Source organism: Pseudomonas entomophila (assembly GCF_029478665.1).
Taxonomy (GTDB): domain Bacteria; phylum Pseudomonadota; class Gammaproteobacteria; order Pseudomonadales; family Pseudomonadaceae; genus Aquipseudomonas; species Aquipseudomonas entomophila_F.
On sequence record NZ_JARPQB010000044.1, the window covers coordinates 1 to 46,353 of the forward strand.

Consider the following 46,353-nt stretch of genomic DNA (forward strand, 5'->3'; position numbering starts at 1 on the left):
TGCTCAAGACCAACCAGAACGGCGGCTTCGACTGCCCCGGCTGCGCCTGGGGCGACTCGCCCGAGAGCGGCATGGTCAAGTTCTGCGAGAACGGCGCCAAGGCGGTCAACTGGGAAGCCACCAAGCGCCGCGTCGATGCGGCGTTCTTCGCCCGCTACAGCGTCAGCGCACTGCTCGAGCAGAGCGACTACTGGCTCGAGTACCAGGGCCGCCTGACCGAACCGATGGTCTACGACCCGACCAGCGACCGCTACCAGCCGATCGACTGGGACGCCGCCTTCGCCCTGATCGCCCGCCACCTGAACAACCTGGCCAGCCCCGACCAGGCCGAGTTCTACACCTCCGGCCGGGCCAGCAACGAAGCGGCCTACCTGTACCAGCTGTTCGTGCGCGCCTACGGCACCAACAACTTCCCCGACTGCTCGAACATGTGCCACGAGGCCAGCGGCGTGGCCCTGGGGCAGAGCGTGGGGGTGGGCAAGGGCACGGTCACCTACGACGACTTCGAGCACGCCGACGCGATCTTCGTCTGGGGCCAGAACCCCGGCACCAACCACCCGCGCATGCTCGACCCGCTGCGTGACGCGGTGAAGCGCGGCGCCCAGGTGGTCTGCGTCAACCCGCTCAAGGAGCGCGGCCTGGAGCGCTTCCAGCACCCGCAGAACCCGCTGGAGATGCTGACCAACACCGATCGCCCGACCAACACCGCATTCTTCCGCCCAGCCCTGGGCGGCGACATGGCGCTGCTGCGCGGCATGGCCAAGTTCCTGCTGCAATGGGAACGCGAAGCCCAGGCCAAGGGTGAGCAAGCGATCTTCGACCACGCCTTCATCGCTGAGCACGGCCATGGCGTGGAGGCGTACCTGGCAGTGGTCGATGCCACCCCGTGGGAGCAGATCCAGGCGCAATCGGGCCTGACCCTGGCCGACATCGAGCTGTCGGCGCGCATGTACTGCAAGGGCAAGCGGGTGATCATGTGCTGGGCCATGGGCATCACCCAGCATCGCCACTCGGTACCGACCATCCAGGAAATCGTCAACCTGATGCTGTTGCGCGGCAACCTCGGTGTGCCGGGCGCCGGCCTGTGCCCGGTGCGCGGCCACAGCAACGTGCAGGGCGACCGCACCATGGGCATCAACGAGCGCCCGCCGGTGTTCCTGCTCGATGCCCTCGAAAAGCGCTTCGGCTTCCCGGTGCCACGCCACAACGGGCATAACACCGTCGAGGCGATCCACGCCATGCTCGAAGGCCGGGCCAAAGTGTTCATCGGGCTGGGCGGCAACTTCGCCCAGGCCACCCCGGACACCGAGCGCACCGCGCAAGCGCTGCGCAACTGCGAGCTGACCGTGCATATCAGCACCAAGCTCAACCGCAGCCACCTGGTCCACGGCAAGCAGGCACTGATCCTGCCGTGCCTGGGCCGCACCGACATCGACCTGCAGGGGGAAGGCCCGCAGGCGGTGACGGTGGAAGACTCGTTCAGCATGGTCCACGCCTCCAACGGCCAGCTCAAGCCGCTGTCCAGGCAGATGCGCTCGGAGCCCGCGGTGGTCGCCGGCATCGCCGCCGCCACCCTGGGCAAGCAGCCGGTGGATTGGCACTGGCTGGTGGCCGACTACGACCGCATCCGCGACCTGATCGCCGATACCATCCCGGGTTTTGCCAATTTCAACGAGCGCCTGAACCTGCCGGGTGGTTTCTACCTGGGCAACAGTGCCGGCAGTCGCCAGTGGAAGACCGCCAGCGGCCGCGCCAACTTCAAGGCCAACCTGCTGCCCGACAGCCTGCTCGACGAACGTGTGCGCGCCAGCGGCCAGGTGCCGGACCTGATCATGCAGTCGATGCGTTCGCACGATCAGTACAACACCACCATCTACGGCATGGACGACCGCTACCGCGGCGTGCGCGGCCAGCGCGACGTGCTGTTCGTCAACGAGGCGGACATCATCCGCCTGGGCTTCCAGCCGGGGCAGAAGGTCGACATCGTGTCGCTATGGGGGGATGAGCATGTGCGTCGGGTGCAGGGCTTCACCCTGCTGGCGTTCGACATTCCCGCCGGTCAGGCGGCGGCGTACTATCCGGAGGTGAACCCGCTGGTACCGCTGGAGAGCATCGGCGAAGGCAGCCATACGCCGACGTCGAAGTTCATCGCCATCAAGTTGGAACGCGCACGGGACAACGGGCGAATCATCTGAGCCGTATGCCGCCCACCTGTAGGAGCGGCCTTGTGCCGCGAAAGGGCCGCAAAGCGGCCCCGGCGAACGTTGCGTGAACACTTAAACCCAGGGGCTGCTGCGCAGCCCTTTCGCGGCACAAGGCCGCTCCTACAGGGAAAGGCGTAACTTTCGAGCCCTGATCGACACCCACAAAAAAGCCCTGTTCCGCAACGGATCAGGGCTTCGTCATAAGTAGCTCAGACCACCGAAATTCGAGAAAGTTTCATACATAATTCAATAACTTAGAGAATTGTGTACAACTCGTGCTACTCGTCGGATTTCAATTGCCAGGCGCCTCGCCGAGCCTCAAATTCCGCCTCGTCATCCCTCTGAGGCTCTCTTGATGAAGAAGTACTCCTCGATTCTGTTGTTGTCTTTCAGCTTGCTCAGCGGCGTTGCCATGGCAGGCGGCACCACCGAGGCCGGCATTGGCGGCGCATTGGGTGGGGTACTGGGCTCCGTGGTGGGCAACTCCATCGGTGGTAGCACCGGCGGCGCCATTGGTGCCGGCCTGGGCGGCGCGGCCGGCGGTGCCCTGGGTGCCGACAAGCGCCAGCGTGGCGAAGCGGCCATCGGCGGCGCGCTGGGCGCGGCGGGCGGCAACGTGGTGGGTCGCTCCATGGGCGGCACCACCGGCAGCTACATCGGCGCGGCAGCCGGTGGTGGCGCCGGTGGCGCACTGGGCAACTACATGGGCAACAAGGCCGACGAAGACGAGCGCCACGACTCGCGCCGCTACCGTCGCGACTACGACGACCGTCGCTACTATGACCGCGGCCACCACTACGGCCACCGCAAGCACAAGCGTCACTGGCGCGACTGATCGCCAGGCTTAAGCTTGACACTTAAGGCCCTGCCCTCACCGGCAGGGCTTTTTCGTTTGCGTGGACACCCGAGGATTAAGGGCGCCCCCGATATGGAGGCTAGTAGCCACTAGTTATCATCCCGTCCACCAACTCCAGACAGGACGCAGGGAATGCGCGCGATCATCACGGCCATCAGTTCATCCAAGGCCAAGGGAGCCTGAAGGATGCCGCGCCCGCCGCTGCTCAGCGAAGACAACTTTGCGCGCATTCGCCAGCGGGTCGAGCAAGCTACCGGCGTGTACCTGGCCAACGACCGCCGCGCCGTGGTCGCGGCGCGCCTGCACAAGCGCCTGAAAGCCCATCGCCTGAGCACCTTCGATCAATACCTCACGCTGCTCGACCAGCAGCAGGACGCGCTGGAGCACGACCAGTTGCTGCGTCTGCTGGTCGCTCGCGACAGTTACTTCTTCCGTGAGCATCGCCATTTCGAGTGGCTGGCCCGATGGCTGCCCGGCCTTGGCCACCCCGCACGCCTCTGGAGCGCCGCCTGCGCCACCGGCGAGGAAGCCTGGAGCCTGGCCATGGTTGCCGCCGAGCACGCCCGACTGCCCAGCTGGCAAGTGCTGGCCAGCGACTTCGACACGCAACGCCTGGAACATGCCAGTGCCGGCATCTACGACATTGCCCAGGCCCGCTACTTTCCCGAAGGCTGGTTGACCCGCCACTGCCTGTGCGGCATCGGCGAGATGGCCGGCCGCCTGCGCGTCGCGCCCGCCTTGCGCGAGCAGGTGCGCTTCGAAGCGATCAACCTGATCCGGCCGCTGCCCGAACATCTGGAGCGCTTCGACGTCATTCTTCTGCGCAACCTGCTGTCGAGCCTGGCGCCACGCCACAGAGGTGGCATGCTCCGGCAAGTACTGGCGCACCTGCGTCCCGGCGGCCTGTTGATGATCGGCCACAGCGAAAGCATCCACGAACTGGACCTGCCCCTGCGCCCATTACTGCCATCGGTATTCGAGCGCCTATGCTGAGAGGCACTGCCGCGCCCATCGGCAGACAAGGACTGATCGCGCAATCGCGCGGCAGTGCGCTTTCGGATCGAGCAGGCCTGCCGCCCCCCTTCCCTTGCGAAACAGGCCCTTATCCATGCCTTGCCGAATCCTGCTTGCCGACGACTCGCCCCTCTTCCGCGCCGGCCTGCGCGCCCTGCTGGAGCAGAAGAAAGACTTCGCCGTGGTAGGCGACACGGGCGATGCCATGGCCGCCGTGAGCCTGGCGGAAAAGCTCAAGCCAGACATCGTGGTACTCGACATGAGCGGCGAGCTGGACAGCCAGCAGGCCCTGCAGGAGCTGTTCATCCGCGCCCCGGCCAGCCGTGTACTGATGTTCTCGGCGCGCTCGCAGCTGGAACATGTGCTCAATTGCCTGCAGCTCGGCGCCCACGGTTTCCTGCTCAAGAACGCCTCGGTGGCGGAGCTGGAGCAGGCCTTGCTGACGCTGCGCGGTGGCGGTCAATTTCTCTCGTCGGCGGTGCTGCCGATGGTCATCGGCCAGGCCCTCCGGCACAGCCGCAAGCGCACCTCGGCACCGCCCCAGGCGCCCCTTACCAAGCGCCAGCTGGAGATCCTGCGCCTGATTGCCCGCGGCGAGACCACTCGCTCCATCGCCGACGGCCTGGGCCTGAGCATCAAGACCGTCGAGGCGCACCGCTCGCAGATCATGCACCGCCTGCAGATCCACGACGTGCCCGGGCTGGTACTGTTCGCCGTGCGCGAGGGGATCATCCGCGTCAACGATTGAGCGACAGCCCCGCCAGAATCAGTTGCAAGGTCTCCGGCAACGCCGCCGGGCGCCCGGAAGCACGCTCGACGAACACCTGCACCAGCGAGCCGGCCGCACACGCCTCGGCTTCGCCCGGGCGGAACAGTGCCAGGCGGAATTCCACCGTGCTGCCGGCCAGGCGGGTCACACCCAGGCCCACTTCGAGTACGTCCGGAAAACCCGGCAGCGCGAAGAAGTCCGCGCTCGAACTCACCACGAAGCCGGCCAGTTCGCCGTCGCGCAGGTCCAGCTCGGCCTGCTCGACGAGGAAGGCCTGGATGGCGGTTTCGAAGAACGCGTGCACGGTGGAGCCGGCGAGGTGGCCGTTGTGGTCGTTGTCCTGGGGACGGGTGAGGATGGGATGGAAATGGGAGAAGGCGGAACGCTGAGGGGATTCGGTCATGGAGATACCCTGGACTGTCTTTGGCGTGTGGGTGAAGCATCCCACACAGTGCCAGGAACGCCTACATCCTCGTAGGAGCCGGCCTTGCCGGCGAACACCGGCATGGCCGGTGCCATGCACCGCGGCGCTTGGTTCGCCAGCAAGGCTGGCTCCTACAGGTTCGCGGTGAGCCTGCAGAACGAAAAAGCCGCCCCGAGGGGCGGCTTCTTCATGCCAATCGCAGGCTTACAGCTGCGGACCAGCGGCCTTGATGGCGTCGGACACGTCGAACTTCTTGAAGTTCTCGATGAACAGGCCAGCCAGGCCCTTGGCGGCTTCGTCGTAGGCAGCCTTGTCAGCCCAGGTGTTGCGCGGGTTGAGCAGCTCGGTCTCGACGCCTGGAACAGACTTCGGTACGTCCAGGTTGATGATGTCCAGGTGCTCGGTTTCGGCACCGATCAGCGCGCCGCTTTGAATGGCAGCGATCACGCCACGGGTGGTCGGGATGCTGAAACGCTTGCCAACGCCGTAGCCACCACCGGTCCAGCCGGTGTTGACCAGGTAGACCTTGGAGTCGAAGCCCTTGATGCGCTTGATCAGCAGCTCGGCGTACTCGCCGGCCGGACGCGGGAAGAACGGTGCGCCGAAGCAGGTGGAGAAGGTCGACTTGATGCCGCCGCCCGAACCCATTTCGGTGGAACCGACCAGCGCGGTGTAGCCGGACAGGAAGTGGTAGGCCGCCTGCTCGTTGTTCAGGATCGACACTGGCGGCAGCACGCCGGTCAGGTCGCAGGTCAGGAAGATCACCGCGTTCGGCTCGCCGCCCAGGTTCTTCTCGGAACGCTTGGCCACGTGCTCCAGCGGGTAGGCGGCGCGGCTGTTCTGGGTCAGGCTGACATCGGCGTAGTCGGCGTGCTGGTTGCCGTCGAGGACGACGTTCTCCAGTACCGCGCCGTGCTTGATGGCTTTCCAGATGACCGGCTCGTTTTTCTCGGAGAGGTCGATGCACTTGGCGTAGCAACCGCCTTCGATGTTGAAGACGACGCCTTCGCCCCAACCGTGCTCGTCGTCACCGATCAGGTAACGGCTTTCGTCGGCCGACAGGGTGGTCTTGCCGGTGCCGGACAGGCCGAAGAACAGGGTCACATCGCCTTGCTCGCCGATGTTGGCGGCGCAGTGCATCGGCAGCACGTCGGCGGCCGGCAGCAGGAAGTTCTGCACCGAGAACATGGCTTTCTTCATTTCGCCGGCATAGCGCATGCCAGCGATCAGCACCTTCTTCTGGGCGAAGTTGAGGATGACGCAGCCGTCGGAGTTGGTGCCGTCACGCTCAGGCACGCACTCGAAGTTGGCGACGTTGAGCACTTGCCACTCATCACGGCCAGCCGGGTTGTACTGGGCCGGGTTGATGAACAGGCAACGGCCGAACAGGTTCTGCCAGGCGGTCTGGGTGGTCATCTTGACCGGCAGGTAGTGTTCTTCGGCCGCACCTACGTGAACGTAGGAGACGAAGTGATCCTGGGCGTTGTTGAACGCTTCGACGCGGTCCCACAGGGCATCGAACTTGTCGGCCGGGAACTTGCGGTTGATCGGGCCCCAGGCGATGGCGGCAGAGGTGCTCGGTTCGTCAACGATGAAACGGTCAGCCGGCGAACGGCCAGTACGGTGGCCTGTCTCGACGACCAGTGCGCCGGTATCGGCCAGCACACCTTCACCGCGTTGCAGCGCTTCTTTTACCAGCTCATCGACGCTCAGGTCGGTGTACACGGTGTTGTTGGCTTGCGTCATGAGATACCCCATCCGGCCCGAGGCCGAGTGCTCCAAACGTTTTGTAGTGGCCTATTTCAAACTACTACAGCGAAAAAAGTGGCCGGATTATGCCAGAAACGCCCAAAAAAAGTAGGCCCCTCCTGTCAGAACTGCGCTTTTGCGCGGTTCGACAGGAGAATGTCCTGTAGTGAAGCGTTTCAGTGCTGAGTTTCTGACGGTACGTCAGTACCACCACCCGCGAACAATTGCGCAACATCGCTCGCATCGAAGAGATAGCGCTCGTTGCAGAACTGGCAATCGATCTCGACTTGGCCGCCGCATTCCTCGACCAACGCCTTGGCATCCTGCTCGCCGAGGCTGACCAGGGCGTTGCTGGAGCGCTCGCGCGAGCAGCTGCAACGGAAGCGTAGCGGCTGGATGTCGAACAGACGAACCGCGTCCTCGTGGTACAGGCGGTGCAGCACGGTTTCGTTGTCCAGCCCGAGCAGTTCCTCGGCCTTGACGGTGTTGGCGAGGGCCTTGACGTGGGCCCAGCTTTCCTCGCGCTCCTCGATATCCTTGTGGATTTCGGCCGGCAGCTGCTGCACCAGAAGACCGCGGGCACGCGCGCCATCGGCGGTCAGGGAAATGCTGGTGTTCACCTGCTGGGACATGACGAAGTAGTTGGTGAAGCACTCCGACAGGTCCTGACCGTCCAGCTCGACGGTGCCCTGGTAACGCTGGCCGTTGACCGGAATGATGGTCAGCACCAGGTGGCCGCCTGGCATCAGGTCGGCAAGGCGCGCGTCATCCTTGATCTGGTCGGCTTCATAGCGCGCCAGGCCACGGATGTCATGCTCGCTGGTGTATTCGATAGCCAACAGCGGCACTGGGCCGCTGGACTGTGCCTGGAGGATCAGCAACCCATCAAACTTGAGGGTGCCGACCAGCAGCGCAGCGGCGGCCATCAGCTCGCCCAGCAGGTGTTGGACCGGGCGCGGGTAAGCGTGCTTGGCCAGCACTTCGGCGTAGCTACGTTCAAGCGCGACCATCTCGCCGCGCACGTCGCGGTCGTCGAACAGGAAGCGTTGGGTGAAATCGGTATCTGGCAAGTCGCTCATGGTTGTCTGGCTTTCTGAAAATGATTACAAAATAATTACAGGAGACTGAAAGGTCTGTCGTAGAGCGCTCGCAAAGCGCTCATTTGCCGTTGGAGATCGAGGTATTTTATGGATAATCGACCACTGTTCCAAGCAAGGTGGTCCTGGGGCCCTTTGGTAGCCTGCACGCTCCTGCCCATCGCCCTACTGTGTTTCTGGTTGTGGCCCGTTGGCCAGATCCTTTGCCTGACTTTCGACGAGTGGCTGTTCCACAGCCTCAACGCCCCGCTGGCCGACAACGTGGTCTGGCGCTCCATCTGGGCGCTCGGCAGCCTGCGCCCGTTCGACATCCTGGTCGGGTTGATCATGCTGTCGCTGCTGGTTCGCGGCGATTGGGTGTTCAAGGCCATCCATGTTCGCCAGGCGTTTTTCGCCTTCCTGGTGACCCTGCTCCTCTTAGTGGTGATTCGCGCGCTGTTTTCCAAGTGGGTCAGCGCAATGGGCTGGCAACACAATAGCCCATCGATGGTGTTCGACAACGCCGTGCACCTGAGCGACTACTACCCGAACCTGGAAAAGAAGTGGGAGCTCAAGGACCGTTCGAGCCAGAGTTTCCCGGGTGACCACGCCTCGGTACTGCTGATCTGGGCGCTGTTCATGAGCCTGTTCAGCCGACGCCTGGTGCAGCACCTGGTGATCTGGGCACTGGCCTGCCTGTTCATGTTGCCGCGCCTGGTGGCGGGCGCGCACTGGGGGCAGGACGACTACATCGGCGGGTTGCTGATGGCCGTGCTGGCCTTGGGCTGGAGCTGCCACACGCCGCTGGCGGCCAAGGCCAGCGCGGCATTGGTGCGCTGCACGGCGCCATTGTTTGATCTGCTCGGCAAGCTACCCGTGGTCAGGCGGATGAGCGTCATCCGCGCGGCCTGATCACGCCCCCTGTAGGAGCCAGCCTTGCTGGCGAACGGCGCCAATACGCACGTTCGCCAGCAAGGCTGGCTCCTACGCACTCAGGCCAGGTCGCTGGTCATTCGAAACTGCCATGCAGCTGGTGAATCTGCCGCCGCTGCTTCTTGGTCGGCCGCCCGTCGGTGGTCACCCCCATCGCCCCCGCCTTGCGCATTTCGGCCGCCTGCTCGCGCCGCTTCACGCTCTCGGGCGTTTCCTCATACAGTGCCTGCGCCTCCGGCGCCCCACGCCGCACCACCGACAATGCCTTCACCACCACGGTGCGCTCGTCGAAGCCGGTGCGCAGCACGAACGCGTCGCCCACCCGTGGTTCCTTGCCCGGCTTGCAACGTTCGCCCCGGCAGTGCACCTTGCCGCTCTCGATGGCCGCCTTGGCCAGGGCGCGGGTCTTGTAGAAGCGCGCCGCCCACAACCACTTGTCCAGGCGCACCTTGTCGTCGTCTTCAGGCTTTTGTGCCATGGTTTTTCCTCGAATTCTGTCTTTCACGGAACTGTACTACCGTGACTGACGGATGCAAAAAATCCGTGCCGTCATTACAGTTCACCACCTCATCCGCAGGGCACGCTTCGTGAAGACATTTGACCACCTGACTGTGATCGGCCTGCGCGAGTGGGTCGCCCTGCCCGACCTCGGTGTCGCTGGCCTGCGCGCCAAGATCGACACCGGCGCCAGCACCTCCAGCCTGCACGCCACCGACGTCGAGCCCTTCGAACGCGACGGCCAGTCGTGGGTGCGTTTCACCGCGCACCTCGGTTCGGTGGTGCAACTGCGCCATCGCCGCTGCGAGGCGCCGCTGGTGACCATGAAGACCATCAAGAGCTCCAACGGCCACGCCCAGGCCCGCTACGTGATCCGCACCAGCCTGGCGCTGGGCGACCGGGTCTGGGAAGTGGAGTTCACCCTGGCCTGCCGCAAGAACATGCGTTACCGGCTGCTGCTGGGCTCCAAGGCGCTCATCCACGGCCAACTGGTGGTCAACCCCGGCCTCAAGTACGTCCAGGACAAACCGGCCTTCCCGGCCACCCTTTCCCCTGTCACAGGTGCTGCATGAAGATCGCTGTGCTGTCGCGCAATCCGCGTCTGTATTCCACCCGCCGCCTGGTCGAGGCCGGTACCCAGCGGGGCCATGAAGTGGTGGTGATCGACACGCTCCGGGCCTATATGAACATCGCCAGCCACAAGCCGCAGATCCACTACCGCGGCAAACCGCTGGAAGGTTTCGACGCGGTGATCCCGCGCATCGGCGCTTCGGTCACCTTCTACGGCTGCGCGGTACTGCGCCAGTTCGAGATGATGGGGGTGTACCCGCTCAACGAATCGGTGGCCATCGCCCGTTCCCGGGACAAGCTGCGCTCCCTGCAGCTGCTCTCGCGCCGTGGGATCGGCCTGCCCATCACCGGTTTCGCCCACTCGCCAGACGACATCCCCGACCTGATCCAGATGGTCAACGGGGCGCCCCTGGTGATCAAGGTGCTCGAAGGCACGCAAGGCATCGGCGTGGTGTTGTGCGAGACCACCAAGGCCGCGGAGTCGGTGATCGAGGCGTTCATGGGCCTGAAGCAGAACATCATGGTCCAGGAATACATCAAGGAGGCCGGCGGCGCCGACATCCGCTGTTTCGTGGTGGGCGACAAGGTCATCGCCTCGATGAAACGCCAGGCCAAGCCGGGCGAGTTCCGCTCCAACCTGCACCGCGGTGGCGTGGCCAGCCTGATCAAGATCACCCCCGAGGAGCGCATGACCGCCATTCGCGCGGCCAAGGTGATGGGCTTGAGCGTGGCGGGCGTGGATATCCTGCGCTCGAACCATGGGCCGCTGGTGATGGAGGTGAACTCATCGCCGGGGCTGGAGGGCATCGAGGTGACCACCGGAAAGGATGTGGCCGGGATGATCATCGAGCATCTGGAGAAGAACAGCGGGCCGAATCAGACGCGGACCAAGGGTAAAGGATAGGCGGAGTACGCTACCCCTGTAGGAGCCGGCCTTGCCGGCGAAGGGGCCGGCAGTGGCAGCGCAAGACAACCGCCCTGTGCTGCCGGTGCGGGCCCTTTCGCCAGCAAGGCTGGCTCCTGCAAGAGCTCGGGCTTGTCTTTAAACGGCGTTACGCGGCAGCAACAGCCCCAGCGGCAATCTCACCCGTGCCTCGATCCCGCCACCGGAGCGATTGCGCAGTTCCACATTGCCGCCGTGCTGCGCGGCAATCCGTTTGACGATCGCCAACCCCAGCCCGGTGCCCTTGCCACCCCGCGCGCGGTCACCGCGGATGAACGGGTTGAAGATGGTCTCCAGCTCCGACTCATCGATCCCCGCGCCACGGTCCAGCACGCTGAGCACCACATAAGGTGCGCTCTGGTCACCCGATACATAGGCCGCCACCTCGACACCCTTGCCGGCATGGTGCAGGGCATTGCCGATCAGGTTGCCGAGCATGCGTTTGAGCGACACCCGCCGCAGCGGGAAGGGTGGAATGGGCTCCAGGCACAGGCGCACCTGCTCCTTGTGCTGGTTGTAGGGTGCCACCACTTCGTAGATCAGGTCATTCAGGTCGACCTCTTCCACCGGCTCGTCGCGCCCGTCACGGATGAACGCCAGGAACTGGTCGAGAATCGCGTCCATGTCCTCGATATCGCGGACCATGTCGTCGCTGAGGTCGCTTTCATTGCCCATCAGCGACAGCGACAAGCGCAGCCTCGTAAGCGGTGTGCGCAGGTCATGGGAGACCCCGGCGAGCATCAGCTCACGTTCGCGCCCGGCCTGCTCGACGTCCTCGGCCATCTGGTTGAAGGCGCGGTACACCTCGGTCATCTCGCTGGGGGTATCGCTGATGGGCAGGCGCACGCTGCGCCCCTGGCCCAACTGGCGGGCGGCGAACACCAGGCGCTTGAGCGGCTGGTTGAGCTGGCGCACGAAGATCCACGCCGAGGCCGTGGACAACAGGCCGATGGCCAGGAACCAGCCGAGCACGTTCCAGATCTTCTGCCCACGCAGCGGGTGTGGATACAGCGGCACCTTGAGCCAGCCCGGGCCCAGGCTCGGGGCATTCACCCAGAGCGCGGGCGGCGCGTGGATGCGCAGGCGCACTTCAGTGTCCTCGCCCAGTTCCGCCTGCATCTGGCGCTGGTAGATCTCGCTGTAGGGCCAGTGCTGCTCGCCCTCCGGCACACCGGAACCGGTGACCCGGATCAGGCCTGCGGCCTCGGCGATCTTGTCGCGGTTCTCTTCATCCGCCGCCCAATAGGCGCGCAACGTCAGTGCCACGCCGTGGCTGTACTGGCGGTCGACCAGCACGTCCTCGTTCATCAGCAGGTACACCAGCGTCAGCGCCTTGGAAAACAGCACGACGATCAGCACCAGCCACAAGGTGCGGGCGAAGAAGCTTTGCGGGAACCAGAGAGGGGTTTTCATCGATCAACTACTGTGCTGAAAAGGCCGGGCGCCACAGACGAAAACAGGGCGACTCGCATGAGTCGCCCTGCTGCACCCGGACGAGCCGGCAGGCTCATTTGCCGGCGTTTCCGTCCGGCACGAAGACGTAGCCCACACCCCATACGGTCTGGATGTAGCGGGGCTTGGACGGGTCAGGCTCGATCATCCGGCGCAGGCGCGAGATCTGCACGTCGATGGAGCGCTCCAGGGCGTCCCACTCGCGACCACGGGCCAGGTTCATCAGCTTGTCGCGGGTCAGCGGCTCGCGGGCATGCATCACCAGGGCCTTGAGCACGGCGAACTCACCGGTGGTGAGCATGTGCGTCTCTGCGCCGCGCTTGAGTTCGCGGGTGGCCAGCGACAGCTCGTAGTCGCCGAAGGTGACGGTCTCTTCCTCGCTGCCAGGCGCACCCGGCACGCTCGGGGCCTGGCGGCGCAGCACGGCCTTGACCCGGGCCACCAGTTCGTCGGGGTTGAACGGCTTGGCCAGATAATCGTCGGCGCCCAGCTCCAGGCCCTTGATACGGCTGAGCTCATCGCCCTTGGCGGTGAGCATGATGATCGGGATCTGGTTGTTCGACGCGCGCAGGCGCTTGCAGGCGGACAGGCCGTCCTCGCCCGGCAGCATCAGGTCGAGTACCACCAGGTTGAACACTTCACGGGCCAGCAGGCGGTCCATCTGTTCGACGTTCGGTACGGTGCGGACACGGAAGCCCTTGCTGGTGAAGAAACGGTCCAGCAGGCTGCTCAGGCCCGGGTCGTCGTCGACGATGAGAATCTTGTCGCCTTCTACGGCGTTTGCGGTGCTGGTCATGAATGTCTCCTCTGATATCGCCGCGCATTATGGCGTAGCCATTGCAGCGCGTGCCGTGTGCATTGTTAGCAGATTTTTCCCGGCATGCCACTGTCGCCACGTCGTCGGCTGGCGCCGCGCCATCACCGCAAGCCTGGCGCGATGGGTATAATGCGCGGCTTTCACCCAGCGCCGCCGGGCCTGAACGCCCACCCGCGGCCTTGCATTCACTATTTGTCAGGTGGTTTTCATGGACAGCATCAACAGCCGTATCGCCGAGGAACTGGGCGTACGCCCGCAACAGGTCGAAGCGGCCGTGGGCCTGTTGGACGAAGGCTCGACCGTGCCCTTCATCGCCCGTTACCGCAAGGAAGTGACCGGCAGCCTGGACGACACCCAACTGCGCCACCTGGAAGAGCGCCTGCGCTACCTGCGCGAACTCGACGAGCGCCGCGCCAGCATCCTGGCCAGCATCGAGGAGCAAGGCAAGCTGACCCCGGAGCTGGCCCGCGAGATCAAGCTGGCCGACACCAAGACCCGTCTCGAAGACCTGTACCTGCCGTACAAGCAGAAGCGCCGCACCAAGGGCCAGATCGCCCTGGAAGCAGGCCTGGGCGATCTGGCCGACGGTCTGTTCAACGACCCGCAGCTGAACCCGGAAAACGAAGCCGCGCGCTTCGTCGACGCCGAGAAAGGCGTGGCCGACGTCAAGGCCGCCCTGGAAGGCGCCAAGTACATCCTCATGGAACGCTTCGCCGAAGACGCCGCCCTGCTCGACAAGCTGCGCAATTTCCTCAAGCAGGAAGCGGTGCTGACCGCCCGCGTGGTGGCCGGCAAGGAAGAGGAAGGCGCCAAGTTCCGCGACTACTTCGCCCATGACGAGCTGCTGCGCACCGCGCCGTCGCACCGTGCCCTGGCGATCTTCCGCGGGCGCAACGAAGGCGTGCTGAGCGCCTCGCTCAAGGTCGGCGAGGAGCTGCCGGGCACCCTGCACCCGTGCGAGCTGATGATCGGCCAGCAGGTCGGCATCGAGAACCGCAACCGCCCGGCTGACAAGTGGCTGGGCGAGGTGGTGCGCTGGACTTGGAAGGTCAAGCTGTACACCCACCTGGAAACCGACCTGTTCGGCGAACTGCGCGACAACGCCGAAGGCGAAGCGATCAACGTGTTCGCCCATAACCTGCACGACCTGCTGCTGGCCGCCCCAGCCGGCCCCCGCGCAACGCTGGGCTTCGACCCGGGCCTGCGTACCGGTTGCAAGATTGCCGTGGTCGATGCCACCGGCAAGCTGCTGGACCACACCACGGTCTACCCGCACGCGCCGAAGAACGACTGGGACCGCACGATCTCGATCATGGCCGCGCTGTGCGCCAAGCACTCGGTCGAGTTGATCGCCATCGGCAACGGCACCGCCAGCCGCGAGAGCGACAAACTGGTGGCCGAGCTGGTCAAGAAATACCCAGCCCTGAAAATCACCAAGATCATGGTCTCCGAGGCCGGCGCCTCGGTGTATTCGGCGTCGGAGCTGGCTGCCCGCGAATTCCCCGACCTGGACGTGTCGATTCGTGGCGCGGTATCCATCGCTCGCCGCCTGCAGGATCCACTGGCCGAGCTGGTGAAGATCGACCCGAAATCCATTGGTGTCGGCCAGTACCAGCACGATGTGTCGCAGGTGAAGCTGGCTCGCGGCCTGGACGCCGTGGTCGAGGACTGCGTGAACGCCGTGGGTGTGGACGTTAACACCGCTTCCGTGGCGCTGCTGACGCGCATCTCCGGCCTCAACGCCACCCTGGCGCAGAACATCGTCGCCCACCGCGACGCCAACGGCCCGTTTGCCACCCGCGCCGCCCTCAAGAAGGTCAGCCGCCTCGGCGAAAAGACCTTCGAACAGGCTGCCGGCTTCCTGCGCGTGATGAACGGTGACAACCCGCTGGACGCCTCGGCGGTGCACCCGGAAGCCTACCCGCTGGTGCAGCGCATCGCCGCCGGCACCGACCGCGACATCCGTTCGCTGATCGGCGACAGCGGTTTCCTCAAGCGCCTGGACCCGAAGAAGTTCACCGACGAAAGCTTCGGCCTGCCGACCGTCACCGACATTCTCCAGGAGCTGGACAAGCCTGGCCGCGACCCACGCCCCGAGTTCAAGACCGCCACCTTCCAGGACGGCGTCGAGGACCTCAAGGACCTGGAGCCGGGCATGATCCTCGAAGGCGTGGTGACCAACGTCACCAACTTCGGCGCCTTCGTCGACATCGGCGTGCACCAGGATGGCCTGGTACACATCTCGGCGCTGTCGGAGAAGTTCGTCAAGGACCCGCGTGAAGCGGTCAAGGCCGGCGACGTGGTCAAGGTGAAGGTCATGGAAGTGGACATCCCGCGCAAGCGCGTCGGCCTGTCCATGCGCATGAGCGACACCCCGGGCGAGAAGGTCGAGGGCAACCGTGGCGGTAACCGGGGTGGCAATGGCGGCAACCGTCAGCAACAAGCGCCACGCCCACGCGAAACCACCGCTGCGGCACCGGCCAACAACGCCATGGCGGCACTGTTCGCCAACGCCAAGCAGTTGAAGAAGAAGTAATGGACGTCGCGCCGGAGTACGTCGAAAGCGCCTTCAGCCAGCTCCTGGGCTGCCGCCTGCAACGCCTGGAAACGGGCGTGGCCGAGGTGGCCCTGGCGCTTGAGCCGCACCTGCGCAACCGTGGGCAAAAGTTGCACGGCGGGGCGATCTTCAGCCTGGTGGACATTGCCATGGGCCTGGCCTGCTCGGCCAGCCATGGCTTCGACCAGCAGAGCGTGACCATCGAGTGCAAGATCAACTACATGCGCGCCGTCAGCGAGGGCGAGGTGCTGTGCACCGCCCGGGTGCTGCATGCTGGACGGCGCACGCTGGTGGTCGACGCCGACGTGCTCCAGGGCGACAAACTGGTGGCCAAGGCGCAGGGAACCTTCGCGGTTCTCTAGCTGGTACAGCCCCATCTGCGGTATTTTCGGCAACATATGCCCCCTTTCGCCGGCAAGGCCGGCTCCTACACCGTCCAGGTAGGAGCCGGCCTTGCCGGCGAAAGGGGGCAGAACCGACGCTGAGCCTAGCCGGAACCGCGTAAACCAGGCGACAACGCCAGTTCCTTTCCCCACTACCCTTGTAGACCGTCACCTCTACCCCCATATTGGGGCGACTGACGCGTGAAGGAATCCATCTTGAGCGACCTCCTCAACCGCCGCCTGAGCCTGCTCGGCGCGAATCTCGACCTGCTCAAGCAGTGCCTGCACGGCATTGAGCGCGAATGCCTGCGCGTGACCGACGACGGTCGCCTGGCCCGGACCCCGCACCCCAAAGCCCTGGGTTCGGCGCTGACCAACGAGCAGATCACCACCGACTATTCCGAGTCGCTGCTGGAATTCATCACCCCGGCCCTGGCCGACCCGGCCAAAGTGCTCGACAGCCTCGAGGAGATCCACCGGTTCGTCTACACCAAGCTCGGTGGCGAATACCTGTGGAGCCCGTCGATGCCCTGCGCGCTGCCGGCCGAAGAGGACATCCCGATCGCCGAGTACGGCAGCTCGAACATCGGCAAGCTCAAGCACGTCTACCGCAAAGGCCTCGCCCTGCGCTACGGCCGCACCATGCAGTGCATCGCCGGCATCCACTACAACTTCTCCCTGCCCGAGGCGCTGTGGCCGCTGCTGCGCGACGCCGAAGGCGGTGCGCAGAGCGACCGCGACTACCAGTCCTCGGCGTACATCGCGCTGATCCGCAACTTCCGCCGCTACAGCTGGCTGCTGATGTACCTGTTCGGCGCCTCGCCGACCCTGGACAAGGGCTTCCTGCGCGGCCGCCCGCACCAGCTCGAAGAGCTGGATGAGCAGACGCTCTACCTGCCTTACGCCACCAGCCTGCGCATGAGCGACCTGGGCTACCAGAGCAACGCCCAGGCCGGCCTGACGCCCTGCTACAACAACCTGGCCAGCTACACCGACAGCCTGCGCAAGGCAGTGGGCACGCCCTACCCGCCCTATGTCGAAGTCGGCACGCACAAGGATGGCGAGTGGGTGCAGTTGAACACCAACATCCTGCAAATCGAGAACGAGTACTACTCGAACATCCGCCCCAAGCGCGTGACCTACACCGGCGAGCGGCCGATCCAGGCCCTGATGTCCCGTGGCGTGCAATACGTGGAAGTGCGCTGCCTGGACATCAACCCGCTCCTGCCGGTGGGCATCGACCTGCCCGAGGCCCGCTTCCTCGACGCCTTCCTGCTGTTCTGCGCGCTGGAAGACAGCCCGCAGCTGGACAACGGCGAGTGCGGCCAGTGCACCGACAACTTCCTCACCGTGGTCAAGGAAGGCCGTCGCCCTGAGCTGGAACTGCGCCGTGACGGCCAGCCAGTCGCCCTGAAGGCCTGGGCCACCGAGCTGATCGAACGTATCGGCCAGCTGGCCGGCCTGCTCGACCGTGCCCACGGCGGCAATGCCCACGCCAAGGCCCTGGAAACGCAGCAGGCCAAGGTCGACGACCCTGAACTGACGCCTTCGGCCCAGGTACTGGCGCGCATGACCGAGCATGCCGAAACCTTCGTCCAGTTCTCCCTGCGCCAGAGCCGCCAGCACGCCGATACCTTCCGCAAGCAGCGGCTGCCCGCCGAACGCCAGCAAGCCTTCGAGACCCTCGCCAGCAAATCCCTGGCCGAGCAGTCGCGCCTGGAACAGCAGGAAGTCGGCGACTTCGACCTGTTCGTCGGTGCCTACCAGGCCAGCATCCTGGCAATCAGCAACTGATGAACCGTACCGCCACCCCGCGCAAGCCACGCGCCAGCAGCCAGGCCAGGATCGAAGCGATCCTGGCCGCGGCCCGCGAGCTGCTGGCCGGCCAGGGCGTGGCGGCGCTGTCGATCTACAGCGTCGCGGAGCGGGCGCAAATCCCGCCGTCGTCGGTGTATCACTTCTTCGCCAGCGTGCCGGCGTTGCTCGAGGCCCTGACCGCCGATGTACACCGAGCTTTCCGCGAGGCCTTGAGCGCACCGATCGACAGCGCCGCGTTCAGCACCTGGCACGGCCTGTCGCGGCTGATCGAGCAGCGCATGCTCGACATCTACAACGAGGACACCGCGGCGCGCCAGCTGATCCTGGCCCAGCATGGGCTGAGCGAAGTGGTGCAAGCCGACCGCCAGCACGACCTGGAGCTGGGCGAGCTGATGCACCGGCTGTTCGACCGGCATTTCCAGCTGCCGGCGATGCCGAAGGAGGTGGATGTGTTTGCCTTGGCGATGGAGCTGAGCGACCGGGTGTATGCCCGCTCGATGCAGTTGCACGAGCAGATCACCCCGCGCATGGCGGAGGAAGGGATGCGAGTGTTCGAGGCTTACCTGGGGCTGTACCTGCCGCCTTATCTGGCCAAGCGCCAACCCTGAGCCAGCAGAAAATCCTGTAGGAGCGGCTTTGGCCGCGATGCAGGCGACGCGATCTGGCACCCGCTTTGCGGGTGATCGCGGCTGAAGCCGCTCCTACAGGGACCGTGCCAGGCATCAGAGCTTGGCGATGGACACCTCGGTCGATTTCACGAAGGCGATCACTTCGCTGCCCACCTGCAACTCCAGCTCCTTCACGGAACGGGTGGTGATCACCGAGGTGACGATGCCGGAGGCGGTCTGCACGTCGATTTCCGACAGTACCGGGCCTTCGAGGATTTCCTTCACGGTGCCTTTGAACTGGTTGCGTACGTTGATGGCTTTGATGGTCATGGCGTGCTTCCTTTTGCGGGTTTCAGGGGTTCAGTGGGCCCAACGCAGGTGCGTGGGCAAAGGTGCTACAGGTTCCGGCTCGGGCGGGGTGCCCGGGACGGAAAGGACACGGTTGAGCACTTCGCTTTCCAGCGCCGCCAGGCGGTGCGAACCTCGCACCCGCGGCCGTGGCAGGTCGACGACCAGGTCCAGGCCGACGGCGCCGTCTTCGATCAGGATCACCCGATCAGCCACGGCGACGGCTTCGCTGACGTCGTGGGTGACCAACAGCACGGTGAAGCCATGCTGGCGCCACAGGCGCTCGATCAGTTGCTGCATCTCGATACGGGTCAGGGCGTCCAGCGCACCGAGCGGTTCGTCCAGCAGCAGCAGGCGCGGCTGGTGAATCAGCGCACGGGCCAGGGCCACCCGCTGTTTCTGGCCACCGGACAAGGCCGCCGGCCATTCATGGGCGCGCTCGGCCAGGCCGACCGCTTCCAACGCCTCCAGGGCGCGGGGCCGCCAGTTGCCGGACAACCCCAGGCCAACGTTGTCGATCACCTTCTTCCAGGGCAACAGGCGCGCATCCTGGAACATCAACCGAGTGTCCTCGCGGGCCTCGGCCAGCGGCGCGGCGCCGGCCAGCAGCTCGCCGCCGCTGGGCTGGTCGAGCCCGGCCAGCAGGCGCAGCAAGGTGCTCTTGCCACAGCCACTGCGCCCGACGATGGCGACGAACTGGCCGGCCGGAATGTGCAGGTCGACACCGCGCAGGACTTCACGCTGGCCGAAGGTGCGGCGCAGGTCGTTGGCCGCCAGGGGGATGCCACGCAGCAGGCGTGGCGGCTGTTCCTTGAGCACGGTCATCACACAGCCTCCCTCTTCGCCTCCTGGTACGCCGGGTGCCAGCGCAGCCACACACGCTCCAGGCCACGGGCGGCCAGGTCGGCGCACTTGCCAAGCACCGCGTACAGGACGATGGCCAACACCACCACGTCGGTCTGCAGGAACTCCCGGGCGCTCATCGCCAGGTAGCCGATGCCGGAGTTGGCCGAAATGGTCTCGGCGACGATCAGCGTCAGCCACATGAACCCGAGGGCGAAGCGCACTCCCACCAGGATCGACGGCAGTGCGCCCGGCAGGATCACCTGGCGGAACAGGGCGAAGCCCGACAACCCGTAGCTGCGCGCCATCTCCACCAGCGCCGGGTCGACATTGCGGATGCCGTGGTAAGTGTTCAGGTAGATGGGGAACAGCGTCCCCAGCGCCACCAGGAAGATCTTCGCCGACTCGTCGATTCCGAACCACAGGATCACCAGCGGGATCAGCGCCAGGTGCGGCACGTTGCGGATCATCTGCACCGAGCTGTCGAGCAGGCGCTCGCCCCAGTTCGAAAGGCCGGTGATGAAGCCCAGCAACAGCCCCAGGCTGCCCCCGATGAGAAAACCAAGGCCGGCACGCCAGCCACTGATGGCCAGGTGGGTCCAGATTTCGCCGCTGCGCACCAGTTCGACGCCTGCGCTCACCACCGCGCTCGGGGCCGGCAGGATGCGGGTCGACAGCCAGCCGGCGCTGACCGCCAGTTGCCACACCGCCACCAGCAGGATCGGCAAGGCCCAGGGCGCCAGGCGCTGCGGCCAGGTAGTAGAAGACGCACGACTCATGGCCTCGGTCCTCAGCTCTGCGACACGGACTTGGGCAGGATGTCGTTGGCGACCATTTCACCGAACGGGCTGACATAGCCACCGCTTTTCGGTTGTTCCGGGCGCTGCACGTCCAGGTGCGGGAACAGCAGCTCGGCGACACGGTACGACTCTTCCAGGTGGGGGTAGCCGGAGAAGATGAAGGTGTCGATCCCCAGGTCCGCATACTCCTTGACCCGCGCCGCGACGGTCGGGCCATCGCCCACCAGCGCGGTGCCGGCGCCACCACGCACCAGGCCGACGCCGGCCCACAGGTTCGGCGCCACCTCCAGCTTGTCGCGCTTGCCGCCGTGCAGGGCGGCCATGCGTTGCTGGCCGACCGAGTCGAAGCGCGCCAGCGAGGCCTGGGCACGGGCGATGGTGTCGTCGTCCAGGTGCGAGATGAGTTTGTCGGCGGCGGCCCAGGCTTCTTCGTTGGTTTCCCGCACGATCACGTGCAGGCGGATGCCGAAGCGCACTTCACGGCCAAGGGCTGCGGCTTTCTCGCGCACCTGGGCGATCTTCTCGGCCACGGCGGCCGGCGGCTCGCCCCAGGTCAGGTACAGCTCGACCTGCTCGGCGGCCAGGTCCTGGGCGGCGTCGGACGAGCCGCCGAAATACAGCGGCGGGCGCGGTTGCTGGATCGGCGGATAGAGCAGCTTGGCGCCCTTCACCTGGAGGTGCTTGCCGTCGTAGTCGACCACTTCGCCTTCGAGTACCTTGCGCCAGATGCGGGTGAACTCCACCGACGCCTCATAGCGCTCCTGGTGGTTGAGGTGCAGGCCGTCACCGGCCAGTTCGTCCGGGTCGCCACCGGTCACCAGGTTGAACAGCGCGCGGCCATTGGACAGGCGGTCCAGGGTGGCCGCCTGGCGCGCCGCCACGGTCGGCGAAATGATCCCCGGGCGCAGGGCGACCAGGAACTTCAGGCGTTCGGTCACCGGGATCAGCGACGCCGCCACCAGCCAGGAGTCCTCGCAGGAACGCCCGGTGGGGATCAGCACGCCGCCGAATCCAAGACGATCGGCGGCCTGGGCGATCTGGCTCAGGTAGCCGTGGTCGACGGCGCGGGCGCCTTCGGTGGTGCCCAGGTACTTGCCGTCACCGTGGGTGGGGAGGAACCAGAAGATGTCAAGGCTCATTGGAGTTGTCTCCTCAAGGGTGGCTCAAGCCGGGGCGGCGCCCCGGCACGGCGAATCGTTCAAGGCGCACTGGCGACCTTGGCCGGGGGTGTCCAGATCACGTCCTTGATGTTCAAGGGCTTGGGGATCAGCTTCAGGGCCGTGAAGGTGTCGGCGATCTTCTGCTGCGCGGTGATGACTTCCGGGGTCAGCGGCGTGGCGCCATAGCCCTGGCGCTTCACCGAGGTGAGCGTGATGTCGGCGGGCAGGCCGAGCAGCGGCGCGACCTGGTCGGTGACCTGCTGCGGGTTGGCCTGGGACCACTGGCCCACGGCGCGCACTTCCTCGACCAGGGTGTTGATCACCGTCGGGTGCTGAGTGGCATAGCCACGGGTGGCGAGGTAGAACTGGTGGTTGTCGACCAGGCCCTTGCCGTCGCGCAGAACGCGGGCCTGCAGCTGTTGCTCGGCGGCAGCCTGGTAAGGGTCCCAGATCACCCAGGCATCCACGCTGCCGCGCTCGAAGGCGGCGCGGGCGTCGGCGGGCGGCAGGTAGACAGGCTGGATGTCGGCATAGGTGAGGCCGGCGTCTTCAAGGGCGCGAACCAGCAGGTAATGGACGTTCGAGCCCTTGTTGAGGGCGACTTTCTTGCCTTTGAGCTCTTTCACCGACTGGATCGACGAACCCTTGGGCACAAGAATCGCCTCGCTGTGTGGCGCAGGCGGCTCGTAGGCGACGTAGAGCAGGTCGGCGCCCGCGGCCTGGGCGAACACCGGCGGCGTTTCGCCGGTCACGCCGAAATCGATGGAGCCGACGTTGAGCCCTTCGAGCAACTGCGGGCCGCCGGGGAATTCGGTCCATTGCACCTGGATGCCCTGCTCGGCCAGGCGCTTCTCCAGCGAGCCCTTGGCCTTGAGCAGCACCAGGGTGCCGTATTTCTGGTAACCGATGCGCAGGCTTTCGGCCTGGGCTTGGGTGATGGCGCCGAAGGACACAGCCGCCGCAAACAGGGCGACCAGACCGCGACGCAAGAAGACTGTGCGCATGGCGCTCTCCTGTGCGAGTTAGGTTCGGGTAGCACCTGCTTGCCTCGTTGGCGGGCGAGTAAGGTGGGAACAGCGATGAAGCGGTGGTGGCCGGGTTCAGATGCTCCAGCGGGCATTGATCAGGCGTTCGTTGAGCACGCCGGGGGCGACTGGCCGAGGCCGGCGCGCCAGGGCGCTGTGGAACGTTTCCAGCGAATCCAGCAGGCGCTGCTCGAGGGCGGGCGCCAGTTGCGCCGGCTTGCTGCCTTCGCCGTAGGCGATCTGGCCGTCGTCGGCGAAGATCCCTTGCAGGGTCTCCTGGGCCTTGAGGGCCGACAGCACGGGCTTGAGCGCGTAGTCCACGGCGAGCATGTGGGCGATGCTGCCGCCGGTGGCGATCGGCAGTACCACTTTGTGTTCCAGGGCGCGCTCGGGCAGCAGGTCGAGCAGGGTCTTCAGCGCGCCGGCGAACGATGCCTTGTACACCGGGGTGGCAACCACCAGGCCGTCGGCCTGGGCCACCAGTTCGTTGAAGTGGCGCACCTGCGGGCTGTCGAAGCGCGCGTGGAGCAGGTCCTCGGCGGGGAACTCCCGCACCTGGAAAGTCACCACCTCGACGCCGCGCTCCTGCAGCCAGTCGCGCGCGCGTTCTAGCAGCACGCCGGAGCGTGAACGAAGACTGGGGCTACCACCGACAGAAACAACCAGCATTGAAAGCGCTTCCTTCGATTCGATTGCAGGGCCGCGAGGGGGTTGGCCCCGCTGGATGCAAGTGACATTAACAGCTCGTCACATATATCTATAAATCATATTTTTTTATGTATTTATTCCTATTGGAGATATTGAATAACGCCCCCTGTAGGAGCGGCTTCAGCCGCGATCACCCGCGAAGCGGGTGCCAGGAACCGCGGTGCTTGCATCGCGGCTAAAGCCGCTCCTACAGGGATACAGGGATCGTGCATGCCGTTCGGCAGGCATAAAAAAGGGCCGTCGAAACGGCCCGAAGATCCCTGCTTGGCTAAGAGCAATACAACGAGGAATTCCTTAACGATTCGGTTGCGGGGTCAGCCGCAGATAGGGTTTCACCGCCCGGTACCCTTTCGGGAAGCGCTGCTTGATTTCGTCTTCGTCCTTCAGCGAGGGCACGATCACCACTTCGTCGCCGTCCTGCCAGTTGCCCGGGGTGGCGACCTTGTAGTTGTCGGTCAGCTGCAACGAGTCGATCACCCGCAGGATCTCGTTGAAGTTGCGCCCGGTACTGGCCGGATAGGTGATGGTCAGGCGCACCTTCTTGTTCGGGTCGATGACGAACAGCGAGCGCACGGTGAGGGTGTCGCTGGCATTGGGGTGAATCAGGTCGTAGAGGTCGGAAACCTTGCGGTCGGCGTCGGCGATGATCGGGAAGTTGACCACGGTGTTCTGGGTCTCGTTGATGTCATCGATCCACTTGTGGTGCGAGTCGACCGGATCCACCGACAGGGCAATGGCTTTCACGCCGCGCTTGGCGAAATCATCCTTGAGCTTGGCGGTCAGGCCCAGCTCGGTGGTGCACACCGGGGTGAAGTCGGCCGGGTGGGAGAACAGCACGCCCCAGCTGTTGCCCAGCCATTCGTGGAAGCGGATCTTGCCGGCGCTGGAATCCTGTTCGAAATCGGGGGCGATGTCGCCGAGTTTGAGGCTCATGGAAGCGGCTCCTGTGCTGTGTCTGGCCTGGATGGGTTCAATGTGCCTGCTTCTGATTAAAAACAAAAAGAATAAATATCGATTTATTTATAACCATATTGCATACGAAATTGCAGGTACAAAAAAGCCTCGCACTAGGCGAGGCTTTTTCTGTGCAGCTACGACTTACATGAAGGCGTAAGTGTAGTTGACGATGAAGCGAGTTTGATCCTGGTCGTTCGCGGAACCCGAACCGGTACCACGGTAGACACCCTGGCGCAGGCTGAAGCCCAGGCCTTTGAGCGTGCCTTCCTGCAGAACGTAGTCGACGCGAGCGTCACGTTCCCATTCGCTGAAGGTGCCATGGCCATTGGTGGCACGGCCATCTTCACCACGCAGGTAGGCAACCGATGCTTTCAGGCCCGGCACGCCCAGACGAGCGAAGTCGTAGGAGTACTGACCGAAGGTGGTGTTCTCACCGGCCTTGGCGAACTGGTTGATCATGCTGTCGGTGAACAGGTAGAAGCTCGCGCCGCCATTACCCTCCAACGGAGAGGTGGAGCCGTCCTTGCGCACGCTGCCCTGGTTCAGCCAGACAAAGCCGCCATCATCGCTGACCTGCTGATGACCCAGCATCAGCGCGTGGCCACCCAAGGTGTAGGTGAACATGGCCGACCAGGTCTTGTTGTCGACTTCGCCGGTGTGCTTGGCGTAGCCACCGTTGTTACCGAAGTTGTAGCCGTTACCGCTGCCGTTCTTGCCGTCACTGCTGCTGTCAAAGTAGCGCAGATCGGTTTTGAACGACTGATCGTCGGCGATCTTGAAGACGTGGGTAGCACCCAGGAAGTGCTGTTTGTAGAAGTCTTCCAGGTTCGAGTAGTAGTACTGCAAGGTCAGGTCAGGCGTGAGCTTGTAGTCCAGGCCACCGAAACGGAACTTGTTGCTGTCGCGGTACGCGCCCTGCACGGACAGCCCGGTGCGATTGCTCGAAGCACGGCCCATCGCGTGGGTCAGTTGACCGGCATTGATGGTCAGGTTGTCGATTTCCTTGGAGGTGACGATGCCACCCTCGAAGGTTTGCGGCAGCAGACGGCCATCGTTGGAAACGAGAATTGGCAGGTTCGGAGCGAGAGCGCTACCGAAATGGGCTTCAGTCTTCGAGAAACGAGCCTTGGCGTTGGCACCGAAGCGGGCCCATTGGGCCACGGAGGAACCATTGCTGTCGCTCGGCATGAAGGTACTGCCATCCTGGTGGTAACCCTTGCCACCATCCAGGTGAATACCCCACAGAGCCTGTGCATCAACACCAAAGCCTACGGTGCCTTGGGTGAAGCCGGAGATGTAGTCAAGCTTGAAACCTTGACCCGACTCACGCACATCTGGGCGTGGCTTGCTGCCAGGCGCTTCACGGTTGTCGTTGTTGAAGTACATGGTGCGCGAGCTCACGGACAGCTTGCTGTCCTCGATGAAACCTGCAGCGCCTGCTTGTTGGGCGAGAACCCCCAGTGCCACGGCCAGGGCCAGGCTGGACTTGTACATGCTTTGCTCCTCTACGTTCTAATTTTTGTGCGTCTCAAGCGGCGGGATCTTCTGCCCCACTCGCCTGGATTGGCGATTTAGCACCAATGCGTGACCGCCAAGTCAATCGTTGACGGGCGATTTGCGACTTTGGTCTAACCCGCAACCTGCGCTACAGGATAATGACAATCCTATAAATCCAAAATGACCGTTTTATGAATCTGTAAGATTTTTACGGAATAACATTGGAACCTTTACAGCCATTCGATGTATCGACGCTGTCAATCATACCTTTAGGTTATGTGCAAACGTTTGCCGCAGAGCGGCCCGTTGCCCGACCAAGCGGAGCCGAAAAAGGCTAGCAGGGAACCCGGATTCCGCCAGTCGGCGGCCGAGCACCCTCTGTAGGAGCGGCTTTAGCCGCGATGCAGGCGCCGCAGTATCCGGCACCCGCTTCGCGGGTGATCGCGGCTGAAGCCGCTCCTACAGAAGTCGTATCCGATCAATGGGTTGGGTTTTGTTCCCTGGACACCTGCCAGGCTCAGAGCATTTGGCTTTTAAGCTAATGCAAAAAGGTTATTTATTTTTAGTTTCTTAGATCATCTAGTCTTCTCGCCATCCATACCCCCATTTGCCTGACGAGAGGTTCAACCATGATCCCGCATGCTCCGCTGCGCCTGTTCGCCGCCCTGACCCTCGCCAGCGCCAGCTGGTTGGCCCAGGCCGCCGACCTGACCGTCGCCTACCAGACCACCGTCGACCCGGCCAAGGTGGCCCAGGTCGATGGCACCTATGAAAAGGACAGCAAGGCCAGCATCGACTGGCGCAAGTTCGATAACGGCGCCGACGTGATCACCGCCGTGGCCTCGGGCGACGTACAAATCGGCTATCTCGGCTCCAGCCCCCTGGCCGCCGCCGCCACCCGCAAGCTGCCGGTCGAGACCTTCCTGATCGCCACCCAGATCGGCGCCGGCGAGGCGCTGGTCGCCCGCGACAGCATCAAGACCCCGCAGGACCTGGTCGGCAAGAAAGTCGCCGTGCCTTTCGTCTCCACCGGCCACTACAGCCTGCTGGCCGCGCTGAAGGCCTGGAACATCGACCCCTCCAAGGTGCAGATCCTCAACCTGGCGCCACCGGCGATCATCGCCGCCTGGAAGCGTGGCGACATCGACGCCACCTACGTCTGGGACCCGGCGCTGGGGGTGGCCAAGGAGAACGGCAAGGTGCTGATCACCTCCGGCGAACTGGCCGAGAAAGGCGCCCCGACCTTCGACGCCTGGATCGTGCGCAAGGACTTCGCCGCCAAGCACCCGGAGATCGTCAAGTCGTTCGCCAAGGTGACCCTCGACGCCTACGCCGACTACCGCAAGGACCCGCAAGCCTGGCTGGCCGACAAGGACAACGTCGCCAAGCTGGTCAAGCTGTCCGGCGCCAAGGCGGCCGATATCCCGGTGCTGCTGCAGGGCAACGTCTACCCGCTGGCCGCCGACCAAGCCAGCGCCCTCGGCGCGCCGACTACCCAGGCACTGACCGACACCGCCACCTTCCTCAAGCAACAGGGCAAGGTCGAAGCCGTGCTGCCGGACTACTCGCCCTACGTCAGCGCCCAATACCTGCCCAACTGATCCGGAGCCCGTCATGGCCTTGCTTGAACTGGAGCGCATCAGCGCACAGTACCCCGGCGCCTCCACCCCGGTGCTGGCAGACATCAACCTGAGCCTCGGGCCACGCCAACTGCTGGTGGCCCTCGGGCCTTCCGGCAGCGGCAAGACCTCGCTGCTCAACCTGATCGCCGGGTTCGTCGCCCCCAGCGACGGGCGCATCACCCTCGACGGCGCGCCGGTGCAAGGCCCCGGCGCCGAGCGCGGCGTGGTGTTCCAGGACGATGCCCTGTTGCCCTGGCAGGATGTGCTGGCCAACGTCGCCTTCGGCCTGGAACTGGCCGGCGCGCCCCGCGCCCAGCGCGAAGCCAAGGCCCGCGAGATGCTGGCGCTGGTCGACCTGGCGGGCTTCGCCGAACGGCGTGTCTGGCAACTCTCGGGTGGGCAGAAACAGCGCGTGGGCCTGGCCCGTGCGCTGGCCGCCGACCCTCGGGTGTTGCTGATGGACGAACCCTTCGGTGCCCTCGACGCCTTCACCCGTGAACAGATGCAGGAGCTGTTGCTGCAGGTCTGGCAGCGCACCGCCAAGCCGGTGTTCCTGATCACCCATGACATCGAGGAAGCGGTGTTCCTCGCTACCGAACTGGTGCTGCTGGCACCCAACCCCGGGCGTGTGGTCGAGCGCCTGCAACTGGACTTCGGCCAGCGCTATGCCGCTGGCGAGTCGGCCCGCGCGATCAAGTCCGATCCCCGCTTCATCGAAACCCGCGAGCACGTGCTGGCACGGGTATTCTCGCAACGCCAGGAGTCCGCATGAGCAGCATCGAATTGCCGGCCGCCGCCAAGCAGGCACAACGGACGCAACCTGAAGTGAAACCCCGCAAGCCCTTGCCGACCCGCTGGATCAGCACCCTGACCCTCGCCACCCTGCTGCTGGCCTGGTGGCTGGTGACCGCCGCCGGCTGGATCGAACCGCTGTTCCTGCCGCCACCCGGCGACATCCTGGCCAAGGGCTGGGCCCTGCTCACCCAGGGCTACATGGACGCCAGCCTGTGGCAGCACCTGGGCGCCAGCCTCGGCCGCATCGGCCTGGCCCTGCTGGCCGCAACGCTCACCGCCATCCCGGTGGGCCTGGCCATCGGCTACAACCGCGTCGCCCGTGGCATCCTCGACCCGCTGATCGAGTTCTACCGGCCGATCCCGCCACTGGCCTACCTGCCCCTGATCGTGATCTGGTGTGGCATCGGCGAGCTGTCGAAGGTGCTGCTGATCTACCTGGCGATCTTCGCCCCGATCGCCATCGCCACCGCCACCGGCGTGCGCACCGTCGACCCGGCCAAGTTGCGCGCCGCCCAGTCGCTGGGCGCCACCCAGGCCCAGCTGATCCGCCATGTGATCCTGCCCAGCGCCCTGCCCGACATCCTCACCGGCATCCGTATCGGCCTGGGCGTGGGCTGGTCGACCCTGGTCGCCGCCGAACTGATCGCCGCCACCAGCGGCCTGGGCTTCATGGTGCAGTCGGCGGCGCAGTTCCTGGTCACCGACGTGGTGGTGCTGGGGATCCTGCTGATCGCCCTGATCGCCTTCGCCCTGGAGATGGGCCTGCGCGCCCTGCAACGCAAGCTGGTGCCCTGGCATGGGCAGAGCCATTGATAGCCGAATGACCACGCCGGCAACCCGGCACCTGGAACGAGAAATGACATGAGCCTGACCGTAACCCCTCTCAGCCCGGCCCTCGGCGCGCAGATCAGCGGCGTGGACATCAGCCGCGAGATCACCGTCGAACAGCGCGACGCCATCGAGCAGGCGCTGCTCAAGCACCAGGTGCTGTTCTTCCGCGAGCAGCCGATCACCCCCGAGCAACAGGCACGTTTCGCCGCGCGCTTCGGTGACCTGCACATCCACCCGATCTACCCCAACGTGCCGGACACCCCGCAGGTGCTGATCCTCGACACGGCGGTCACCGACGTGCGCGACAACGCCGTGTGGCACACCGACGTGACCTTCCTGCCGACGCCCGCGCTGGGTGCGGTACTCAGTGCCAAACAGTTGCCCGCCTACGGTGGCGACACCTTGTGGGCCAGCGGCATCGCCGCTTTCGAAGCGCTGTCGGCGCCGCTGCGCGAGATGCTCGATGGGCTGACCGCCACCCATGACTTCACCAAGTCGTTCCCGCTCGAGCGCTTCGGCACCACGCCGGAGGACCTGGCACGCTGGGAGACGGCCCGGCGCAACAACCCGCCGCTGTCGCACCCGGTGGTGCGCACCCATCCGGTCAGCGGGCGCAAGGCGTTGTTCGTCAACGAAGGGTTCACCACGCGCATCAACGAACTGAACGAGCAGGAGAGCGAGGCGCTGCTCAAGCTGCTGTTCGCCCATGCGACACGGCCGGAGTTCAGCATTCGCTGGCGTTGGCAGGAGAACGACGTGGCGTTCTGGGACAACCGCGTCACGCAGCATTTCGCGGTGGATGACTACCGGCCGAGCCGGCGGGTGATGCACCGGGCGACCATCCTGGGTGATGCACCGTTCTAAAGGGTCTTGGGGAGTCCTTTGGCCTCCGTTCGCGGCACAAGGCCGCTCCTACAGGAGATCGCGTCCACCTGTAGGAGCGGCCTTGTGCCGCGAAAGGGCCGCAAAGCGGCCCCAGCAATCTACCTGACCAGATGCAGGTACTGCATGTGCCGCTCGTACTGGTCGAGGATGTCGTTGATGATCTGCTCCTTGCTGTAGCCCACCAGGTCGTAGTTCTGGCTGCCTTCGGAAAGGTGCACCTCCGCCCGGTAGTAGCGGCGGTTCTTCAACTCCTGGGTACCCAGTCCACCCAGCGCGAACGAAGGCGTGAAGTACCCGCGCATCTGCACCAGGTAGATGAACGGCTGTTCCTCGCCATGGCCGATCTTCAGGCTGACGTTGTCGTGGCTCGGGTCATCCTGGGTGATCAGCACCAGGCCCTTCTGCTCGAACACCTCGCGCACCTCGGCGATCGCCGGGCGCACCACGTCATCCATGAAGCGGTACACCTCGTCCCGCGACGGGAAGTGCACGGCCTGGCTCAGGCGCTGGCGCCAGCCACCACGCCCGCGCCGCGACTGGGCGAACGGCGCCAGCGAGTGCATCTGCGCGATCTGCCGCTGGCTTTCCAGGTAGAACGCCTTGTGCAGCCCCCACATCATGCACAGCAGGATCAGCGAGAACGGCAGCGAGGTCAGCACCACCGCCGACTTCAACGAATCAATGCTGCCGGCGAACAACAGGCCGCCGGTGATCAGCGCGGTCATCGCGCCCCAGAAGATCCGCAGCCAGTTCGGACCATCCTCGTCGGCGCCGCCGCCCTTGGCCGACAGCGTCGACAGCACCACGGTGCCGGAGTCGGCCGAAGTGACGAAGAACACAAAGCTGATGAACACCGTCACGGCGATCACCGTCTTGCTCCAGGGGTAGGTTTCCAGCAGCAGGTACAGGCTCATCGACGGGTTGTCCAGGGCCGACTGGCCGAGGGCAGTCATGCCGTGGTCGAGCACCTGGGTCATGGCGCTGTTGCCGAAGATCGACATCCACGCCAGGGTGAAGCCCAGCGGGATCAACAACACGCCGAAGACGAACTCGCGGATGGTGCGGCCACGGGAAATGCGTGCGATGAACAAGCCCACGAACGGCGCCCAGGCAATCCACCAGGCCCAGTAGAACACCGTCCAGCCACCCAGCCAGTCGCGGTTCTCGCCATAGGCGTACACATCGAAGCTCTTGCGCGGCAAGGCACCCAGGTAGTCACCGAGGTTCTGGATCAAGGTGTTGAACAGGTGCTGGGTGGGGCCGGCGAACAGCACGAACAGCAGCAGCGCGCAGGCCAGGAACAGGTTGATGTCGCTCATCACCCGCACACCTTTTTCCACCCCGGCGACCGCCACGGCCACCGCCGCGCCCATCATCAGGACGATCAGCAGCACCTGCACCCACTGGCTGTGGCTGATGCCGAACAGGTAGTCGAGGCCGGCGTTCAGGTGCAGCACGCCAAAGCCCATGTCGGCGCCCAGGCCGAACACCGTGGCGATGATGCCGAAGCCGTCCACCGCGTAGCCGATCGGGCCATTGATGCGCTTGCCAATCAGCGGGTACAGCGCCGAACGCAGGGCCAGCGGCAGGTTGTGGCGGTAGGCGAAGTAGGCCAGCGCCATGCCGACGAAGGCGAACACGCCCCAGCCGTGCAGGCCCCAGTGCAGGAACAGGATCTGCATCGCCTGGCGCCCGGCCTCGGCCGTGCCCGCTTCGCCCTGCGGTGGCTGCAGCATATGGGTCAGCGGCTCGGAGACGCAGAAGAAGAACAGGGTGATGCTGATGCCGGCGGCGAACAGCATGCCGGCCCAGGACAGGTAGCTGAACTCGGGTTCGTCGTGGTCGGCACCGAGCTTGAGCTTGCCGTAGCCGGACAAGGCGGTGACCACCACGAAGACCAGGTACAGCGTCATGGCCAGCATGTAGTACCAGCCGACGGTGTTGGCCGCCCAGTTCTGCGCCGCCAGCAACCACTCGCCCGCCGCTTGCGGCTGGGCGATGACCACCAGGCCAAAAATGAGGATGAAACTGGCCGCGAAGTAGAACACGGGGGGGTTCATGCGGATCTTGCCGTTGGCAAGCTCGGGGGTCGGTGCACTCATTGAACGGGCACCTCGTCGAAGGACGTGAGGTTCGGATTGAACGGGTTCAGCAAAGGCGATTCCTCCTTTTGAACACCGGCAATGGACCAGCGTTTTTCGTTGAACAAGCGTTCAAGTTAAACATGGATCGGCGTTCAATGCGACCCGATGTCGCTGGGCGGGAGCCTGGCGGGGCTGTATTGCAGCCCTTCGCTGGCAAGCCAGATCCTACGGTCTAGACGGGTTTACGCTACACGTAGGAGCCGGCTTGCCGGCGAACAAATCAGAAAAGCCAACAACAATCCGTGGTCAGTTCTTATCCTGGCAATCCAGCTGCAGGTTGGCCTGGGTGATGTTGCTGTCAGCCGGCACGCTGCGGGTCAGCCACACGTTGCCGCCGATGGTAGAGCCCTTGCCGATGGTGATCCGCCCGAGAATGGTTGCGCCGGCATAGATCACCACGTCGTCTTCGACGATCGGGTGGCGCGCCAGGCCCTTGTGCAGGGTGCCCGACTCGTCGCTGGGGAAGCGCTTGGCGCCCAGAGTCACCGCCTGGTAGATGCGCACCCGCTCGCCGATGATCGCGGTCTCGCCGATCACCACGCCGGTGCCATGGTCGATGAAGAAGCTCTGGCCAATGCGCGCGCCAGGGTGGATGTCGATACCGGTGGCCGAGTGCGCCAGCTCCGAGCTGATCCGCGCCAGCAGCGGCAGGCCGGCCTGGTACAGGTGGTGGGCCAGGCGGTGGTGGATGATCGCCAGGATGCCGGGATAGCACAGCAGCACTTCATCGACGCTGCGCGCCGCCGGGTCGCCGTGGTAGGCGGCCAGCACATCAGTGTCGAGCAGCACGCGCAGAGCCGGCAGGGCCGCGGCGAAGTCCTGGATCAAGCGCAGGGCGTGGCCGTCGACATCGGTGACCTCGGTCTTGCCGTGGCGCGCGGCATAGCGCAGTTCCAGGCGGGCCTGTACCAGCAAGGCAGTCAGCGCGGCGTCGAGGGTATGGCCGACGTAGAAATCCTCGCTCTCTTCGCGCAGGTCCACCGGGCCCAGGCGCATCGGGAACAGCGCGCCACACAGTTGCTCGAGAATCTGCCGCATCGCTTCGCGCGACGGCAGTTCACGCCCGCCCTGCTCACCGCTGCTGCGGCCGTTGCGGCTGCGCCACTGTTCACGGGCACTGCGCAGGCCACTGACAATGCCCTGCAATTGCCAATGCCCTGTTGATGGTTGTTCGCTCACGGTGTTTCTCCTGCCAGGCGGCTTTCTCGGTATGCACACGTTCCCTGTAGGAGCGGCCTTGTGCCGCGAAGGGGCCGCACAGCGGCCCTGGGATCTTCGCGCAGAAGCCTCTGTCGACGGGGCCGCTACGCGGCCCCTTCGCGGCACAAGGCCGCTCCTACAGGGAGGGTGTAAGCCAAGATACGTCAAATCTGCCTCTTGGAAAAAACAACGCTTTATTCCATCCTGAGCTAAGTCGGGCATAAGTCATTGCATTCGGCAAAATGGGAATAACAACATGATTTTTTATTATTTCCCGACCTATAAAGCCCACCTCTATAGTCGCCACCTCACTACTTCCACAACAAGCGCGAGGCCTGCCATGACCAAATTCGCCAAACCCCTTCTCAACGCCAGCCTGGCGCTCCTGCTCGGCGCCGGCCTGCTCGGCCAGGCCTTTGCCGGCGAGCAACTGAAGACCATCCAGGAAAAAGGCGTGATCAACGTCGGCCTGGAGGGCACCTACCCACCGTTCAGCTTCCAGGACGAAAACGGCAAGCTGGCCGGCTTCGAGGTCGAACTGTCCGAGCTGCTGGCCAAGGAGCTGGGGGTCAAGGCCAAGGTCCAGCCGACCAAATGGGATGGCATCCTCGCCGCCCTGGAATCCAAGCGCCTGGACGTGGTGATCAACCAGGTCACCATCTCCGAGGAGCGCAAGAAGAAGTACGACTTCTCCGAGCCCTACACCATCTCCGGCATCCAGGCGCTGGTCCTGAAGAAGAAGGCCGAGCAGCTGAACATCAAGACCGCCCAGGACCTGGCGGGCAAGAAAGTCGGCGTGGGCCTGGGCACCAACTACGAGCAATGGGTCAAGCAGGACGTACCGAAAGCCGAAGTGCGTACCTATGAAGACGACCCGACCAAGTTCGCCGACCTGCGCAACGGCCGCATCGACGCCATCCTGATCGACCGCCTGGCCGCGCTGGAATACGCGCAGAAAGCCAAGGACACCGAACTCGCCGGCGCTCCGTTCTCGCGCCTGGAAAGCGGCGTGGCCCTGCGCAAGGGCGAGCCTGAACTGCTCGCGGCGCTGAACAAGGCCATCGACAAGCTCAAGGCTGACGGCACGCTGAAACAGCTGTCCGAGAAATACTTCGGTGCCGATGTCACCAAATGATCGCTGAAAGCCTGCAACTCGTTGTCGACTCCGTGCCCTTCCTGTTGAAGGGCGCGGGTTATACCGTGCTGCTCAGCGTCGGCGGCATGTTCTTCGGCCTGGTACTGGGCTTTGCCCTGGCACTGATGCGGCTGTCGAAGATCCTGCCGCTGGACTGGCTGGCGCGCATCTATGTGTCGTTCTTCCGGGGCACGCCGCTGCTGGTGCAGCTGTTCGTGATCTATTTCGGCCTGCCACAGATCGGTATCGAGCTCGACCCGATCCCGGCGTCGCTGATCGGCCTGTCGCTGAACATGGCGGCGTACATCTGCGAAATTCTCCGCGCCGCGATATCCTCGATCGACCGTGGCCAGTGGGAAGCCGCGGCCAGCATCGGCATGACCCGCACCCAGGCCATGCGCCGGGCGATCCTGCCGCAGGCCTTGCGCACCGCGCTGCCGCCCCTCGGTAACAGCTTCATCTCGCTGGTCAAGGATACCGCCCTGGCGGCGACCATCCAGGTGCCCGAGCTGTTCCGCCAGGCGCAGCTGATCACCGCCCGGACCTTCGAAGTCTTCACCATGTACCTGGCTGTCGCGGTGGTCTACTGGATCCTCTGCAGCATCCTGGCGCACTTCCAGAACCGCATGGAAGCGCGGGTCAACCAGCACGACCAGGAGCACTGAGATGATCGTAGTAGAGGGCCTGACCAAACGGTTCAAGGGCCAGACCGTGCTCAACGGCATCGACCTGACCGTGCAACCCGGCGAAGTGGTGGCCATCATCGGCCCCAGCGGCTCGGGCAAGACCACCTTCCTGCGCTGCCTCAACCTGCTGGAAACCCCCGATGCCGGGCGTATCCAGATCGGCGACATCACCATCGATGCCGGCCGCCCGCTGGGCAGCCAGCAAAGCGCGATCCGCCGCCTGCGCCAGCAGGCCGGGTTCGTGTTCCAGAACTTCAACCTGTTCCCCCACCGCACTGCCCTGGACAACGTCATCGAAGGGCCGGTGATCGTCAAGAAGACGCCCCGCGAGCAGGCCATCGAGCTGGGCAGGCGCCTGCTGGCCAAGGTCGGCCTGGCGGGCAAGGAAGACGCCTACCCCCGGCGGCTGTCCGGTGGCCAGCAGCAACGGGTGGCCATCGCCCGTGCCCTGGCCATGGAGCCAGAGGTGATCCTCTTCGACGAACCCACCTCGGCGCTCGACCCCGAACTGGTGGGTGAGGTGTTGGCGACCATTCGCGGCCTGGCCGAGGAGAAACGCACGATGATCATCGTCACCCACGAGATGAGCTTCGCCCGTGACGTGGCCAACCGGGTGATCTTCTTCGACAAGGGCGTGATCGTCGAACAGGGTGAGGCCAAGGCGCTGTTCGCCAACCCAAAGGAAGAGCGCACCCGGCAGTTCCTCCGCAAGTTCCTCGGGACCACCGCTGCGCAGGACTGAAATCCGGCGTTGTCTTCTTCGCGGGTAAACCCGCTCCTACAGGATCGTTGCTGAACCTGTAGGAGCGGGTTTACCCGCGAATGCTTTCGCACATCCCGAAGCCGATTCCGACTTCTATATATATTCCAAAGAGTTAGTTCATAAAATTTTTATAAACGAATAGGGTATATCCACCGGACCACCGGACCAGCAAACGTCTGTCGCCATCAGCTGAGGCGGCACATTCAACTTTGTGAGGTAAGGAATGGTCAGGAACACAATCACCCCAGTGGCCAACGCCAGGGCATTGAGTGCAGCCAAGGAGCGGTACTGATGTCCAGCCAGCCAACTACCCAATTCCACAGCGATATCGACAGCTCGCCCCTGTTGCTGCCGGCCAAGGTGCTGCGCAATGACGAGGAGGCCCTGCAAGCCGCCCGCGAGCTGGCCCAGGTGGCCCGCCAACAGGCCGCCCGCCGTGACCAGCAGCGCAAGCTGCCATGGGCCGAGATCGAACAGTTCACCCGCAGCGGCCTGGGCAGCATCAGCGTGCCCAAGGCCTTCGGCGGCCCAGAAGTGTCCTTCGAGACCATCGCCGAAGTCTTCCGCCTGATCAGCGCCGCCGACCCTGCGCTGGGGCAGATTCCGCAGAACCAGTTCGGCATCCTCCAGCTGGTGCGCCTGACGGCCACCGAAGCCCAGCAGGAAGCGGTCTTCCGCGCCGTGCTCGACGGCTGGCGCATCGGCAATGCCGGCCCCGAACGTGGCACCAAGGACACGCTCACACTCAAGGCGCGCATCACCCGCGACGGCGATGGCTATCGCCTCAGCGGCGAGAAGTTCTACTCCACCGGCGCCCTGTACGCCCACTGGGTGGCGGTCAAGGCCCTGGACGACGAGGGGCGCCAGCGCCTGGCGTTGGTTCGCCGGGGCAGCCCAGGGTTGCGCATCGTCGACGACTGGTCCGGCTTCGGCCAGCGCACCACCGCCAGCGGCACCGTGCTGCTCGACCAGGTGCCGGTGGACGCCGACCTGGTCATCGACAACTGGCGCCATCGGGAGCAACCCAGCACCCAGGGCGCGGCCTCGCAACTGATCCAGGCCGCCATCGACGCTGGCATCGCCGAGGCGGCCATCGACGACGCGATCCAGTTCGTGCGCGAGAAATCGCGGCCGTGGATCGAAGCCAAGGTCGAGCGCAACAGCGACGACCCCTATGTGATCGCCGACATCGGCCGCCTCAAGCTCGACCTGCACGCCGCCGAAGCGCTGCTGCGCAAGGCCGCGAAGGTGCTCGACGAGGTCAACGCCGGGCCCGTCGACGATGCCGCCGCCGCGCGGGCATCGATCGCCGTGGCCGAAGCCAAGGTGCTCACCACCGAGATCTCGCTGCAGGCCAGCGAGAAACTCTTCGAGCTGGCCGGCAGCCGCGCCAGCCTGGCCGAGTTCAACCTCGACCGGCACTGGCGCAACGCCCGGGTGCACACCCTGCACGACCCGGTGCGCTGGAAATACCACGCCGTCGGCGCCTACTACCTCAACGGCACCCTGCCTGCCCGCCATTCCTGGATCTGATTCAAGGCCCTTCGCCAGCAAACCGGCCCCTACGCAATCTCCGTAGGAGCCGGCTTGCCGGCGAACAGCCCCTGCGGAGAGCACCATGACTGCATCCCTCATCACCAGCGACGCCCAAGCCCTGGCCGTCGCCGAAGAAATCGCCCAATCACTGCGCCACGACAGCGCCGCGCGTGACCGCGAACGCCGCCTGCCCCACGCCGAACTCGACCATTTCGTGCAGACCGGCCTGTGGGGCATCAGCGTGCCCAAGGCCTATGGTGGTGCTGGTGTATCCAGCGCCACCCTGGCCAAGGTCATTGCCCGCATCGCCCAGGCCGACGCCTCGATCGGGCAGATCCCGCAGAACCACTTCTATGCCCTGGAAGTGCTGCGGGTGAACGGCACCCCGGACCAACAGAAACGCCTGTACGCGGAAGTCCTCGCCGGTCGCCGATTCGGCAACGCCCTGGCCGAGATCGGTACCAAGAACGCCCATGAGCGCACCACTCGGCTGACCCGCGACGGCGATCATTTCCGCATCGATGGTCGCAAGTTCTACTGCACCGGCGCCCTTTACGCCCAACGCATCCCGACCCTAGTGATCGACGAACACGGTGTTTCACACCTGGCCTTCGTGCCCGCCGACACCCCGGGCATCGAGGTGATCGACGACTGGAGCGGCTTCGGCCAGCGCACTACCGGCAGCGGTTCGGTGGTGTTCACCAACGTGGCCGTCCGCGCCGAGGACGTAGTGCCATTCCAGAGCGCCTTCGATCGCCCGACCACGGTCGGCCCGCTGGCGCAGATTCTCCACGCCGCCATCGACACCGGCATCGCCCGCGCCGCCTTCGAGGACGCCCTGCACTTCGTGCGCACCCGCAGCCGGCCGTGGATCGACTCCGGCCTCGACAAGGCCAGTGACGACCCGCTTACCCTGAAGAGCTTCGGCCACCTGGCGATCCGCCTGCATGCCACCGAGGCCCTGCTGGAGCGCGCCGGCGAAATCCTCGACATCGCCCAGGCCGACAGCAACGCCGAAACCCTGGCCGCGGCCTCCATCGCCGTGGCCGAGGCCCGGGCGATCAGCACCGAGATCTCGCTCGCCGCAGGCACCACCCTGTTCGAGCTGGCCGGCAGCCAGGCCACCCTGGCCGAGCACAACCTCGACCGCCACTGGCGCAACGCCCGGGTGCACACCCTGCACGACCCGGTGCGCTGGAAGTACCACGCCATCGGCAACTACTACCTCAACGACGAGAAGCCACCACGCCGGGGGACCATCTGATGGCCCGCCAGATCCTGCTCAATGCCTTCAACATGAACTGCATCGGGCACATCAACCATGGCCTGTGGACCCACCCACGGGACACCTCGACCCAGTACAAGACCTTGGAATACTGGACCGACCTCGCCCGCCTGCTGGAGCGCGGGCTGTTCGACGGCCTGTTCATCGCCGACATCGTCGGCACCTACGACGTCTACGGGCAGTCGGTGGACGTGCCGCTGAAGGAGGCCATCCAACTGCCGGTCAACGACCCGCTGCTGCTGGTCTCGGCGATGGCCGCGGTGACCAGGCACTTGGGTTTCGGCCTCACCGCCAACCTGACCTACGAGGCGCCCTACCTGTTCGCCCGGCGCCTCTCCACCCTCGACCACCTGAGCAACGGCCGGGTCGGCTGGAACATCGTCACCGGCTACCTCGACAGCGCCGCCCGGGCCATGGGCCTTGAGCAACAGCCCGAGCACGACCGCCGCTACGACCAGGCCGACGAGTACCTGCAGGTGCTGTACAAGCTGCTCGAAGGCAGCTGGGACGACGACGCCGTGGTCGCCGACCGCGAGCAACGCGTGTATGCGCGCCCGGACAAGGTGCGCAAGGTCGAGCACCACGGCGAGTTCTACAAGGTCGAGGGCTACCACCTGTGCGAACCCTCGCCCCAGCGTACCCCGGTACTGTTCCAGGCCGGCAGTTCGGCGCGCGGCCTGGCGTTCGCCGGCAACCATGCCGAATGCGTATTCATCAGCGGCCAGGACAAGCCGTCCACCCGCGCCCAGGTCGACAAGGTGCGCGCAGCGGCCAAGGCGGCCGGGCGCGATCCCCAGGCGGTGAAGGTGTTCATGGGCCTCACCGTGATCGTCGCCCCGACCGAGGAGCAGGCCCGCGCCAAGCACGCCGAGTACCTGCGCCACGCCAGCGCCGAAGCGGGTGTGGCGCACTTCGCCAGTTCCACCGGCATCGACTTCTCGCGCTATGAACTGGACGAACCCATCGGCTTCGCCAAGGGCAACGCCATCCAATCCGCCACCCGCCAGTTGCAGGACAACGCGTGGACCCGCCGCCGCCTGCTCGAACAACACGCCCTGGGCGGGCGCTACGTAACCCTGGTCGGCGCCCCGGAACAAGTGGCCGAGCAACTGATCGCCTGGATCGACGAAACCGGCCTGGACGGCTTCAACCTGGCGCGCACCGTCACCCCGGAAAGCTACGAGGACTTCATCGACCTGGTGATCCCCGAACTGCAGCGCCGCGGCCGCTACAAGACTGCCTACGCCGAGGGCAGCCTGCGCCAGAAGCTGTTCGCCACACCCCACGCCCACCTGCCCGCCGACCACCCCGGCGCCACCTACCGCAACCCACCTGTCCCTGCCCCGACTGGAGCCCTGCACCATGCTTGAGAAACTGTTCCGGCCCGTCGCGGCCATCGCCCTGGGCCTCGGCCTGTCCGCCGCCGCCTTCGCCGCCGAGCCGTTGAAGATCGGCACCACCGCCGCCTTCGCCATCCCGCTGGAAGCCGCCGTGGAAGAGGCCCACAAACAAGGGCTGGAAGTGAAGCTGATCGAGTTCAGCGACTGGATCGCACCGAACGTCAGCCTCAACAGCGGCGACATCGACGTGAACTACTTCCAGCACATCCCCTTCCTGGAGAATGCCAAGGCCGCCGCCGGTTTCAACCTGGTGCCCTACGCGCCGGGGATCATCAACAACGTCGGCCTCTACTCGAAGCGCTACAAAAGCTTCGCCGAGCTGCCCGAGGGCGCCAGCGTGGCCATCGCCAACGACCCGATCAACAGTGGCCGAGGCCTGCAGTTGCTGGCCAAGGCCGGGTTGATCACCCTCAAGCCGGGCGTGGGCTACAAGGCCACCGAGGATGACATCGTCGCCAACCCCAAGAAGATCAAGATTCTCCAGGTCGAGGCGGTACAGCTGGTGCGCGCCTATGACGACGCCGACCTGGTCCAGGGCTACCCGGCCTACATCCGCCTGGCCAACAGCTTCGACGCCACCTCGGCGCTGCTGTTCGACGGCCTGGAGAACAAGGAATACGTGATCCAGTTCGTGATCCGCCCGCAGGAGAAGAACGACCCGCGCCTGGCCAAGTTCGTCGACATCTACCAGCACTCGCCCGCCGTGCGCGCCGCCCTGGACAAGGCTCACGGCACGCTCTACCAGGCCGGTTGGGAAGGCTGACATGGCCCAGGCCAGCGCCCTCAGGGCGCCCGTCCCACCCGTCGAACCGCACAAGGCCACGGAGCAGGCCCTGCGCCCGGACGTGAACCAGGCCCACGTGCGCTTCATCGGCCTGGGCAAGACCTACCCGGGCCAGGCCCAGCCAGCGTTGCACGGCATCGACCTGAACATCCGCCGCGGTGAGATCTTCGGCATCATCGGCCGCAGCGGCGCCGGCAAGTCGTCGCTGCTGCGCACCATCAACCGCCTGGAGCAGCCCAGCCAGGGCCGGGTGCTGATCGACCAGGTGGATATCGCGCCGTTCGACGAGGACCGCCTGGTGGCCCTGCGGCGGCGCATCGGCATGATCTTCCAGCACTTCAACCTGATGTCGGCCAAGACCGTGTGGCAGAACGTCGAGCTGCCGCTGAAGGTCGCCGGCGTGGCCAAGGCCGAGCGGCAGCGCAAAGTACGCGAGCTGCTGGAGCTGGTCGGGCTTTCGGAGAAGCACCACGTCTACCCGGCGCAACTGTCGGGTGGGCAAAAGCAGCGGGTCGGCATCGCCCGGGCGCTGGTGCACGACCCTGAGATTCTGCTGTGCGATGAGGCCACTTCGGCGCTGGACCCGGAGACCACCGCCTCGATCCTCGAACTGCTGCGCGACATCAACCGGCGCCTGGGCCTGACCGTGGTGCTGATCACCCACGAGATGGCGGTGATCCGCGATATCTGCCACCGCGTGGTGGTGCTCGAACGTGGCGAGGTGGTCGAGCAGGGCGAGGTCTGGCAGGTGTTCGGCGCGCCGCGCCATGAGGTTACTCGCACGCTGCTGGCGCCATTGCAGGCGCGGCTCCCCGACGCATTGCAAGCCAGCCTGCGCGCCAGCCCGGCCAGCCGTGATGCGGCCGTGGTACTCAAGCTCGGCCTGGTCGGCGAGCCGGAACTGAGCGCCCTGTTCGCTGACCTGGGTGGGCGGGTGCGCCTGCTGCAGGGCGGCATCGAGACCATCGGCGAGCATGCCGTGGGGCAACTGATCCTGTCCGTACGCGGCTCGCCGCTGGATACCCGTCAACTGTTGGAGCGCGCCCGTCGCTGGGCCGCGGACGTGGAGGTGCTGGGCCATGTGGATTGAGCGTTTGCTGCAAGGCTTGCTCGACACCTTGCTGATGGTCGGCGTGTCGTCGCTGGTCGCGCTGCTCGTCGGCGTGCCGATGGCGGTGCTGCTGGTCACCAGCGACAAGGGCGGGGTCTTCGAGACCCCCGCGCTCAACCGGGTGCTGGGCGCCATCGTCAACCTGTTCCGCTCGATCCCGTTCCTGATCCTGATGGTCGCGCTGATCCCCTTCACCCGCCTGGTGGTCGGCACCACCTATGGCGTGTGGGCAGCGGTGGTGCCATTGACCATCGCGGCGACACCGTTCTTCGCGCGGATTGCCGAGGTGAGCCTGCGCGAGGTGGACCATGGCCTGATCGAGGCGGCGCAGGCCATGGGCTGCCGGCGCTGGCACATCGTCTGGCACGTGCTGCTGCCCGAAGCGCTGCCGGGCATCGTCGGCGGCTTCACCATCACCCTGGTGACGCTGATCAACTCGTCGGCCATGGCCGGGGCGATCGGTGCCGGGGGATTGGGAGACATTGCCTATCGGTATGGCTACCAGCGCTTCGACAGCCAGATCATGCTGACCGTGATCGTGATGCTGGTGGCGTTGGTGGCGCTGATCCAGCTAGGCGGGGATCGCCTGGCGAAAGGCTTGAACAAGCGTTGAGCCATTCGCCATGTAGGAGCGGCCTTGTGCCGCGAAGGGGTCGCGCAGCGGCCCCAATTGTCTTGCTGCCAGGAGAATAGTAGGGCCGCCCTGCGGCCCTTTCGCGGCATAAGGCCGCTCCTACACCCAGCGCAATTCCTGAGCCGGCACCGGCCTGCCAAACCAGTACCCCTGCCCCATCTGGCACTGCTGCTCCAACAGGAACCGCGCCTGCTCGGCCTGTTCGATCCCCTCGGCGTGCACCTGCATGCCCATGCTGCGCGCCAGGGCGATGATCACCCGCACGATGGCGATGTCATCGTCGTCATGGGGCAACCCGGCAACGAAGCCCTGGTCGATCTTCAATTTCTGCACCGGCAGGCGCTTGAGCCGCAGCAGCGACGAGTAGCCCGTACCGAAGTCATCAATGGCCAGGTTCAGCCCCAGTTCGCGCAGCCGGTGCATCTGCTCCAGCGCCACCTCCGGGTCCTCCATCACTGCGCTCTCGGTGACCTCGAGTTCCAGCAGGGCCGGGTCCAGGCCGGTGTCGTGCAGCACATCGGCCACCTGCCGGTACAGCTCGCGCTGATTGAACAGCCGGCTGGAGATGTTCACCGCGACGAACTCCAGCACCCGCCCCTCGGTCTGCCACTGCACCATCTGCCGGCAGGCCTGCCCCAGCACCCAGGCATCGATCTCGGCAATCAGCCCGGTGCGCTCGGCGATGGGGATGAACTCCCCTGGCGGGACCAGCCCACGCGTGGGGTGCTGCCAGCGTACCAGCGTCTCCACGCCGATCATCCTCGAGGTGAACAAGTCATGCACCGGCTGGAAGAACACCCGCAGCTCTTGCTGCTCCAGCGCCCGGCGCAACTCGCCGGCGGTCTCGACCCGCTGCTGGGCATGGGCGGTGAGCTCTTCGGTGTACAGCGCGTAGCAGGCCCGGCCATTGCCCTTGGCCTTGAACAGCGCCGAGTCGGCATTGCGCAGTAATTGCTCGGCACTCAGCGCGTCGCTGGGGAACAGGCTGATGCCAATGCTGGCACTGATAAACAGCCGGTTGCCGTCGAAGCTGAACGGTTCTTTCAGCCGCTCGATGATGGTCTGCGCCAGCTTGCCGGCCTGGCCGACTTGCTGGCAGTTCTCCGCCAGCACCCCGAACTCGTCACCGCCCAGGCGGGCCAGGGTCACGCCGTTGCCCAGCACTTCACGCAGGCGCTCGCCGACCTGTTTGAGCAACTGGTCGCCGATGGTATGGCCAAGGCCGTCGTTGATGCTCTGGAAGTGATCCAGGTCGAGCAGCAGCAGGGCGCAGCCACGCTTGTTGGCTTGGGCTGCAGCCAGTGCCTGCTCGACACGGTCGTTGAACAGCAGGCGATTGGGCAAGCCGGTGAGCGGGTCGTGGTGGGCGAGGTAGGCCAGTTCCTCTTCCGTGTGCTTGATCGCACTGATATCGCTGAACACCGCCACATAGTGGCTGAGCTCGCCGCTGTCGTCGCGAATAGCACAGATCGTCTGCCATTGCGGGTAGATCTCACCACTTTTGCGACGGTTCCAGATTTCCCCGCTCCACTCGCCCTTTTCCGCCAGCGCGGCGTAGATCTGCTGGTAGAACGGCGCGCCATGGCGGCCCGACTTGAACTTGCTCGGCCGCTGGCCGACCACCTCGTCCTGCTGGTACCCGGTGATGCGCATGAAGGCACGATTGACGTGCACGATCAGGCCGCTGCGATCCGTCACCAGCACACCCTCCAGGGTGCTGTCGAACACCGCGGCGGCCATGCGCAGGCGTTCGCGGTCCTCGCTGCGCAGACGGGCGCCGATACCGATGAAGTTCAGCAGACGGGCACGCGAGACGAAGATCAGCAAGGCACTGAGCAGCACCCATACCACGACATTGATCTGCCGCCCCACGGTCAGCGCCAACGGGTCCTCGGTCATGCCATGCAGGACCAGCTCGGACAGCGCCAGCCAGAGGATCGAAAGCACCACATAGAGCCCGGCCATGCGCAAGGCGTCGCGAACGGAAACAGACATGTCGGGTGGATTAGCCCATGAAAAAGGAAGGGGCATTATAGGGGCTGAAACACCCTGTGACTTCCTATCAAAAAGGGCGACTGGTTTTATTTCCCCGCCAAGGGATAATGCGAGCGCTGTTCCCCCTGTGTTTTCGAGGGTATTCCCCGTTATGTGGTACTACGGTCTGCTCGACCTGTCGGCCTGGCAACTGGTCGCGGTCACCTTGCTGATGACTCACCTGACCATCGTCAGCGTCACCATCTACCTGCACCGCTACTCGGCCCACCGAGCCCTGGAGCTGAACGCGGGCCTCAAGCATTTCTTCCGCTTCTGGCTGTGGCTCACCACCGCGCAGAACACCCGCGAGTGGACCGCCATCCACCGCAAGCACCACGCCAAGTGCGAAACCCCGGACGACCCGCACAGCCCGGTGCACAAGGGCCTGGGCACCGTGCTGCGCAAGGGCGCGGAGCTGTACCGCGAAGAAGCACGCAACGAAGAGACACTGCGCATCTACGGCAAGAACTGCCCCGATGACTGGATCGAGCGCAACCTCTACACCCGCTACAAGCTTGGCGGCATCGCCCTGATGGCGGTCATCGACCTGCTGCTGTTCGGCACCATCGGCATCACCATCTGGGCCATCCAGATGATGTGGATTCCATTCTGGGCCGCCGGCGTGGTCAACGGCCTGGGTCACGCGGTGGGCTATCGCAACTTCGAATGCCGCGACGCGGCCACCAACCTGGTGCCCTGGGGCATCATCATTGGCGGCGAGGAGCTGCACAACAACCACCACACCTACCCCAACTCGGCAAAACTCTCGGTGCGCCGCTGGGAATTCGACATGGGCTGGATGTGGATCCGCCTGCTGAGCCTGCTGCGCCTGGCCAAGGTGCAGCGGGTCGCGCCCATCGCCCACCGGGTCGAGGGCAAGGCCTCGCTGGACATGGACACCGCCATGGCCATCCTCAATAACCGCTTCCAGATCATGGCTCAGTACCGCAAGCTGGTGATTGCCCCACTGGTGAAACAGGAGCTGGACAAGGTCGACGCATCGGTACGCCATCGCTTCCGCCGCGCCAAACGCCTGCTCTCGCGCGAAACCAGCCTGCTGCAAGACCGCCATCACGTGCGCATCGAATCCATGCTCGCCCACAGTCAGGCCCTCAAGACCATCTACGAAAAGCGCCTGGCGCTGCAGCAGATCTGGGCGCGCACCAGTGCCAACGGTCACGACATGCTCGCTGCCATGAAGGAGTGGGTACACGAGGCGGAAGCCAGCGGTATCCATTCGCTGCGCGACTTCGCCGCCCAGCTCAAAACCTACTCGTTGCGCCCTGCCACGGCCTGACCGCCGTTGATCGGCACGCTCCGCAATGGCGCGTGCCGACCGGAACTTACCCTTCGCACAAAGCTCAAACTCGACATATCGCCCGCGTGGCGGGCCTGACCGTGGCCGCACGCCTATCGTCGAGAACCGCTCCGTGCTCATGGCCAAAGAACTCCCACCCACGCACACCGGCCCCCCCCGCCCCGAAGCCGCCCAGACCTTG

General features: G+C 65.0%; 42 protein-coding genes. 25 read left to right on the forward strand and 17 right to left on the reverse strand.

The genetic code is table 11. From position 1 onward, the window contains the following. The 4 genes from P5705_RS20250 to P5705_RS20265 all read left to right on the forward strand — a co-directional run. The coding region (locus P5705_RS20250; protein ID WP_277462704.1) for an FdhF/YdeP family oxidoreductase at positions 1-2,195 on the forward strand (2,195 nt) is incomplete at its 5' end. 364 nt (positions 2,196-2,559) lie between these two features. Continuing rightward, positions 2,560-3,039, forward strand: coding sequence for a glycine zipper domain-containing protein (locus tag P5705_RS20255; protein ID WP_125462220.1), 480 nt, complete (start codon positions 2,560-2,562; stop codon positions 3,037-3,039). A gap of 207 nt (positions 3,040-3,246) precedes the next feature. Further along, a complete protein-coding gene (locus tag P5705_RS20260) occupies positions 3,247-4,053 on the forward strand; it encodes a CheR family methyltransferase (RefSeq protein WP_277462705.1) in 807 nt (268 codons plus the stop codon). Positions 4,054-4,168: 115 nt separating this feature from the next. Then, on the forward strand, positions 4,169-4,822 hold the full coding sequence (locus P5705_RS20265) for a response regulator (protein WP_277462706.1): 654 nt from the start codon (positions 4,169-4,171) through the stop codon (positions 4,820-4,822). Here the strand turns inward: P5705_RS20265 and P5705_RS20270 are convergent. From P5705_RS20270 to hslO, 3 genes are all read right to left on the reverse strand, one after another. Further along, positions 4,812-5,246: an acyl-CoA thioesterase gene (locus P5705_RS20270; protein ID WP_277462707.1), complete on the reverse strand. Its 435-nt coding sequence runs from the start codon at positions 5,244-5,246 to the stop codon at positions 4,812-4,814. The genes P5705_RS20265 and P5705_RS20270 overlap by 11 nt on opposite strands. A gap of 225 nt (positions 5,247-5,471) precedes the next feature. Continuing rightward, entirely contained in the window at positions 5,472-7,013 is a 1,542-nt protein-coding gene (locus P5705_RS20275) for a phosphoenolpyruvate carboxykinase (protein WP_277462708.1), read from the reverse strand. A 179-nt stretch (positions 7,014-7,192) separates the two neighbouring features. Continuing rightward, the gene (hslO, locus tag P5705_RS20280) at positions 7,193-8,095 is read right to left on the reverse strand and encodes an Hsp33 family molecular chaperone HslO (RefSeq protein ID WP_277462709.1); all 903 of its coding nucleotides are present in this window, start codon (positions 8,093-8,095) and stop codon (positions 7,193-7,195) included. 108 nt (positions 8,096-8,203) lie between these two features. Between hslO and P5705_RS20285 the strand changes: the two genes are divergently transcribed. Then, a complete protein-coding gene (locus P5705_RS20285; RefSeq protein WP_277462710.1) occupies positions 8,204-9,004 on the forward strand; it encodes a phosphatase PAP2 family protein in 801 nt (266 codons plus the stop codon). A 97-nt stretch (positions 9,005-9,101) separates the two neighbouring features. Here P5705_RS20285 and P5705_RS20290 read toward each other — a convergent pair whose 3' ends face one another. Continuing rightward, positions 9,102-9,503: an RNA-binding S4 domain-containing protein gene (locus P5705_RS20290; RefSeq protein ID WP_277462711.1), complete on the reverse strand. Its 402-nt coding sequence runs from the start codon at positions 9,501-9,503 to the stop codon at positions 9,102-9,104. Between the two features lie 109 nt (positions 9,504-9,612). On the opposite strand from P5705_RS20290, the gene P5705_RS20295 reads away from it, so the two are divergent. Both P5705_RS20295 and rimK read left to right on the forward strand, forming a co-directional pair. Further along, positions 9,613-10,095 (forward strand): ATP-dependent zinc protease family protein, encoded by a 483-nt coding sequence (locus P5705_RS20295; RefSeq protein WP_277462712.1) that lies wholly within the window; start codon positions 9,613-9,615, stop codon positions 10,093-10,095. Further along, positions 10,092-10,997: a 30S ribosomal protein S6--L-glutamate ligase gene (gene rimK, locus P5705_RS20300; RefSeq protein WP_011531656.1), complete on the forward strand. Its 906-nt coding sequence runs from the start codon at positions 10,092-10,094 to the stop codon at positions 10,995-10,997. The genes P5705_RS20295 and rimK overlap by 4 nt, the downstream gene beginning before the upstream one ends. Positions 10,998-11,135: 138 nt before the next feature. Here rimK and P5705_RS20305 read toward each other — a convergent pair whose 3' ends face one another. Together P5705_RS20305 and ompR are read right to left on the reverse strand one after the other, a co-directional pair. Further along, the gene (locus P5705_RS20305) at positions 11,136-12,449 is read right to left on the reverse strand and encodes an ATP-binding protein (RefSeq protein ID WP_277462713.1); all 1,314 of its coding nucleotides are present in this window, start codon (positions 12,447-12,449) and stop codon (positions 11,136-11,138) included. Between the two features lie 94 nt (positions 12,450-12,543). Then, a complete protein-coding gene (gene ompR / locus P5705_RS20310; RefSeq protein ID WP_277462714.1) occupies positions 12,544-13,284 on the reverse strand; it encodes an osmolarity response regulator transcription factor OmpR in 741 nt (246 codons plus the stop codon). 229 nt (positions 13,285-13,513) lie between these two features. On the opposite strand from ompR, the gene P5705_RS20315 reads away from it, so the two are divergent. From P5705_RS20315 to P5705_RS20330, 4 genes are all read left to right on the forward strand, one after another. Then, the gene (locus tag P5705_RS20315; protein WP_277462715.1) at positions 13,514-15,841 is read left to right on the forward strand and encodes a Tex family protein; all 2,328 of its coding nucleotides are present in this window, start codon (positions 13,514-13,516) and stop codon (positions 15,839-15,841) included. Then, on the forward strand, positions 15,841-16,224 hold the full coding sequence (locus P5705_RS20320) for a PaaI family thioesterase (RefSeq protein ID WP_277462716.1): 384 nt from the start codon (positions 15,841-15,843) through the stop codon (positions 16,222-16,224). The genes P5705_RS20315 and P5705_RS20320 overlap by 1 nt, the downstream gene beginning before the upstream one ends. Before the next feature lie 237 nt (positions 16,225-16,461). Continuing rightward, positions 16,462-18,039 carry a glutamate--cysteine ligase gene (gene gshA, locus P5705_RS20325; RefSeq protein WP_277462717.1) on the forward strand — a complete coding sequence of 526 codons (1,578 nt, stop codon included), beginning with the start codon at positions 16,462-16,464 and terminating at the stop codon, positions 18,037-18,039. Beyond that, positions 18,039-18,671: a TetR/AcrR family transcriptional regulator gene (locus tag P5705_RS20330; RefSeq protein WP_277462718.1), complete on the forward strand. Its 633-nt coding sequence runs from the start codon at positions 18,039-18,041 to the stop codon at positions 18,669-18,671. Before gshA ends, P5705_RS20330 begins: the two co-directional genes overlap by 1 nt. 114 nt (positions 18,672-18,785) lie before the next feature. On the opposite strand, the gene P5705_RS20335 is transcribed toward P5705_RS20330, so the two are convergent. From P5705_RS20335 to P5705_RS20370, 8 genes are all read right to left on the reverse strand, one after another. After that, positions 18,786-19,001, reverse strand: coding sequence for a TOBE domain-containing protein (locus P5705_RS20335; protein ID WP_008095172.1), 216 nt, complete (start codon positions 18,999-19,001; stop codon positions 18,786-18,788). A 30-nt stretch (positions 19,002-19,031) separates the two neighbouring features. Further along, positions 19,032-19,844, reverse strand: a complete 813-nt coding sequence (gene ssuB, locus P5705_RS20340) for an aliphatic sulfonates ABC transporter ATP-binding protein (RefSeq protein WP_248921208.1) — start codon at positions 19,842-19,844, stop codon at positions 19,032-19,034. Then, positions 19,844-20,641 carry an aliphatic sulfonate ABC transporter permease SsuC gene (gene ssuC, locus P5705_RS20345; RefSeq protein WP_277462719.1) on the reverse strand — a complete coding sequence of 266 codons (798 nt, stop codon included), beginning with the start codon at positions 20,639-20,641 and terminating at the stop codon, positions 19,844-19,846. Before ssuC ends, ssuB begins: the two co-directional genes overlap by 1 nt. An 11-nt stretch (positions 20,642-20,652) precedes the next feature. Continuing rightward, positions 20,653-21,801: an FMNH2-dependent alkanesulfonate monooxygenase gene (ssuD, locus tag P5705_RS20350; protein ID WP_277462720.1), complete on the reverse strand. Its 1,149-nt coding sequence runs from the start codon at positions 21,799-21,801 to the stop codon at positions 20,653-20,655. A 59-nt stretch (positions 21,802-21,860) separates the two neighbouring features. After that, positions 21,861-22,826 (reverse strand): sulfonate ABC transporter substrate-binding protein, encoded by a 966-nt coding sequence (locus tag P5705_RS20355; protein ID WP_277462721.1) that lies wholly within the window; start codon positions 22,824-22,826, stop codon positions 21,861-21,863. 96 nt (positions 22,827-22,922) lie between these two features. Next, positions 22,923-23,516, reverse strand: a complete 594-nt coding sequence (gene ssuE / locus P5705_RS20360; protein ID WP_277462722.1) for an NADPH-dependent FMN reductase — start codon at positions 23,514-23,516, stop codon at positions 22,923-22,925. A gap of 333 nt (positions 23,517-23,849) precedes the next feature. After that, a complete protein-coding gene (locus P5705_RS20365) occupies positions 23,850-24,488 on the reverse strand; it encodes a peroxiredoxin (protein ID WP_011531644.1) in 639 nt (212 codons plus the stop codon). 165 nt (positions 24,489-24,653) lie between these two features. Further along, on the reverse strand, positions 24,654-26,006 hold the full coding sequence (locus tag P5705_RS20370) for an OprD family porin (protein WP_277462723.1): 1,353 nt from the start codon (positions 26,004-26,006) through the stop codon (positions 24,654-24,656). Between the two features lie 632 nt (positions 26,007-26,638). On the opposite strand from P5705_RS20370, the gene tauA reads away from it, so the two are divergent. Genes tauA through tauD form a run of 4 tightly spaced genes read left to right on the forward strand, consistent with a single transcriptional unit; the run spans position 26,639 to position 30,121 of the window. Further along, positions 26,639-27,610, forward strand: a complete 972-nt coding sequence (tauA, locus tag P5705_RS20375; protein ID WP_277462724.1) for a taurine ABC transporter substrate-binding protein — start codon at positions 26,639-26,641, stop codon at positions 27,608-27,610. Positions 27,611-27,623: 13 nt separating this feature from the next. Beyond that, positions 27,624-28,403: a taurine ABC transporter ATP-binding subunit gene (gene tauB, locus P5705_RS20380; protein WP_277462725.1), complete on the forward strand. Its 780-nt coding sequence runs from the start codon at positions 27,624-27,626 to the stop codon at positions 28,401-28,403. Continuing rightward, positions 28,400-29,239 carry a taurine ABC transporter permease TauC gene (gene tauC / locus P5705_RS20385; protein WP_277462726.1) on the forward strand — a complete coding sequence of 280 codons (840 nt, stop codon included), beginning with the start codon at positions 28,400-28,402 and terminating at the stop codon, positions 29,237-29,239. Before tauB ends, tauC begins: the two co-directional genes overlap by 4 nt. A 48-nt stretch (positions 29,240-29,287) precedes the next feature. Continuing rightward, positions 29,288-30,121: a taurine dioxygenase gene (gene tauD, locus P5705_RS20390; RefSeq protein ID WP_277462727.1), complete on the forward strand. Its 834-nt coding sequence runs from the start codon at positions 29,288-29,290 to the stop codon at positions 30,119-30,121. Between the two features lie 119 nt (positions 30,122-30,240). Here tauD and betT read toward each other — a convergent pair whose 3' ends face one another. Beyond that, positions 30,241-32,202, reverse strand: coding sequence for a choline transporter BetT (gene betT, locus P5705_RS20395; protein ID WP_277462738.1), 1,962 nt, complete (start codon positions 32,200-32,202; stop codon positions 30,241-30,243). Positions 32,203-32,532: 330 nt separating this feature from the next. Then, positions 32,533-33,465, reverse strand: coding sequence for a serine O-acetyltransferase EpsC (epsC, locus tag P5705_RS20400; RefSeq protein ID WP_277462728.1), 933 nt, complete (start codon positions 33,463-33,465; stop codon positions 32,533-32,535). Positions 33,466-33,826: 361 nt separating this feature from the next. Between epsC and tcyJ the strand changes: the two genes are divergently transcribed. The 9 genes from tcyJ to P5705_RS20445 all read left to right on the forward strand — a co-directional run bounded on the left by tcyJ (position 33,827) and on the right by P5705_RS20445 (position 42,799). Next, on the forward strand, positions 33,827-34,621 hold the full coding sequence (tcyJ, locus tag P5705_RS20405) for a cystine ABC transporter substrate-binding protein (RefSeq protein WP_277462729.1): 795 nt from the start codon (positions 33,827-33,829) through the stop codon (positions 34,619-34,621). Continuing rightward, positions 34,618-35,286 (forward strand): cystine ABC transporter permease, encoded by a 669-nt coding sequence (tcyL, locus tag P5705_RS20410; RefSeq protein ID WP_011531635.1) that lies wholly within the window; start codon positions 34,618-34,620, stop codon positions 35,284-35,286. The genes tcyJ and tcyL overlap by 4 nt, the downstream gene beginning before the upstream one ends. 1 nt (position 35,287) lies before the next feature. Next, positions 35,288-36,049: an L-cystine ABC transporter ATP-binding protein TcyN gene (gene tcyN, locus P5705_RS20415; RefSeq protein ID WP_277462730.1), complete on the forward strand. Its 762-nt coding sequence runs from the start codon at positions 35,288-35,290 to the stop codon at positions 36,047-36,049. Positions 36,050-36,361: 312 nt separating this feature from the next. Beyond that, the gene (locus tag P5705_RS20420) at positions 36,362-37,603 is read left to right on the forward strand and encodes an SfnB family sulfur acquisition oxidoreductase (protein ID WP_277462731.1); all 1,242 of its coding nucleotides are present in this window, start codon (positions 36,362-36,364) and stop codon (positions 37,601-37,603) included. Between the two features lie 85 nt (positions 37,604-37,688). Further along, positions 37,689-38,870 (forward strand): SfnB family sulfur acquisition oxidoreductase, encoded by a 1,182-nt coding sequence (locus P5705_RS20425; RefSeq protein WP_277462732.1) that lies wholly within the window; start codon positions 37,689-37,691, stop codon positions 38,868-38,870. After that, positions 38,870-40,261: an LLM class flavin-dependent oxidoreductase gene (locus tag P5705_RS20430; protein ID WP_277462733.1), complete on the forward strand. Its 1,392-nt coding sequence runs from the start codon at positions 38,870-38,872 to the stop codon at positions 40,259-40,261. Before P5705_RS20425 ends, P5705_RS20430 begins: the two co-directional genes overlap by 1 nt. Beyond that, a complete protein-coding gene (locus P5705_RS20435) occupies positions 40,254-41,054 on the forward strand; it encodes a MetQ/NlpA family ABC transporter substrate-binding protein (protein ID WP_277462734.1) in 801 nt (266 codons plus the stop codon). The genes P5705_RS20430 and P5705_RS20435 overlap by 8 nt, the downstream gene beginning before the upstream one ends. A gap of 1 nt (position 41,055) precedes the next feature. Then, complete coding sequence (locus P5705_RS20440; RefSeq protein ID WP_277462735.1) at positions 41,056-42,165, forward strand: methionine ABC transporter ATP-binding protein; 1,110 nt, start codon at positions 41,056-41,058, stop codon at positions 42,163-42,165. Next, on the forward strand, positions 42,155-42,799 hold the full coding sequence (locus P5705_RS20445) for a methionine ABC transporter permease (RefSeq protein WP_277462736.1): 645 nt from the start codon (positions 42,155-42,157) through the stop codon (positions 42,797-42,799). The genes P5705_RS20440 and P5705_RS20445 overlap by 11 nt, the downstream gene beginning before the upstream one ends. A 120-nt stretch (positions 42,800-42,919) precedes the next feature. Here P5705_RS20445 and dibA read toward each other — a convergent pair whose 3' ends face one another. Next, entirely contained in the window at positions 42,920-44,815 is a 1,896-nt protein-coding gene (dibA, locus tag P5705_RS20450; RefSeq protein WP_277462737.1) for a phosphodiesterase DibA, read from the reverse strand. A gap of 151 nt (positions 44,816-44,966) precedes the next feature. Between dibA and desA the strand changes: the two genes are divergently transcribed. After that, positions 44,967-46,151 (forward strand): delta-9 fatty acid desaturase DesA, encoded by a 1,185-nt coding sequence (desA, locus tag P5705_RS20455; protein WP_011531626.1) that lies wholly within the window; start codon positions 44,967-44,969, stop codon positions 46,149-46,151. The last annotated feature ends 202 nt before the right edge of the window (positions 46,152-46,353 follow it).

Coding starts and splice junctions, on each gene's coding strand:
- P5705_RS20255 (WP_125462220.1), top strand. CDS start 2,560: ATGAAGAAGTACTCCTCGATTCTGTTGTTGTCTTTCAGCTTGCTCAGC.
- P5705_RS20260 (WP_277462705.1), top strand. CDS start 3,247: ATGCCGCGCCCGCCGCTGCTCAGCGAAGACAACTTTGCGCGCATTCGC.
- P5705_RS20265 (WP_277462706.1), top strand. CDS start 4,169: ATGCCTTGCCGAATCCTGCTTGCCGACGACTCGCCCCTCTTCCGCGCC.
- P5705_RS20270 (WP_277462707.1), bottom strand. CDS start 5,246: ATGACCGAATCCCCTCAGCGTTCCGCCTTCTCCCATTTCCATCCCATC.
- P5705_RS20275 (WP_277462708.1), bottom strand. CDS start 7,013: ATGACGCAAGCCAACAACACCGTGTACACCGACCTGAGCGTCGATGAG.
- hslO (WP_277462709.1), bottom strand. CDS start 8,095: ATGAGCGACTTGCCAGATACCGATTTCACCCAACGCTTCCTGTTCGAC.
- P5705_RS20285 (WP_277462710.1), top strand. CDS start 8,204: ATGGATAATCGACCACTGTTCCAAGCAAGGTGGTCCTGGGGCCCTTTG.
- P5705_RS20290 (WP_277462711.1), bottom strand. CDS start 9,503: ATGGCACAAAAGCCTGAAGACGACGACAAGGTGCGCCTGGACAAGTGG.
- rimK (WP_011531656.1), top strand. CDS start 10,092: ATGAAGATCGCTGTGCTGTCGCGCAATCCGCGTCTGTATTCCACCCGC.
- P5705_RS20305 (WP_277462713.1), bottom strand. CDS start 12,449: ATGAAAACCCCTCTCTGGTTCCCGCAAAGCTTCTTCGCCCGCACCTTG.
- ompR (WP_277462714.1), bottom strand. CDS start 13,284: ATGACCAGCACCGCAAACGCCGTAGAAGGCGACAAGATTCTCATCGTC.
- P5705_RS20315 (WP_277462715.1), top strand. CDS start 13,514: ATGGACAGCATCAACAGCCGTATCGCCGAGGAACTGGGCGTACGCCCG.
- P5705_RS20320 (WP_277462716.1), top strand. CDS start 15,841: ATGGACGTCGCGCCGGAGTACGTCGAAAGCGCCTTCAGCCAGCTCCTG.
- P5705_RS20330 (WP_277462718.1), top strand. CDS start 18,039: ATGAACCGTACCGCCACCCCGCGCAAGCCACGCGCCAGCAGCCAGGCC.
- P5705_RS20335 (WP_008095172.1), bottom strand. CDS start 19,001: ATGACCATCAAAGCCATCAACGTACGCAACCAGTTCAAAGGCACCGTG.
- ssuB (WP_248921208.1), bottom strand. CDS start 19,844: ATGACCGTGCTCAAGGAACAGCCGCCACGCCTGCTGCGTGGCATCCCC.
- ssuC (WP_277462719.1), bottom strand. CDS start 20,641: ATGAGTCGTGCGTCTTCTACTACCTGGCCGCAGCGCCTGGCGCCCTGG.
- ssuD (WP_277462720.1), bottom strand. CDS start 21,801: ATGAGCCTTGACATCTTCTGGTTCCTCCCCACCCACGGTGACGGCAAG.
- P5705_RS20355 (WP_277462721.1), bottom strand. CDS start 22,826: ATGCGCACAGTCTTCTTGCGTCGCGGTCTGGTCGCCCTGTTTGCGGCG.
- ssuE (WP_277462722.1), bottom strand. CDS start 23,516: ATGCTGGTTGTTTCTGTCGGTGGTAGCCCCAGTCTTCGTTCACGCTCC.
- P5705_RS20365 (WP_011531644.1), bottom strand. CDS start 24,488: ATGAGCCTCAAACTCGGCGACATCGCCCCCGATTTCGAACAGGATTCC.
- P5705_RS20370 (WP_277462723.1), bottom strand. CDS start 26,006: ATGTACAAGTCCAGCCTGGCCCTGGCCGTGGCACTGGGGGTTCTCGCC.
- tauA (WP_277462724.1), top strand. CDS start 26,639: ATGATCCCGCATGCTCCGCTGCGCCTGTTCGCCGCCCTGACCCTCGCC.
- tauB (WP_277462725.1), top strand. CDS start 27,624: ATGGCCTTGCTTGAACTGGAGCGCATCAGCGCACAGTACCCCGGCGCC.
- tauC (WP_277462726.1), top strand. CDS start 28,400: ATGAGCAGCATCGAATTGCCGGCCGCCGCCAAGCAGGCACAACGGACG.
- tauD (WP_277462727.1), top strand. CDS start 29,288: ATGAGCCTGACCGTAACCCCTCTCAGCCCGGCCCTCGGCGCGCAGATC.
- betT (WP_277462738.1), bottom strand. CDS start 32,202: ATGAACCCCCCCGTGTTCTACTTCGCGGCCAGTTTCATCCTCATTTTT.
- tcyJ (WP_277462729.1), top strand. CDS start 33,827: ATGACCAAATTCGCCAAACCCCTTCTCAACGCCAGCCTGGCGCTCCTG.
- tcyL (WP_011531635.1), top strand. CDS start 34,618: ATGATCGCTGAAAGCCTGCAACTCGTTGTCGACTCCGTGCCCTTCCTG.
- tcyN (WP_277462730.1), top strand. CDS start 35,288: ATGATCGTAGTAGAGGGCCTGACCAAACGGTTCAAGGGCCAGACCGTG.
- P5705_RS20420 (WP_277462731.1), top strand. CDS start 36,362: ATGTCCAGCCAGCCAACTACCCAATTCCACAGCGATATCGACAGCTCG.
- P5705_RS20425 (WP_277462732.1), top strand. CDS start 37,689: ATGACTGCATCCCTCATCACCAGCGACGCCCAAGCCCTGGCCGTCGCC.
- P5705_RS20430 (WP_277462733.1), top strand. CDS start 38,870: ATGGCCCGCCAGATCCTGCTCAATGCCTTCAACATGAACTGCATCGGG.
- P5705_RS20435 (WP_277462734.1), top strand. CDS start 40,254: ATGCTTGAGAAACTGTTCCGGCCCGTCGCGGCCATCGCCCTGGGCCTC.
- P5705_RS20440 (WP_277462735.1), top strand. CDS start 41,056: ATGGCCCAGGCCAGCGCCCTCAGGGCGCCCGTCCCACCCGTCGAACCG.
- P5705_RS20445 (WP_277462736.1), top strand. CDS start 42,155: ATGTGGATTGAGCGTTTGCTGCAAGGCTTGCTCGACACCTTGCTGATG.
- dibA (WP_277462737.1), bottom strand. CDS start 44,815: ATGTCTGTTTCCGTTCGCGACGCCTTGCGCATGGCCGGGCTCTATGTG.
- desA (WP_011531626.1), top strand. CDS start 44,967: ATGTGGTACTACGGTCTGCTCGACCTGTCGGCCTGGCAACTGGTCGCG.